The sequence below is a fragment of the Corynebacterium sp. HMSC06C06 genome (assembly GCF_001807295.1).
Taxonomy (GTDB): Bacteria; Actinomycetota; Actinomycetes; order Mycobacteriales; family Mycobacteriaceae; genus Corynebacterium; species Corynebacterium striatum.
In genome coordinates this window covers 1-56,077 of the sequence record NZ_KV788498.1, presented here as the reverse complement: position 1 = coordinate 56,077, position 56,077 = coordinate 1, and the positions used below count along the sequence as shown (strand labels likewise).

Below are 56,077 nucleotides of genomic sequence, written 5' to 3'. Positions count from 1 at the left end.
GACCTTGCTAAGACCGACGGCTACGTCGTCGATGATTCTGACGAGGACGACCCGGCCCTCATCATGCCGGATGGTTCGCCAATTGAAACCTGGCGAGAGAACTACCCGTACGAAGAGCGCATGTCGCGCGATGAGTATGAGAGCACCAAGCGTGCGCTCCAAATCGAGCTGCTGAAGTGGCAGAACTGGACCAAAGAAACCGGCCAGCGCCACATCATCTTGTTTGAGGGCCGTGACGCAGCAGGCAAGGGTGGCACCATCAAGCGCTTTAATGAGCACCTCAACCCACGTGGTGCGCGCACCGTCGCATTGGAGAAGCCGTCCCCACGTGAGTCGACCTCTTGGTACTTCCAGCGCTATATTCAGCACTTCCCAGCCGGCGGCGAAATCGTTTTCTTCGACCGCTCCTGGTACAACCGTTCCGGCGTCGAACGCGTCATGGGTTTTTGCACCGAGTCCCAGCACGCAGAGTTCCTGCGCGAAGTCCCGATGCTTGAAAACATGATTCTTGGCTCTGGTATTTCCCTGACCAAGCTGTGGTTCTCCGTTACTCGTAAGGAACAGCGCACCCGCTTTGCGATCCGCCAGATTGACCCAGTACGCCAGTGGAAGCTTTCCCCAATGGATCTAGCTTCCCTAGATAAGTGGGATGATTACACCCGGGCCAAGGAAGAGCAGTTCCGCTACACGGATACCGAAGAGTCCCCGTGGATCACCATCAAGTCCAACGACAAGAAGCGCGCTCGTATCAACGCTATGCGCTACGTGCTCTCTAAGTTTGAGTACACCAACAAGGACCACGAGGTAGTTGGCGAGCCTGACCCGCAAATCGTTATGCGTGGTCGCGATCAAATTGGCGATTAAACTCGATGTCTAGCCTCGTCGCCGCCGCCGAACTCGAGAGTGGCTTGTGGAGCGTACGCCTCACGCGTGCAGAAAAACGCAACGCGTTAAGCGTGGCGCTCTGCAAGGACTTGGCAATGGCATTAGACGCTGCGGTTGAGGCAGGCGCGTCGACAGTTCTAATTGAAGCAGACGGCCCCGTGTTCAGCGCGGGCGCTGATCTGACTTCCCAAAATTTTCAAGGCGAGTTGTACCCGACCCTTGAGGCACTCTTCGCAAAGATTGCCCGATTACCGGTCCCTGTCATCGCTTGGATCGAAGGCCCCGCTATCGGTGCCGGAATGATGCTCGCCATGGCCTGCGATATCCGCTTTGTAGCCCCGGCGGCATCCGCCGCCCAAGCCATCAGCTTTAGCTTGCCGGTAGCCAAAATGGGCATCGGCGTTGATCCTGCTACTGTTCGCAATCTTCAGCTGCTTGTCGGTGGCTCATGGGCCCGCCGGATGCTGATTGCCGGGGAGATTCTTAGCTTAGAAGACGCACTGTCTACTGGATTCGCGATCAGCGCAGGTAGTCGCGAGGAAGTTATGGCAGCGGCAGCGCAAATCGGCAAAGGCTCCCCACATACCTTGCTTAATCTCAAGATGGAGTTTGCCACGTCGTCGTCAAGCCCCTTTACTGAAGAAGAGCGTAACGCTGCCCGTGTAGAAGCGTGGCGGGCGCGTCAGCAGTAAACCGTCCGATGCCCCTAGCTGCTAGAGCGTGGGGATTTCCTGCCGTCGGAATTCCGAGACTATGTGGCAGTTAGGGGCGGTCATAGTTCTAAGGGGCATGCAAGAGAAAGCCGCCCTGATTGCCAAATCGTGGCGCAAATGTGAAAGAAATCGGCGCCAATTTGGCAATCAGGGCGGCTACGGGGTGGAGCAGTAGCGGGGTTAAGCCCAGGGCTCAATCGGGTTACCCTGCCATACCGAGTTGGCAGGTACGCGGTCACCGCGCATAACCAGCGAGCCTGGGCCCACGGTGGCGGCCTTGCCCACCAGCGACGCCGGCAGCGCCACGGAGTGGGACGCTAGCGTGGAGCCGGCCTCAATGGTGACCGTGTCGAGGCTCATCACGCGGTCCTGGAAGAGGTGCGTCTGCACGACGGTGCCTGGACCCACGGAGGCGCCGGCGCCCACAATACACAGGTCGGTTTCCGGGAACCAGTAGGAATCAATCCACGCGCCGCCGCCAATCTTGACGCCAAGAGCGCGCAGGCCGAGGTTAATCTCACCGGTGCCCAGCGTGTGCTGGAAGAACCACGGCGCAGCGACTGCCTCCACGAAGGCGTCTTGGAGCTCGTTGAGCCACACGAAGGCGGACCACAGCGGGTGGTCACCCGAGCGGTGTTGGCCCACGCAGATCCACTTCACGGCCACGGTGATCGCCATGCCGACGCCCCCGGCGGCCATCAAGATGAGACCGGAAAGCAGCCAGGCAACAGCGATGCCAAAGGAATCGACAAGGGCGTAAAGGCTGGCCAGAACACCGGCCAAGAGCATCGCAGAGGTCATTGGCGCGAGCAAGCGCATCGTTTCCACGACGCCGCGCGCTGCCTTGACCCCGAAGCCCGGGTTGTAGGTCAAAGACTCGCCCTGCACGCCGTCCACGTGTGCTTCGACGCGACGCATGCGCTCCGGCGGGGAGCCCCACCAGTTGGAACCGGACTTGGACTTCTTTGGCGTCGACGAGAGCACTGCAACCAGTGAGTTCTTCGACAGCTTGCGGCCTGGGCCCGTGATTCCGGAGTTGCCCACGAAGGAGCGCTTGCCCACCTTGGTCTCACCAGTGAGCATCCAGCCGCCGCCGAGTTCGTAGCCGCCGATCATGGTGTCGTCGGCGAGGAACGCACCGTCCTTGATGTCCGTGAGCTTGGGGATCATCACCGCGGTGGAAATCTCCGCGTCCTTGCCGATCTTGGCACCGAGCGTGCGGAACCACAGGGGAGTCAGCTGCGAGGCGTAGAGCGGGAACAAGGTGGTGCGGGCATCGTCCATGAGGCGCTCGATGGACCACAAGCGCCAGCCTGCGGCAGAACGCACCGGAACGACGCCCGGCTTGACCCCGATGGACAGAATCCGCACGCCCAGCCAGGTCTGCGCCATGTAGAAAGCGAAGGCCACCAGCGCGCCGAATGGGGCGAAGAAGAGGGAGCCGATGAAGTCGTTGCCTTCGGTTACGTGGAGACCCCACACGACCAACGCCGCGCCGAGACCCAGCGCCACGATGGGCTGGATTGCGAGCAGAATCGAGGTCAGGCCGTAGAAAGCCACCCACCATGGGCGGCGCTTTGGCAGCTCGGAAGGGAATCGGTGTTTGGAGCGGCCCACCTTCTTGGCCGGCGAGCCGGACCAGCGCTGGCCGTCCTTGATTTTCTTCTTGCCGGTAACCGTGGAACCGGCCTCCACGTGGGAGTACTTGCCCACGTTGGTGCCCGGCAGCAGCGTCGAGCGCGCACCGACGCGCGCGCCTTCGGCAACGTTGATGGCGCCGACGTGGAGGATATCGCCGTCGAGCCAGTAGCCGGAGAGGTCCACCTCCGGCTCGATGGCGGCGTGGTCGCCGAGGGCCAGCAGGCCCGTGACCGGCGGCAGGGAGTGCAAGTCGACGCCGCGGCCAATCTTCACGCCCAAGGTGCGGGCATAGTTGTTGACCCAGGTGGCGCCGGCAATAGACCGTGATCCGGAGGCATCGGCCCAGCGCTCAGCGGCCCAGATGCGCAGGTGCGTCGAGCCGCCGCGCGGGTAGTCACCGGGCTCAATTCCACTGGTGAGAAGGCGTGCTCCGTAGCCGCCGATAGGGATGCGGCCAATTGGAGTGGCGAAGACGATGACCATGACAGCCACCAGCCACCACGGGGTGGTCAGCGCCCAGTCCGCGCCGACGGCGTGGGCGAGGTTGGAGCCCAGCAGCAGCCAGGCCAGCCAGGAGGTGGCAGCCAGGGTCATCACCGGGACCTGGATGAGGGTCTGCAGCGCGCGGGTGCGGCCGCTGACCTTGCGCACGGAGCGCGGGGCGACGGTGGCGGGGCGCTCCTCAGCGCCCCCGATGTGCTCGGCGAGGGAGCCGAGACGCGGGTGGTCGTAGAGATCCCGCACAGCCACGGTGGGGTACCGCTCGCGGATGCGGCCCACGAGCGTCGCGGCGGCCAGAGAGGTGCCGCCCAAGGAGAAGAAGTCCGCGTTCTCATCGGAGACGGAAACACCGAGGGTTTCGACCCACAATTGGGCAAGCCACTGTTCGGTTTGGGTAAGCCCCGCGGCTTCCACACCAACGCCCGGCAGTGGCCACGGCAGGGCCTTCTTGTCCACCTTGCCGGAGGTGCGGATGGGCAGCTCCTCCATCACACAGATGCGAGGGACCAAGGCCGCAGGCATGGTCTCAGCGAGACGATCGTGCGCGGCTTGCTGGTCGAAGCCCTTTGCTTCGTCCTCGAGGGACACATAGCCCACCAGCACGGATTCGCCGCCTGGGGTCTTCTGCACGGCCACGGCCGAGTTATAGACGTTGGGCAACGCGGCGACGTTGGCCTCGACCTCACCGAGCTCGATGCGGCGGCCGCCAATCTTGACTTGGTCGTCCACGCGGCCCACGAAGTAAAGGCCGTCTTCCTCCAAGCGCACGTGGTCGCCCGTGCGGTAGGCACGCTGCCACGCCATGGACTGCAGCGGCGCGTACTTTTCCGCGTCCTTGGCTGGGTCCAGGTAGCGGGCGAGTCCCACGCCACCGATGACGAGTTCGCCGACCTCGCCGAGGCCCACGGGGAAGCCTTGCTTGTCGACGACCACCAAGTCCCAGCCGTTCAAAGGCAAACCGATGGACACGGGGCGGCCTGGCAGCATGCGCTGCGCGCAGGCCACGACGGTGGCCTCGGTTGGGCCGTAGGTATTCCACATCTCACGGTCATCGGTTACCAGACGGTCCACCAGTTCCTGGGAGCAGGCTTCGCCGCCGACGATGAGCAGGCGAATGTTGTCGAGCGCCTCGGCTGGCCACAGGCCCGCCAAGGTAGGGACGGTGGACACGACGGTGATGTCGCGGCGGATGAGCCAGGGGCCTAAGTCCATGCCGGAGCGGACCAGAGAACGTGGCGCGGGCACCAGACAGGCGCCGTGGCCCCAGGCTAACCACATCTCTTCGCAGGAGGCGTCAAAGGCTACGGAGAGGCCTGCGAGGACGCGGTCGTCGGGGCCGAGCGGGCCGTGCGGATGATCCACGAGGAAAAGAGCTGCCTCAGCGTCAACAAATGCGGCCGCGGAGCGGTGGCTGACGGCAACGCCCTTGGGCTTGCCGGTGGAGCCGGAGGTAAAGATGATCCAGGCGGTATCGTCCGGGGTCGGCGCGCCGGCCTCGTCGCCTCTTGCTGCGGGGCGCTGCGGACGCAGGGAGCGGAAGCCTTCGTCGCTGAACACGCCGTCGATGTCGGCCTCGCCGAAGACCATCTCGGCGCGCTCGTCGGGGTCGTCGGCATCGACAGGCACGTAGGCCGCGCCCGCAGCCAAGGTGGCCAGAATCGCCAGGTAAAGTTCTCGCTTGCCGGAGGTCATCCGGATGCCGATGCGGTCGCCGCGGCGCACGCCGTTGGCGCGCAGCTCGCTGGCCCACGCCTCGACATCGGTGATCAGCTCGGAATAGGTGAGCACCTCGCCGTCGTCAAGCGCGGCGGCGTCGGGATGCAGCTCAGCAGTAGTGCAAATGATGTCCCAGAGCGTGCGTTCGCGTGGGGCATGCTCGCCCAGCAGGTACTGCTCGGGGACGTGAATGATTCCGGCGCCAGGCTGGTGCGCGTCTAAGGGGTCCTCGGGCAGCGCGTGGCGCCCGGTACTCTTTTCATCTTCCGCCATTTAAGCATCATCCTCGTTAGGGCCGATGATGGCGGTGGCGAGCTTACGCAGGTGCTTGAGCTGCTTGGAGGTGGACTCGTCGAGGGCGGCGTCCTCGGCGGCCGCGACGAGATCGGCAAGCTCCTTGTGCGCCTTGACGCCCTTCTTGGTCGACGCAACGATTTGGCGGCGGCGATCCTTGGGGTCGCGCTCGCGCTTGGCCCAGCTGCGCTCCTCGAGAGAGTCGATGAGGCGAACCATGTCGGAGGCGTCGATGGCTAGGGTCTCCGAAAGGGCCGACTGGGAGGCGACGTCGCCGTCGACGAGGCAGGTCAATACCCAGTACTCGCGGATGGTGGTCTGGCGGGCGCTGAGCGCTTGCTCGACGCCGTCGCGGGTGCGGCGGCGGAGGCGCTCGAGCTGGAAGGAAGGAGATTCGAGGAGAGCGTTGGGGATTGAAATAGTCGTAGCCATACAGATAAGGCTAGACGCCCCAACGTAAGAATCCTAAATTATGGGTAAGTCCCCATTGTTTATTTTCATTTGTCGTCGTAGACGGTGGGCATGCCCTGCGCAATCCAGGCGTCGGTGCCGCCGAGCACGTTGATGACGTCCCAGCCGCGAGCCTGCTCGAGGTACTGGCCCACTTGGAAGCTGCGGCCGCCGGCGTGGCAGATCAAATAGATGTCGCGGTCCAGATCGATTTCGTCGAGGCGACCCACGATTTCACTCATCGGAATATGAGTCGCGCCCTTGGCGTGCTCTACCTCCCACTCGTGGGTTTCGCGGACGTCGATGAGCTGCGCGCCTTCTGGTACCTGGTTTGGTTCAACGTTTTCCATAGGCCCAGCCTACCGGTGCGGTGAGATGGGGGACTCCCATGCACAATTTGCCAAATAGTGCCCTTGAAACTGCAGTTTTCGAGGGCTTAGTTGGCAAAATGTGCCTTGAAGGGAGAGCTAGCGGTTTGCGGAGAGATACTCCAGAATGGCCTTCACGCGGCGGTTGTCCTCGCTGGGATCCAAACGCAGCTTCAAAAAGATGTTGGACACGTGCTTGGCCACGGCGGCCGCCGAAAGCACGAGCTCGGCGGCAATCTCCTTATTAGATTGCCCACGCGACATCAGCTCCAGGACCTCGCGCTCGCGGGGGCTGAGCTCGCCCAAGCCGCTGCGGCCTGACTGCATCAATGCGCGCGCCACGGTGGGGTCGATGACGGTGCCGCCCTGCGCAACCACATCCAGGCTGGACAGGAAGTCCGCCACCTCAGAGACGCGATCTTTGAGCAGGTAGCCCGTGCCCGCGGTGGTGTTTTCAAAAAGCTCCACCGCATACGCCGGCGCCACGTACTGGGAAAGCACCATCACCGCCAGCTCTGGGTAGCGGCGCCGCAAGGCCACGCCCGCCTTTAGCCCGTCATCGGACATCCCGGGCGGCATGCGCACATCCGTGATGACGATGTCGGGAAGCTCATCTAGCGCGTCCACCAGAGCGGTTAATTCCGGCGCATCCGCCGCCTGGCCCACCACGTGGTGGCCGCGCCGCTCCAAAAGTCCGGCCACGCCTTCTCGCAACAGCGCGGAATCATCCGCGATGACAATCTTTAGCCCGCTCATGCCTGCCACCTACTCCGCCAGCCCGCTGCTGCCGCGTTCAAGCAGCAGGGGAATCTCGCAATTGATCTTCGTCGGCCCGCCTTCCGACGAGTGGACCTGCATCCTCCCGCCGAATGCCGCTAGCCTTTCTGCCATTCCCGCTAGTCCGTGACCTGGTATTACCCGTGCCCCGCCGGGGCCCTCGTCCACGACGGAGATATGCAGCGAGGCATCCGAAGTAACAAGCACGCTCACCGGTGCGTCCGGTGCGTGCTTTGCGGCGTTGGTCAGTGCTTCGGTGCCGAAGAAATATCCCGCGGCGAGCACGCTGGGGGATAGGTGCGGCAGTGGGTGCGGGGCGAAGATGGAGATGTGAGAGCCGTAGGAAGAAGCGACGTCGGAAAGCGCGGCGACCAAGCCGTGGTCCTGCAGCACCTGGGGGTGAATGCCATGGACGGTAGCGCGCAAGCTGTTAAGGCCGGCATCCAGCTCGCGCTTGGCCTCCCGAATCAGCGCCAGGACCGGGCCCTCAGTGTCTAACTCGGCCTCGCCCAACTTGATGCTGGCGGCCACCAAGTATTGCTGCGCGCCATCGTGTAAATCGCGTTCGATGCGGGCGCGCTCGACCTCGTAAGCATCGGCGATGGCGCGCCGGGAAGTGGTCAGCTCAGCGATGATCGCAGCCTGGCGCTGCTCATTGCTGGGCTGGGGCTTAGCTTTGCGATTACGAAACACGATTTCCAGCTTAGTTAGGGTGGTACCTAGCGAGGGTAGTGCCAGCACTACCTGAAAAAGCAGTGCCTAGGCCATGGCCTGCAGGTGCCGGAAAAGGTGAAATGAGGACTATGACACAGACACTCTCATTGCATGACATCACCAAGGATTACGGCGGGGCGCCCGTGCTCGCTGGAATCTCTCTTGACATTCAACCCGGCGAACTCGTCGCCGTCATGGGCCCTTCCGGTTCCGGCAAGTCCACCTTGTTGCACTGCATGTCTGGCGTTCTGCGCCCGAGCGACGGCACGGTATCCTTCGGCGATACGCAGCTTTCCGCGCTAGGCGATTCCGGCCGTTCGCGGCTGCGCCTTGAAAACTTTGGCTTTGTCTTCCAAGACGGGCAGCTGCTGCCAGAACTGAGCAACATGGACAACGTGGCGCTGCCGGCCTTGCTGTGCGGCGTGCGGCGCTCGGTGGCGCGTAAGAAGGCGATGCGCCTGCTGGACCAGCTTGGGTTGGGCGAGCTCGCTGAACGACGCCCCGCCGAAGTCTCCGGCGGCCAAGCCCAGCGCGTGGCCATCGCGCGTGCGCTGGCGGCAAACCCGGCCATCGTGTTCGCGGATGAACCGACCGGCGCGCTCGATCAGTCCACCGGGCACGAGGTCATGCAGCTGCTGACCACCGTGGTGCGCCAATCCGGCGCCAGCATGGTCATGGTCACCCACGACCCAAAGGTCGCGGATTGGATGGAACGCCGCGTAGAGATCCGCGATGGCATCATCCACGACGACCGGCGTCTCAACGCTGAAGCTAGGGGAGGGCAACGATGAGGACCGCAACTCTAGTTAGGGACCTGCACCGCGAATCGATCCGCGCTCGCTCCGGAACCGGCGTGGTGAGCATCGTGGCGATTGCCAGTTTGACCATCGGCTCGGCCATCGCTTTCCTGGTGGCCGGCGGTACCTGGATGCTTTGGGAACGGGCGCACCATATCGAGGACGCCGCGCCGGGGTTGATGGAGCTTTACAACGATTACGAGGATTTCCTCTATGTCTGGTTTGATCTTGCACTCTTCGCATGCGTTTTCCTGATTCCAGCGCTGTTCAGCCTGACCGCGCAGGCAGCTATCCTGGGCGCTTCGGGACGCGAGAAGCGCCTGGCCACCCTGCGCCTTATCGGCCTAAGTTCACGCCAAGTCACCCGCATGACAGTTCTCGAGACCGGCTTCCAAGCCCTCATCGGTGTCTTCTTGGGTTGGCTCTTAAGCCTGCTGGTGGCTCCCGTGTTCACTCACCTTTCTTTCCAGGAGCGCCAAGTCCAGCTAGAAGAACTGCACCTGCCGTGGTGGGGCTACCTCACCGTGGCGGCGACTGTTGTGCTGCTTGTGTTGTCCGCCGCGTTCGTCGGTATGCAGCGCGTGCGCGTGAGCCCGCTGGGCGTCGCCAGGCGTCAGATGCCACCGGCGCTGAAGCGCTGGCGCCTTATCCTCTTCATCATTGTGGTGGTGGGTGGCGTCATTTTCCTTAAGGGATTCAGCTTCTCCGCTGATCAGGGCGTTATTATTGGCATGTTGAGCATGCTTTTTCTCATCGCGATGAGCATCAACTTCGTGGCTCCCTACGTGTTGCAAGTGGGCGCGCAGATCATGGCTAATTTCCCGGGCACTGCGCATCTCGTGGCCTGCCAGCGCATCGCCACCAACTCGAAGGCCATCTGGCGACGCGTCATGACCATGGCTTTCTTCGGCTTCCTTGCTGGCTACCTGGTGGGAGCACCGCTTGGCGACGACGGCCTTACCCTCGCCATGCGCGAAGAAGAACACATCCTTACTGTCTTCACTGATATCTCGACCGGAGCGCTTCTGACTTTGATCTTTGGCTTCGTGTTAACGGGTATCTCTATCTTCCTGGGACAAGCCTCCGCGGCCTTTGAGGATGCCAGCCTGGGGCGCTCCTTGAGCCTGATGGGCGTGCGGCGCAGCTTCCTTTCTGGTGTTTCGCTGCTCGAGGTCCTAGCTCCAGTCGTAGTGGTGAGCCTGCTGGGCTTTATGCTGGGCTCGCCGCTGGCATTCATCATGTTCGCAAGCGGCGACCCAGGCATGGACGTCGACGTTACCTCCCGCATCCTGATGGCGTTGTCCTTCCTAGGTGCCGGCTGGATCGTCACCTTGGTTGCCGTCGTTGCGGTAGAGCCGCTGCGCACCTACGCGCTGCGTTCTGGCGGACGCCGCGAGTAAGTGCCCTCTCGCTCGTGGCTCCAGAGAAAGTGCCAGTCCCACGGCGGGCGGAGATAGCTCTTCTTGCCGTGGGCAATGGCGAGTACTTGCTGCACTACTTTGTCACAGTGGTGCTTTATGGTCGTGGCCGTGTAGTGGAGAGGAATCCAGCCGCGATGTGCGGCGTCGTTAAGCTTTTGGCGATCTAGTTCGAAACGCTGTCTAGTCTCGCCGCTGTGATAGGCATAGCCGTCCACCTCGATGGCGATGCGATGCTTATCGAGCCGCAGGTCCCAGCGGTAGGGGCCAATCATTGCGTTGTTGCGGACCTCAAAGTACGGCTCGAGGGCGCGGGTGAGCCGGCGCTCGGGCACCGAATCCGCGCCGAGGATGGCCCGCTCCAGCACGCGCCGGGTGTGGGCTGGAAACCTCGGGAAGTCCAGCTCCCAGAGCTTGAGCCGCTCCCGTGCGTGCTTGCCGGGTAGCAGATGCTCGAGGAAATCCACCGCGTGATTTTCTTCCATTATTTCGAGGGCCTGGAGCGGATTGCACACGTTGACTTCGTCGTAGGGGAATACGCCCTTGGGCTGTGCCCGGCGGCTTTTGAAGTAGGTGCTCTCGGGTAGCCGGTTGGCGCGGATTAGCTGCAGCGGAAACTTAAGGCGCTGGTTTAGGTGCTTGGCTGCGGCGGAGTAGCCGTCGAGCGCGCTATCGGGCCAGCGCCGGGTAAGGATCTCCGCGAGTTGGTGCGGGCTTGGATCCGCAGAGAGGTAGAGCCCGTGGCAGATTTTGAGCCCGCCGCGGCGTGAGGCATTTCTGCCCGTGTAAATTTCCATCGCTTCCCCCTCGATGGTGCTTCTAGGCCTTCGCGTTGTTCCCCCGAAAACGCGAAAGGTACATTTTGCCAAATAGTGGGCGAAAACCCGCGGGTTTCAAGCCCTTGCTTGGCAAAATGTACCTCAGAAGTGCGAAGCTGTCGCGCCAGGGGGCGCCAGAGGCGCTCGGCCCCAAGCCTTACTTGTGGCGAGCGATAGCCTCTTCGAGGATCTTTTCCGCCTCAGCCTTGTCGCCCCAGCCAGAGCCGGTAACTTCCTTGTTCGGCTCCAGGTCCTTGTAGTGGACGAAGAAGTGCTCGATCTCGTCCTTGATGGAATCCTCAACATCGTTGATGTCCTGGTAGCGCTCCCAGCGCGGATCATCGATGACGCAAAGCAGCTTGTCGTCGCCGCCGGCCTCGTCGGTCATCTTGAAGACGCCGAGGACGCGAGCCTCAACAACAACGCCCGGGAAAACTGGCTCCGGCAGGATGACCAGTGCATCGAGCGGGTCGCCGTCCTCACCGAGGGTGTGGTCGATGAAACCGTAGTCAGCCGGGTAGGCCATCGGGGTGAACAGGTAACGGTCAAGGAAGACCTTGCCGGTCTCGTGGTCAACCTCGTACTTGTTGCGGGAGCCCTTTGGGATCTCGATGGTAACTTGCACGCTCACTGCGAATTCCTCCATTGGGAAGTTGTCTGTCAATTGCTCCCAATAGTCTACCGTGCCGCGCAATCGCGCTAGGGTGAAAGGCGATGAAAGCGAAGCACATGTGGTGGACAGGCACGGCCGTGGTGATGGCCGCTGCCATTGCAGGCACGGCTGTCCTAGGCGTAAACATCCAGCGCACCTACAACGGACTGGACCACGGCACGCCCTACTCGCAGGAGGCGCCGGTGACTCCTTTGCAGGTCGCGGAGCCAGGCGAGGTGGATTTGATGGCGTTGAAGGGCAGGCTCAATGAGTTGGGCAAGGACCCGGCCTTGGCCACCTTTGGCGGGCAGGTCATCGACACCACCACTGGCGAGGTCGTGTGGGACCGCGATGCCGCGCGCCCCTTGACGCCCGCTTCCTCCACGAAGGTCCTCACGCTGGCCGCCGCGACGTTGGCGCTCGACGAGGACGAGCGGATAATCACCCAGGTCATGCAGGGGGAGAAGGAAGGCACCGTGGTGCTGCGCGCGGCTGGCGACGTCTGGATGACCTCCGAACAGCTCGACGATTTGGCCTCGCAGGTGGGTAAGGCTGACGAGGTCATTCTCGACACCAGCGCCTGGGCGGGCGCCCCGCAGGCACCGGGCTGGGACCCGGAGAATGTCGATGAGGGATTCGTCGCACCGATGGAGCCCATCATGCTCTACGGCGGTCGCCTGGGCAAGACCACTGGCGACGTCCCGCGCAGCCACACCCCTGCCCAGGACCTAGCGAAGGCCCTGGCCAAGCGCCTGGGGACCGACAAAGTCAGCCAGGGCACTGCGCCGCAGGCCGGCGTGGTGCTGGGCGAGGTGCAGTCCGCGCCGCTGTCTGAGCGCGCGCAGGACGCCGCGAAGGATTCGGACAACGTCATGGCTGAGGCCATCGGACGCGAGCTGGCGATTGCGCGCGGCAAGGAGCCGAGCTTCGCCGGTGCTGCCGAGGCCACCCTCGAGGTGCTGAAGGTTAACAAGATTGACGTCACGGGAGTGACGATCAAGGACAACTCTGGCCTCTCCACCGAAAACCGCATTTCGGCTGCGGTGCTCACGCAAATCATGAACATGTCCACAGAGACCGACGAGCTGCGCCCGTTGCTGGGCTACCTGCCGCTGGCTGGTGGCGACGGAACGCTGTACACCCGCTATGGCGATTCTGGAGCGCGTGGCTTCGTGCGCGCCAAGACCGGCACGCTGACTGGCGTCTCCGCCTTGGCCGGCACTGTGCAGGGCAACTCCGGCCGCGTGTACGCCTTCGCTTTCCTAGTCAACGACGGAGACATCCTTGGCGCCCGCAAGGCGCAAGACGCCCTGGCCAGCGCGCTCCATGACTTCTAGGTTCACGGGCACGCCATTTTGGCCGCGGGTCTCGCCAAACTTTCTGGCCTGCCGACGCGCGGTCGCTGACTTCGTCGCGTGCCGGGAAATCGCTGTGGGGCTTTCGGGAGGCGCCGACTCGCTGGCGCTGACTGCCGCGCTGGTAGCCGAGGGCTTCGACGTCGAGGCGTTGTGCATCGACCATGGTCTGCAGGACGGATCGGCCGAGCAGGCGGCGAAGGCCGCGGCGCAGGCTGAGACCTTGGGGGCGCGTGCGCGGGTGCTGAAGGTGGACGTCGCGAAGCAAGGCTCCATGGAGGCCGCCGCGCGAGTGGCTCGCTACCGCGCGTTCGCGGCTGCTACCGACGCCCCCGTTGCCGTGGCGCACACCGCCGACGACCAAGCAGAAACCCTGTTACTGGGCGCGCTGCGCGGCAAGGTCACCGGCATGCTGCCCACGGCCGAGATCGAGGGCGTGCAGGTGGTGCGCCCGCTGCTCACCGTGCGCCGCGCGCAGACCCTCGGCGCCTGCGAGGAACTGGGGCTTGAGCCCTGGCACGACCCGCAGAATTCCGACACCAACTTCCGCCGAGTGGCTCTGCGCCACGACATCATTCCGCGGCTGACGGATCTGGTTGGTGGGGACGTGGTGCCAGCACTCGCGCAGGCGGCTGCCGACGCCGCCCGCGACGACGAGTTCCTCAGCGTCAGTATGGATATCGCTACGCCCGAAATGGATGCAGTCGAGCTCGCTGCCCTTGCTGAGCCGGTGCGCCGTCGCACCATCGCCGCGTGGCTGAACGCGCAGGGCGTGGAGGTGACGCGGGAGGCTGTGCGCGGAGTCGACAAGCTGTGCGTGGACTGGCACGGGCAAGGGGGAGTAGCTGTGAGTTACCCGCAAACAATCAAAACTATGGGGCAAAGGTTGGAAGTGTCACGCGTTGGTGGCAAACTGGCACTATTGTCCGGTCACTAAAGGAGCGCACGCGTGCACGACAAGAAAGATTTCAACGTCCCAGCAAACCCCTACGGCGAAGACGTCGAAGCAATCCTCATCGGCGAGGATGAACTGCAAGCCAGGATTCAAGAGATGGCGGACAGCGTTTCCGCTAAATATAAGGACGCAGAGGATGAGCTGATTCTCGTTTGCGTGCTCAAGGGAGCCGTCTTCTTCATGACGGACTTTGCGCGCAAGCTGTCGATTCCGTCCCAGCTGGAATTCATGGCTGTGTCCTCCTACGGCAATGCCACATCCTCCTCCGGCGTGGTCCGCATTCTCAAGGACTTGGACCGCGACATCGAGGATTGCGACGTTCTTATCGTTGAGGACATCATCGACTCCGGCCTGACCTTGTCGTGGCTCATCCGCAACCTGAAGGGCCGCAACCCGCGTTCCCTCGAGGTTGTCACCTTGCTGCGTAAGCCTGAAGTTATCCGCGCAGAGATCGATCTGCTCGACGTCGGATTCGATATCCCTAACGAGTTCGTCATCGGTTACGGCCTCGATTACGCGGAGCGTTACCGCGACCTGCCCTACGTCGGCACTTTGCACCCTGACGTGTACACCAACAAATAGGTACTGATGAAAAACAAGAATGTTCTCCGCTACGGCGGAATCGCAGCGCTCGTTTTGGTTGCGCTGTATGCATTTACCTTCTTCACTAATGACTCCCGCAGCTACATGCGGGTGGATACTTCCGTAGCGATGAAGCAGCTCAGCGATAAGAATGTCGCTGAGGCGCAAATCGACGACCGCGAACAACAGGTACGCCTCAAGCTCAAGAAACCGGTCACGGTGGAGGAACGCGAGGGCGTTGAAGAGGTCATCGCCAAGTATCCGGCACGTGCCTCCGAGCAGATTTTCAACTCGGTAAAGGACTCCGGGGCGGAGAAGTACCAGACCAAGGTCACCCAGGAATCCTTCTTGGGCTCCATGGTCAGCTTCTTGCTGCCGATGATCATCTTGTTCGCGTTCCTCTTCTGGTTTATGTCCCGCATGCAGCAAAACGGCGGCGGCATGTTCGGCATCGGAGGTAACAAGGCCAAGCAACTGACCAAGGACATGCCCACCAACACGTTTGCGGACGTCGCTGGCGCGGACGAGGCAGTTGACGAGCTGCAGGAAATCAAGGACTTCTTGGATGACCCAGAGCGCTACCATGCACTCGGTGCGAAGATTCCGCGCGGCGTGCTGCTTTATGGCCCTCCGGGAACCGGTAAGACGCTGCTGGCGCGCGCCGTCGCGGGTGAGGCGGGCGTTCCTTTCTTCTCCATCTCGGGTTCCGACTTCGTGGAGATGTTCGTTGGCGTGGGCGCCTCCCGCGTGCGCGATCTGTTCAAGCAGGCGAAGGAAAACAGCCCCTGCATCATCTTCGTCGATGAGATCGACGCCGTGGGTCGCCAGCGCGGCTCCGGCACCGGCGGTGGGCACGATGAGCGCGAGCAGACCCTGAACCAGCTGCTCGTGGAGATGGACGGCTTCGGCGACCGTGAGGGTGTCATCCTCATTGCCGCGACCAACCGTCCGGATATTCTGGACCCGGCGTTGCTGCGCCCGGGCCGCTTCGACCGCCAGATTCCGGTCACTAACCCAGACCTGGCTGGCCGCGAGGAGATTCTGCGCGTCCACGCTAAGGACAAGCCTTTGGCCAAGGAAGTCGATGTGGCGCAGCTGGCCAAGCGCACTGCTGGTATGTCCGGCGCTGACTTGGCTAACGTTCTTAACGAGGCAGCACTGTTGACCGCGCGTATCGGCGGCAACGTCATTACTTATGACGCCCTCGAAGAGGCCACCGACCGCGTGGTGGGCGGCCCGCGCCGCCAGGGCAAGATCATCTCCGAGCACGAGAAGAAGGTCACGGCCTACCACGAGGGCGGCCACACCTTGGCCGCTTGGGCGCTCAAGGACATTGAGCGCGTTTACAAGGTCACCATCTTGGCCCGTGGCCGCACCGGTGGCCACGCGATGACCTCGCAGGAAGACGACAAGGGCATGTACACCCGGGACGAGCTCTTCTCCCGCTTGGTCTTCGCCATGGGCGGACGTGCCGCCGAGGAACTCGTATTCGGTGCGCCGACCACGGGTGCTTCTTCCGATATTGAGAACGCCACCAAGATTGCACGCTCCATGCTCACCGAGTACGGCTTCTCACCGGACCTGGGCACCGTGAAGTACGGCAAGGAACAGGGCGACCCATTCGGCTACGGCATGGGTGGCGGCTCCATTGAGTACTCCGACGATGTGGCCGCACGCATCGACGAGCAAATGCGCTACCTGCTCGACCGTGCGCATCAGCAGGCCTATGACATCCTGGCGGAAAACCGTGACTACCTGGATAAGCTCGCGGAAATGCTGCTGGACAAGGAGACCCTGCGTCGTCCGGACCTGGAGGGCATCTTCGAAGGCATCGAGCCGCGCGCGGCTTTCGACGTCTTCCCGAACGAAGATGATCGCTTCCCGCGCCAGGCTGGCCGCGAGCCGGTTAAGACCCCGGCCGAGTTGGCCAAAGAACGCGGGGAGGAGCTTCCGAAGCGCATGACGCTGGTGGAGGCTTCCCGCGCGGCCCGCGAGCGCCGCCTTGCCGGTGAAAGCCAGGCCGAGGGCGAGATTGGCTTCAGCTTTGGCCAGCACGCCGGCGACAAGGTTGAGGGTAAAAACACCTTCTTCGCGCCGGAAGAGGCCGCGCCGAGCGATCGCCCCACCTCCGAGATCCCACGCGTCGGTGGCCGCCACTCCAAGCCGCAGGAACCAAGCGATCAGTGGTCCAGCTACGGCGAGGAACAGCGCGCGAATAACCCTTACAACGGCACTAAGAAGGACGACAATGAGCGATAACATCCCAGCTAAGGGAGAATTCGACCAAGCCCGCGCCGAAGCGGCCGTGCGGGAACTGCTCATTGCGGTGGGCGAGGACCCCGACCGCGAAGGCCTCCAAGAGACCCCGGCCCGCGTCGCCCGCGCCTATAAGGAAGTCTTCGCCGGGCTGCACGCCGACCCCACCGAGGTCCTCCATAAGACCTTCGCGGAAGAGCACCAGGAGCTGGTTCTCGTGCGTGATATCCCGATTTATTCCACCTGCGAGCACCACCTCGTGCCTTTCTACGGCGTGGCACACATCGGCTACATCCCCGGCCCCGACGGTCAGGTCACCGGCCTGTCCAAGTTGGCTCGTCTGGCGGACATGTACGCCAAGCGCCCGCAGGTCCAGGAGCGCCTGACCTCCCAAATCGCTAATGCGCTTGTCGACGTCCTCCATGCTCAGTCCGTCATCGTGGTCATCGAATGCGAGCACCTGTGCATGGCGATGCGCGGCATCCGCAAGCCAGGCGCCACCACCACAACCTCGGCTGTGCGCGGCGGTTTCAAGAGCAACGCCGCATCCCGCGCCGAGGTTATGAGCCTCATTAGGAGCTAGCAATGGCAGTTAGTGACTTGACCGTCCCCGGCCGCACCTTGGTCATGGGAATCGTGAACGTCACCGAAGATTCTTTTTCCGACGGCGGGCGCTGGATCGACGTCGATGCCGCGCTCGCGCATGCTCACGAGCTGGTCGCCGCGGGCGCTGACATGATCGACGTCGGCGGCGAATCCACCAGGCCGGGAGCGGTGCGTGTGGAGGAGGACGTCGAGAAGCAGCGCGTGGTTCCGGTGATCCGTGCGCTCCACGAAGAGGGAATCAAGACCTCCGTCGACACCATGCGCGCTTCCGTGGCCAGTGCCGCGGCCGAGGCCGGCGTAGACCTCATCAATGATGTCTCTGGCGGCCTCGCGGATAAAGAGATGTACGCCGCGATGGCCGATTCCGGGCTGCCCGTGTGCCTGATGCATTGGCGCACCGTGCAGTTCGGTTCCGCGGCTGGTAGCGCCGACCACGGCGGTGACGTGGTGCGCGACGTGCACGAACGCCTGGCGCAGCTTTCCAGCGCCGCCCTTAAAGCAGGAGTTTCCGCAGACAACATCGTCCTCGATCCGGGCCTGGGCTTTGCCAAGACCCCGCAGGACAACTGGGCGCTGCTCAAAGCGCTCCCGAGCTTCCTTGAGGGCGAGTTCCCCATCCTGGTGGGGGCGTCGCGCAAGCGCTTCCTTGTTGCCATCCGCGAGGACCGCGGCGTGGAGTCCTCGCCGCTCCTGGCGGACCCGGCCACTGCTGCGGTGACCGCAATCTCTGCGCAGATGGGCGCGTGGGGCGTGCGCGTGCACGAGGTCGGCGTCTCCCGTGACGCCGTGGACGTGGCCGCCGCCTGGAACGCCGGTCTGGAGTATTCTGGCGGGCTAAACGCCACGGGCAGTTACACCAATGGAAAGGGCAACTGATGGCAGATCGCATTGAACTCACCGGCCTCGAATGCTTTGGCTACCACGGGGTCTTCCCGGAGGAAAAGCGTGAGGGCCAGCCCTTCATCGTGGACGTGACCTGTTGGACGGAATTCCCCACCACCGATGACTTGGCGGGCACGGTTAATTACGCAGAGCTTGCCGACGTCGCGGCCACCATCGTGGAGGGCCCGTCCCGGGACCTCATCGAGACCGTGGCCAACGAGGTCGCGGACACCATCATGCACCGATTCGACCTGCTGCACGCGGTAGAGGTGACCATCCATAAACCGAAGGCGCCGATTCCGCGCACCTTCGCTGACGTGGCTGTTGTGGCACGGCGTTCCCGAAAGAAGATGGGCTGATGCGCGCGGTATTATCGATTGGCTCCAACATGGATGACCGCCGCGCACTGTTGCAGACGGTCTTTGACGAGTTCGCGGAAGAGACCGTCGCGGCCTCGCCCGTGTACTCCACACCGCCGTGGGGAGTGGAGGACCAAGACGAGTTTCTCAATGCAGTGCTCATCGTGGAGGTGGATTCCACACCGATGGAGTTGCTGCGCCGCGGGCAGGGCCTGGAACAGGCTGCGGAGCGCGTGCGCGTGCGGCACTGGGGTCCGCGCACGCTCGACGTTGATATCGTGCAGGTAGACGGCATTACTTCCGAAGACCCGGAACTGACCCTCCCGCACCCTTTTGCCCACGAGCGCGCTTTCGTTCTGGTGCCGTGGTTGGCCGCGGACCCTAAGGCCCGCTTGGGCGATACTGCCGTGGCTGATCTCATCGCAGGGCTCGACCCGCATGAGGTGGAGCAGGTGAAACCGCTATGAAGCGGACGTCGATTGGCTGGCTCGTGGGCACTGGTCTGTTTGTTGCCGCAGCGGCAGCTATCCTGACCACCCGCTTTTACGGTTCCATGTTGGCCATTCCGGCCACGGTGTCTATTTCGTTGTGGGCCATGGCGTTAGTGTGTGCGTTCCTGACGTGGAAAGTGCGAAGCGCCAAGGAAGACGAGCATGGGATTGGACTGGACAAATCGCAGCTCAACCCGCTGACCATCGCGCAGTTCCTGCTGGTGGGTAAGGCCTCGGCGTGGACGGGTGCCATCGTCGGCGGTGCTTATGCGGGCATGCTGGTTTATGTGCTCCCGCGCGCGGGCGAACTGGTAGCCGCGTCGAGTGACTTGGCTGGGGTTCTCACCTCGGCGCTGGGCGGCATGGCGTTGTCCGTGGCAGGAGTGGTTTTGGAACGCCATTGTGAGGTCCCGCCCGACGCGCTGGGGAATACTTAGTAAGTCTTTTTCAGCTACGGAATGTAGATTAGTGGGCATGACTGCTCCGAACCCTAATGCTATAAATTCCGCGCCGAAGAAGGCAGATGCTGGTTCTATCGGACTCATTGTCCTAGTGATTCTGGCCGTCATCGCTAGCATGGTCATGCTGATTTCGGGTTCTGCGAGCGCATTGAAGCTGGCGCTCATCGCGGCGTTGTGGGCTGCGGTCTTGGGCTTCTTCTTGGTGGTTCGTTACCGCCGCGAGGCAGCCGAGTCTGCGGCGTTGCTGGAGGCGGAGCGCTCACGTCAGCCTGCGCCGGTGCAGCAGGACTCCGACATCATGGAGGAGATCCGCCGCGAGCTGTCCTCCATTCGCGCCCAGATCGAGGAGCTGTCTGGCCGCGAGTTCACTTATGAGCCGGCCGCGCTGCACGCAGAGGCCCGCCGCATCATGGAGCTGGAGGAAAAGACCCGCGAGCCGGAGGTCAACTTCACCCAGGCTTCCAAGGGCGCACCTACTGCCGACGCCGTCGCTGGTCGCCTTGGCTCGCAGCCATCCGCGCCGCGCACGCCGCAGCACAATCCGCTTGACGACATCATCGCGCAGCGAGTCCAGCAGCGAAATGAACAAAAGGCGCCCGCCCAGCAGCCGGTGCCGCCCCAGACCGCGCCGAAGCAGCACTTCCCGGCGGGCCAGTCCGCGCAGGTCTCGCCGCAGTCCACATTCGACACTGCTTCCTTCCAAACCGTCCGCTGGGACGGCCAGCAGTCCACCCACGCTAAGCCGGAAGCGCCCGCGCCGCAGCGCAGTTGGCAGCAAGCGACGTCGGAAAGCCAGCAGCCTAAGCCAGCGAGCCATAAGCACCGCGCCCCAGAGCAGACCGAGTCCCGTGGACGCCGCCGCAGCGACGAGCGGCGCGAGGGCGCTGTCTCCGTGGCGGAGCTCATGGCGGCGATGAAAAAGAAGAAGTAGATGCGCGCCCCGCGGATGCGCGTGGCGGTCTTCGGCACGTCTAATGCCGGCCGTTTGCTCGCCGTCGAAATGCGAACGGCGGGCCACACCGTCGAGGCGCTTAGCGACCTTAGCGAACTGGGCAACTACCAGGCCCTCATCGTCGCTGTCGGGGACGCGCGCCTTGCACAGGCAGTGGACCTTCTCGAGGGCTACGTGCACAAAGGTCTCATCGTCTTCCACACTTGCCTCTCCCGCGGCGTGCAGGTGCTTGACCCGCTAGAGACCAAGGGCTGCGTCGTGGCCGCAGTCGCCCCATACTCGGCGGAGCGCTGGGCAGTGACCACTGTCGACGAGCTAGGGGAGACCGTCGCCGAGCTGGTCTTGGGGGAGGCGCAGTTCACGGCGGCGTCGTTTAGCGATATCGAAAGGCCCGCCCTCGCCGCCCGCGTGTACTATGCCCAAATGCTGACTCTTCTCGCGGTTGACGCCAACGCGGACGTCTTTGGCGACGGGGCCGATGTCACGGCCGCCCACGGCGACGCACTGACGGCACTCGAAAGCTCCGAGGTCATCGCCGCGTTCCGCAGCCTCGAGGAGCCCGGCATGCGCCGCGCCTACCTCGAAGCCGCCCGCCGCATGGGCGAGGTCTATCACCGCGAAGAACTAGAAATGTGGGCACTACAGGAGGAAACCCGATGAACGTCGTCGAGGACATTGACCGCATCCGCATGGTGGGCAGCGCCTACCGCAAGACCGGCCGCCGCGTCGTTCTCGTGCCGCTGGGCAAGGGCGTGCACGCGGGCCACCTCGCCCTCATTCAGGCCGCCCGTCGCATCCGCGGTGCCGTTGTGGTCGTCGCGCTCAGCGACCTTACCGATGTGGATGTGCTGGGGGAAGTGGACGTCGTCTGGCATGCCCCCGCTACGCCCGAGCGCACACGCGTCGTCCCGCAATTTCACGGCATGGAGGACGTGAGCGCAGAACTGACCCGCATCGTGGGGCTCATCGGTGCACTTGCGCCAAGCGACGTCGTCATGGGCGAGAAGGACTACGAGCTCCTCGTGGCCACGCAGCAGGCGTGTACGGACCTGCACCTTGGCGTGCGCGTGCAGGGCGTGCCGGCCGTGCGCATGGCGGACGGCGTGGTGATGAGCCTGCGCAATGCCGACGTGGCGCCGGAAGCCCGCGAGCAGGCGAGCGCCCTGTCCGCCGCCCTGACCGCCGGTGCTTATGCCGCGGAGGCGGGCGCCGAGAAGGTGCTGGAGGTCGCCAGCGAGGTGCTGAGCGCCGCGGGCGTGGAGCCGGAGTACCTGGAGCTGCGTGGACGCGACCTCGGCGAGCCGCCCGCGGAGGGGGACGCGCGCCTTTTCGTCGCCGCCACCCTGGGTGGAGTGCGCTTGATTGACAGCGTGGGCCTGCCGCTGGGTATCGGTTTCCGCAATTTGGACAATCAAGACAGCTAGTCTGGAATCCATGAAGATTGGATTCCTTGGCGCGGGCGCCATCGGTGGATATTTTGGCGGCATTCTCGCGCAGGCAGGCCATGAGGTGGGCTTTGTGGCCCGGGGCGAGACGCTGCAGACGCTGCGCACCACGGGTCTGACGCTTATCGACGCCGACGACAAAGAAACTATCCTCCCCGGCCTGCTGGTGGCGGAGACCTTCGCGGAACTCAAGGATCTGCTTGGCGGGCTCGACGTGGCGATTATCGCCTCGAAGGCGCTACCGGGTAACGCGACTTTCGGCCCGGACCCGGAGTCATTGGCGGGGATTCCCGTGGTGACGACCCACAACTCCGTGGAGATTCCCTACCTTGCCGCGGATCTGTTCGGGGAGGAGAATGTTCTGGCCGGCGTCGCCCGCGTGTACGCCACCCGCTTGGGTGCGGCGAAGGTCAAGCGCAATCCCGGTCCGCTGTCGCTGGCGTTTGGGCCGATGGTGCCGGGTACGCTGCCGCAGGGCCAAGCGCTTGCCAGCGCCCTCAACGACGCCGGCGCCCGCGGCAAGTTCCACCCCACACCGTTGGTGGATGTGTGGGCCAAGGCAATGTTTGTGACCACCACAGGAACGCTGGGCGCGCTGGTGGATAAGCCGATCGGCTATCTCTGCAAAGAGATTCCCGAGCAGCTGGAGGCGTTTATGCGCGAGGTGGAGAACGTGGGCCGCGCCATGGGCGTGGAGCTGCCAGAGAAGGTGGTCGAAGAAACCATGGGCTTTGCCCGCCAGCAATACCCGGAGGCCACCTCTTCCATGCAGCGCGACATCAAGGATCGCCTGCCTAACGAACTCGACGTGCAGGTGGGCGCCATTCGCCGCATGGGCCAGCGCGCTGGAGTTGTGACCCCGCTCTTCGACTTTGCTCAGGACGTGTTGGAGGCCCAGCTCCGCAACTAGCGCGCCCGCCCTCAGTAAGCAAATACCCAAGCCTGGAATTGCACCCCTGGAAACCCAGACCTCCTGTTCGCGGTGCGCTGTTACTATTCGCGGTCGGACCGCGACCTTGAGGTCTTGGTAACCAGGCCTGGGTAAATGGAAAGTGGTGGAGTAGCGGCGAGGTAGTGCGCGCCACAAATGCAAATGGTGAGGTCACCCCATAACCACTGAGACGTGTGTTGGCCAGTGTGATTATTGTTGGGTGACCTCACCATTGCGTCCTCACCATTTAGGTTCGCGGTGTCCAAATGGTGAGGACGCTGCGCAAGTGGTGAGGACGCGGTGCGAAGCCGGGCTAGCAGCTCCTAGTTGACGCCAATTTTGCCGTCCTTCTTCCACACCACAACCACTGCCGGGCGTGGGGTGGACTTGCCACCGTCAGGCCAGTGCGAGGTGGCGGCCTCGAAGGTGGCGTCGTCAGCTTCGCCTGGGTGCTGGACGTTGACCATCACTCGGTCGTCGTCCACGATGGGGCCGCAGGTCTCCGCGCCAGCCGGCACGGTGAGGAAGCACTTGAGCTCGCCGCGGGTCTCGCCCTCGGTGGTCACGGCGTAGAGGCCGTCGTTGGAGTCCAGCGCGTTGCCGTCGGTGGAAATCCACAGGTTGCCGTGGTTGTCGAAGGCCAGGTTATCCGGGCAGGAGATTGGGGAAACCTTGGACTTGTCGAAGCCGCCGAAGTAGGTGTTAGCCACCTTCGGATCGCCGCAGACCAGGAAGAGGTTCCAGGTGAATTCCTCGCCCGCGTGGTCGTCCTCGATTTCCATGACCATGCCGTTCTTGTTCTCCTTCACGGGAGCCCATTCCTTGACATCTTCCTTGTTCTTCTTGGCGTTCTCGCCGGTGGCCCCGCGGTAGGAGTTGTTAGTCAGGGCAACGTAGACCTTGTGGCTATCCGGGTGGACCTGGACATCCTCGGGGCGGTCCATCTTGGTGGCGCCCACCTTGTCGGCGGCCTCGCGGGTAAATACGGCGACCTCTTCGGCGCTGAAGCCGTCAACGTGGGAGGTAAACTTGTTGTTCTCGGTGTCGGAAGTCAGCAGCTTGACCCACTTGCCCTTACCGTCGAACTTGCCGTCCTCCGGCAGGACGCCGGAGCCGTCGATTTCCTCGGCAGGCGAGTTGCCCTCGAGGACCGCCACGTACAGGGTGCCGTGGTCCAGTATGGAAAGGTTGTGCTCGAGGTTGCCCTCCTCAAACTTCTTGGTGGAGATGAACTTGTAGATGTACTCGAAGCGGGAGTCGTCGCCGGAGTAGCACACGACGGTGCCGTCCTCAGCGATGTGAATGTTGCCGGCCTCGTGCTTGAAGCGGCCGAGGGCGGTGTGCTTGATCGGCGTGGATTTCGGATCCAGCGGGTTGATCTCAACGACCCAGCCGAAGCGGTTCGGCTCGTTCGGCTCCTTGGAGCAGTCGAAGCGGTCGTCGAAGCGCTCCCACTTGCGGTCGGTCTCTTTGTCTTTGATGCCGAAGCGCTCGAGGGACTTCTTGGCTTTCTCATCTTTGATGTCGCCAGCAGCGAAGTACTGGTCAAAGTTCTCCTCGCCGGAGAGCATGGTGTTCCACGGGGTCACGCCACCGGAGCAGTTGTTCAGGGTGCCCAGGACGGTCTCGCCCTTGGGATCGGCCGTGGTCTTGACCAGGCTGCTGCCCTTCGCCGGGCCGACGAGCTTAAACGGGGTCGTGGCGGTGATGCGGCGGTTGAGTGGGCCGAACTCGCGCTTGAGCTCACCGGTGCCCTCGACCTTGGAGACCTCCAGAATGGTGTGGCCGTGGCCAGCCCAGCCGATCTTGACCTGCTCTTCTGTAGGGTTGTCCGCGTCGTAGTTCGGGAACATCATCGGCTCGGTGGTGTACTCGTGGGAGCACATGTAGACCATGCGGGAGTCGTCGGAAGGGTGCTCGATGAGGCCCGCGAAGTCGTTGTTGAAGCCGAACTGCTTCTCGGCATCGGCTGCGGTCTGCTTGTTGACGTCGAACTTTGGAGCACCCTCGATGACTGGGTCGCCCCATGCGATGAGCACGGACTGCTCGTAGCCGGCAGGGATGACGACCTCGTCCTTGGTGTTGGGCTGGACGGCGTCGAAAAGCATGCCCTGTGCGGAGGTCAACTCCACCTTGGCGTCGGAAGTCTTGCCGCCGCCCGCAGCGGTGGAGGAGCCAGCAGCAGAATCGGTGGAGGAAGGCGAGCACGCTGCAAGCGCCGCGGAGCCGCCGACGGCGACCACGGTCAGGCCGCCGGCGCGCAGGGCGGTGCGGCGGGAGATTTGGTCGCCGAAGTATTCGTTATCAGAGGTGTTTTCGCATTCACCCAAGCAGGCGTTGCCGCACTTATAGGTGCAGGTAAGGCTTGAACGGGAGGAAGTAAAACGGGAAGGAAGTAGATTCTTACCGAGTAGTGCCATGCTGAGTGCTCCTAGGTCATGGGGGGATTTTGCCAAGGAGCTATGTAAGTCCATGAATATGACAAGGCTATGTACTCGGAATGTCATTTGAATGAACTATTCGTTAAGGGGTGTGCGCCGCGCGCTTGACGACGCCCCACCGAAAGCCATCTCCTCAACATAGGACCTCACCTTGCTATGGGCTATTCTTGTCAGCGTGAGTGAGCAGAAGAATTCCCCCGAAGTAAACGACGTACCCGAGCAGCTGCGCATCCGCCGAGAAAAGCGCGAGCGCCTGCTGGACTCCGGCGTTGAGGCCTATCCAGTAACCGTCGACCGTACGATCTCCATGCGCGACCTGCGCCACGAGTTCCAGGTCGTTGCTGAAGGCGAGGAGCCTGGAACCGAGGAAGGCGTTACCTACCTCACCGCGGGCGAGGAGACTGATACTGAGCACGCCATCGCCGGCCGCCTCATCTTCATGCGCAACACCGGCAAGCTGTGCTTTGCCACCCTGCAGGACGGCGACGGCACCCAGGTGCAGGCAATGCTTTCCTTGGCTGAGGTCGGCGAGGAGCAGCTCGCTGCCTGGAAGTCCGACGTGGACCTGGGTGACTTTATCTCCGTGCGCGGCCGCGTCATCGCTTCTCGCCGCGGCGAGCTGTCCATCATGGCTACCAAGTGGACCATGGCCGCAAAGTCGCTGCGCCCGTTGCCGGTTGCCTTCGCGGACATGAATGAAGAGACCCGCGTGCGCCAGCGCTACAACGACCTCATCGTGCGCGAAGAGGCCCGCAAGAACGCGATGACCCGCGTGAAGGTCATGCGCGCCCTGCGCAACTACCTGGAGGACCAGGGTTTCGTGGAGATCGAGACCCCGATGCTGCAGACCCTGCACGGTGGCGCGGCTGCTCGCCCGTTCGTCACCCACTCCAACGCGCTCGACATTGACCTCTACCTGCGTATCGCGCCGGAGTTGTACTTGAAGCGCGCCGTCGTCGGCGGCATTGACCGCGTCTTCGAGATTAACCGTAACTTCCGCAACGAGGGTGTCGACCGCTCGCACTCCCCAGAGTTCGCCATGCTCGAGACCTACGCCGCATGGGGCGACTACAACGACTGCGCCCGCACCACCCGCGAGTCCATCCAGGCGGTTGCTCAGGCGGTCTTCGGTTCCCACAAGGTCACCTTGGCCGACGGTACCGAGTACGACTTCGGCGGCGAAGAGTGGCCGGAGATCGAAATGTACCCGTCCCTCAACGAGGCCCTGCAGCGCAAGTTCCCAGGCCAGCCTGAGGTCACTATCGACACCGACGTTGAGACCCTCAAGGGCATCGCCGACGTCATCGGCCTCGACGTCCCGAAGAACGGCGGCTGGGGCCACGGCAAGCTCGTTGAGGAGATCTGGGAGGTGCTCTGCGAGGATCAGCTCGAAGGCCCAATCTTCGTCAAGAATTTCCCGGTCGAGACCTCCCCGCTGACCCGCCAGCACCGCTCCATCCCGGGCGTTACCGAGAAGTGGGACCTCTACGTCCGTGGCTTCGAGCTGGCCACCGGCTACTCCGAGCTGGTTGACCCGGTCATCCAGCGCGAGCGCTTCGAGGATCAGGCTCGTCTGGCCGCCGGCGGCGACGATGAAGCCATGGTGCTCGACGAGGACTTCCTGGCCGCCATGGAGCAGGGCATGCCTCCGACAGCCGGTACCGGCATGGGCATGGACCGCCTGCTCATGGCCCTGACCGGCCTGGGTATTCGCGAGACGGTCCTCTTCCCAATCGTGAAACCGGAAAAGTAGACGGCCTTAGCAGGTTGGAATCTCGGCTGCGGATTCCGAGTTACCCCGATAAAAGACGGCATAGTCGGTGTGCTTGTCGGCGGGGTAAAAGCCGGTGAGGTCACCGGAGTTGGAAGTGTCTTTGCTCACAAACCCGATCTTGAACTTACGAAGTGGCGGGCGTGTCACCTAACGTGACACTTCGTGTCTCAAGAATCTAATAATGCAGCTAGTTCGAATCGTCTGTCCCGCGACGTAGTTATCAACCTCTCGATTTTGGTCCTAGGGGCCATGATCATGATTCTCAATGAGACTTCCTTGTCTGTCGCCTTGCCCGCGATCATGGCGGACTTCAGTATTCCTGCCACCTCTGCGCAGTGGTTGACTACCGGTTTCATGCTCACCATGGGCGTGACTATCCCGACGACGGGTTTCTTGCTCGAGCGTTTCACAACTCGCCAGATTTTCCTCGCCTCTACCGGGATGTTTCTTGCCGGTACAGTCATTGCAGCGCTGGCACCAGTCTTCATCGTCTTGCTTGCTGGCCGCGTGGTGCAGGCTGCCGGCACAGCATTGATGATTCCGACGCTGATGACAGTAGCGATGACGCTAGTGCCACCACAGCGACGTGGCTCAGTAATGGGAATTATCTCTATTGTCATCTCGGTTGCACCAGCCCTAGGTCCGACGGTTGGTGGCGCAATCCTCAATGCCTTGAGCTGGCACTTCATCTTCTGGGCAATGGTTCCCTTGGTGGCTTTCATTCTGTTTGCCGGTGCGATCAAGCTGGTTAACGTGGGCGAGAACCGCAACACCCCGTTGGATCCATTTTCTGTAGTACTTTCGGTCCTAGCTTTCGGAGGTTTGGTGTATGGCCTTTCCTCCATCGAGAAGATGCTCGAAGGAAAGGGCATGGTGGAGATCATCGTTTCGGTGGTCGGCGTCGTAGCGCTCATCATCTTCACCCGCCGTCAGATGAGCCTGGCAAAGGATAATCGTGCGCTGTTGGATCTGCGCCCGTTCCGCGTGCGCAACTACACCATCGCGGTGGCCATCATGCTCATCTCATTCGGTCTGATGCTGGGCTCAGTGACGGTGCTGCCTATTTACCTCCAGACCTCCGTGGGTGTTTCCGCCCTAGTGACGGGCCTTGTGGTGATGCCCGGCGGTTTGTTGCAGGGCATCATCTCTCCGTTCGTGGGCCGTATTTTTGACGCGCGTGGTCCGCGGCCGCTGATGATTCCGGGCGCTATCCTGCTGGTTGCGGGCCTGGGCTTGATGGCGACTCTCGACGCCGATTCCCAGGTGTGGATGGTTGTTGCCATGCACGTCACCTTTGCCTTGGGCATGGGTTTGATGATGACGCCGCTGATGACCACGGCTTTGTCTTCGCTGCCGCATGAGCTTTACTCGCATGGCTCGGCGATCATGAACACCCTGCAGCAGCTCGCGGGCGCGACGGGAACAGCTTTCTTGGTTGTATTCCTGACTCGTGGCACCGTGGCCGGCATGCAGTCGGGAATGGACGAGGCCGCCGCGATCGCGCAGGGCGCCCACTGGGCTTTCCTGTTCGCCGGCGCGGCGTCGATTGTGGTGCTCGTGCTGGCGCCGCTGCTGCGTCCGGTTCCGCAGGACTAACAGGGGGAGAGGAACTCTGCGCGGGTGGAGAGGATACGCGGGTTGCCACCCAGGCGGGAAGCAGCGTAGCACAGCGCATCGGTGTCGAAGCCATAGTCGATGACCACCGGGTAGACCTTGCCCTCTGCTACCTCGCCGCGTAGCGACGGGCAGATTCCCGGGTTGTAGTACTCCGCGCCGGGGTTGTTAGCAACAGATCGTTGGATTTGCGGAAGGGCCTCTGCGGGGCTGTTGGCCACGACGGAATCGACGATCAGCACGCCGCGGCCGTCGCAAGCAACGGCGGAAGGATTAAATCCAGCAGGTGAGTCCGAGCTGGAATCTTTAGTTGCAGGCGCCGTGTATTCCTGCGTGACCGTCTGCTCCACGGTCTTGGTCATGGTTGCAGCTTCTTTAGATTTCTCGCTCTCAGTGCGTTGGCTGTTTTCTGGATTCTCATCCTCTTGCGCGGTGCTCCCAGTTGCAGGGGCTTCGGCAAGTGGGGCTAGCTGGGACTGCGCATTTTCTTTGGCACCGCCCAGCATTCGCATGGCCAGAACACTGCCGCCAACCAGTGCAATTAGTGCTAGGACTGCGACGGCAATCGCGATGTAGATGCTCTTGTTTTCCTGCGAATTATCCATGGCCGCTGCTCCTTTAGGCGCACAATTGCATCTTTAGGCGCGCGTTTTCCGCCTCTGTGCCCCAGATAATGAAGGCGGACTGGGTGCCAGGTACTGCCATGTAATAGGTCGGCTCCTCGGCGTTCGGGGCTTCGAAGCTCTGGATGGTGCACTGGCCATTGGAAAGCTCGGTTGGATCAGGAGGCAGGATGGCGTCGCGGGCTTCCACGGATTCGTAGGAGGCGACGGCATAGCTTAAGTCGTCGCCCTCACAGGTGATCTTCGCCAGCTGGCCTTCCTCCGGCTCGCGGTGGTGGCACTTGGTATCGCCGTAGCCGGAGGTGCCGCTGCGCGAGCCCAGCAGTCCAGGGTAGGCCTCTGCGAGGTTGCTTTCATCATCGTTCCAGCCCGGGTACTGCTTGAAGAAGAAGATGCCGGCGGCGGCGAGAACGACCACTGCCAGTGCGGCGCATAGCGCGATGAGGCCGGTCTTCTTGCCAGAGCCGGACTTCTTTTCTGCAACCGGTGCAGCAAATCCCGCACCGTTTGGTTGGCCCTGCATCTGCCCCTGCGGCTGGCCTTGCTGGAACCCCTGCTGGTACTGGCCTTGCTGCATCATCGGCTGCTGCTGCGGCATGTACTGCGGTGGCATCTGCTGCTGCGGGGCCTGCTGCGCTGGCTGAGGCTGCGTCTGCGGGTGGGTTTGCTCGCGGGGTGCCGCAGCTTGCGGGCTGGCGAACTGGGAAGCAAAACCTGCGGCTGCGGCACCAGCTGCTCCCGCTGCAGCGGTGCCGGTGGAAGTAGAGGCGTTACGCAGGGCGTCGATAACCGTGCCAGCTGAGTTGAACTGGGAATTTGGCTTGAACTCCGGATGTGCAGACTTAATGAGCTCCGCAAAGCGCTGCGTGACCTGCTCAGCGGTGACGTTGCCCACGCCCGGGCCTGCCGCACACAGCACCGCATTGCTGCGCGAACCCGTAACCATGATGCGGCGTGGATGCAGCGCATGCATGGCAAAGCCCGTCTGGTTGTTCTGCAACAGGTAATCCACTGCCTCGGACAAAGGAGTAAAAACTGAAAGCGCCTCGGTCTTGGTGAGGTGCTGCGCGCCTAGGCCAGAGCCGGTGAAGGTAGAAAGTGGCTCGCCGGAAAGTGCGGCGCGCACCAGAAAGTCCTGGCCCTTTTCTGTGGTTCCGGTGCCGACGAGCGGGGCGATGGAGCGATGGTGGACGTCGGCAAGCGCGGAGGCTTGCTTAACCGCACCGCGGTGGTTGGCCTCAAAAAGCTCGACCGTCATTGGCTTATTAGAGGAGTCCACGACACCGAAAAGCGTGGAGACCGGGGATTCGTCCATTATGGAAAGCTGACGGAGTTGATGCTGAGTAGAGAAGAACTCAGGGAGCTTTTTCACAGGGATTCATCCTTTTGAATAATGGTTTTGGGCCTTTTCGCATTTAAGAGTAATGGCAACCGAGTCAAACTCCAGTAGCGAGGTGTAAAGAAACCTTCTGAAAGGCCTGTTCGCTACCGGCGTACAGTGTCCTGAGCTGGGAAAAGGTGCCTTCTGGAGAGTTGGTTCTAAAAACCGTGAATTGCATGTCCAGTCGGCGCGTTAGAGTGGGTGAAACATTATTAGCGAAAGCATAGAGGTATAAGGCAATGTTCGAGAGGTTTACCGACCGTGCCCGCCGCGTCATCGTCCTGGCGCAGGAGGAAGCACGCATGCTCAACCACAACTACATCGGCACCGAGCACATTTTGCTCGGCCTCATCCACGAGGGTGAAGGCGTTGCCGCCAAGGCACTGGAGTCCATGGGCATCTCGCTTGAGGACGTCCGCCGCGAAGTAGAGGAAATTATCGGTCACGGCTCCCAGCCACACACCGGTCACATTCCGTTTACACCGCGCGCGAAGAAGGTGCTGGAGCTTTCCCTACGTGAGGGCCTGCAGATGGGCCACAAGTACATCGGTACTGAGTTCCTGCTGCTGGGCCTCATCCGCGAGGGCGAGGGCGTGGCAGCGCAGGTACTTATCAAGCTTGGTGCTGACCTGCCGCGCGTTCGTCAGCAGGTTATCCAGCTGTTGTCTGGTTACGAGGGCGGCAATGGTGAAAACGACGGCCAGTCCCAGGGCGGGCCAGTCGGTGCTGGTGCCGGCGCGGGCGCAGGCCTGGGTGGCCGCACCGCACCGTCCGGCGCGGGCGAGCGCTCCAATTCCTTGGTTCTTGACCAGTTTGGTCGCAACCTGACCCAGGCCGCCAAGGATGGCAAGCTCGATCCAGTTGTGGGCCGCGATTCCGAGATTGAGCGCATCATGCAGGTGCTCTCCCGCCGTACCAAGAACAACCCGGTTCTCATTGGTGAGCCTGGTGTTGGTAAGACCGCAGTTGTGGAGGGCCTGGCTCTCGACATCGTTAACGGTAAAGTCCCTGAGACCCTCAAGGACAAGCAGCTGTACTCGCTTGACCTTGGTTCTTTGGTTGCGGGTTCCCGCTACCGTGGTGATTTCGAGGAACGCCTGAAGAAGGTCCTCAAGGAGATTAACCAGCGCGGTGACATCATCCTGTTTATCGATGAGATTCACACCCTGGTTGGCGCAGGTGCAGCAGAGGGCGCAATCGACGCCGCTTCGCTGCTGAAGCCGAAGTTGGCCCGCGGTGAGCTCCAGACCATCGGTGCTACCACCTTGGACGAGTACCGCAAGCATATTGAGAAGGATGCCGCGCTGGAGCGTCGTTTCCAGCCGGTCAAGGTCGACGAGCCTTCCCTGGATGACACCATCCTCATCCTCAAGGGCCTGCGCGATAAGTACGAGGCACACCACCGCGTTTCTTACACTGACGAGGCTCTGAAGGCTGCGGCCTCCCTGTCTGACCGCTACATCAATGACCGCTTCCTGCCGGATAAGGCCGTTGACCTCCTCGATGAGGCTGGTGCCCGCATGCGCATTAAGCGCATGACTGCTCCGGAAGGCCTGCGTGAGGTCGATGACCGCATCGCTGAGGTCCGCCGCGAGAAGGAAGCGGCTATCGACGCCCAGGACTTCGAGAAGGCAGCCGGCTTGCGCGACAAGGAGCGCAAACTCGGTGAAGAGCGCGCTGAGAAGGAAAAGCAGTGGCGCTCCGGCGACCTCGAGGAAATCGCTGAGGTCGGCGAGGAACAAATCGCTGAGGTCCTGGCACACTGGACCGGCATCCCTGTGCTCAAGCTGACGGAGAAGGAATCTTCCCGCTTGCTGCACATGGAAGATGAGCTGCACAAGCGCATCATTGGTCAGGACGAGGCAGTCAAGGCAGTGTCCCGCGCCATCCGCCGTACCCGCGCAGGTCTCAAGGACCCGCGTCGTCCTTCCGGTTCCTTCATCTTCGCCGGTCCGTCCGGTGTTGGTAAGACGGAACTTTCGAAGTCCCTGGCTAACTTCCTGTTCGGCTCTGATGATGACCTCATCCAGATCGACATGGGCGAGTTCCACGACCGCTTCACCGCATCCCGTCTCTTCGGTGCCCCTCCGGGATACGTTGGCTACGAAGAGGGTGGCCAGCTGACGGAGAAGGTTCGCCGCAAGCCATTCTCCGTGGTTCTCTTCGACGAGATTGAGAAGGCCCACAAGGAGATTTACAACACCTTGCTGCAGGTTCTCGAGGACGGCCGCCTTACCGACGGCCAGGGTCGCATCGTGGACTTTAAGAACACGGTCCTGATTTTCACCTCAAACCTGGGTACGCAAGATATCTCTAAGGCTGTGGGCTTGGGCTTTAGCGGTTCCTCCGAAACGGATAGCGATGCTCAGTACGAGCGCATGAAGAATAAGGTCAACGACGAGCTGAAGAAGCATTTCCGCCCAGAGTTCCTCAACCGTATCGACGAGATTGTGGTCTTCCACCAGCTCACTCAGGAGCAGATCGTTGAGATGGTCGAGCTGCTCATTGGCCGTGTGGAAAAGCAGCTGGCAGAGCGCGACATGGGCATCGAGCTGACCCAGAAAGCTAAGGATCTACTGGCAAAGCGCGGATTCGATCCAGTCTTGGGTGCTCGTCCGCTGCGCCGTACCATTCAGCGCGAGATTGAGGATCAGCTCTCCGAGAAGATCCTCTTCGGTGAAATCGGTGCTGGTGAAATCATCACCGTTGACGTGGAGAACTGGGACGGCGAGTCCAAGGACAACGCTTCTGCGACCTTTACCTTCAGCCCACGCCCGCGTCCGTTGCCGGAGGGCACGTTCGAGGAGGAACTCGAGGATGCCGAGGTACGCGAGGCTGACGAGGAGCTCGTGGCAGAGCAGAACGACAGTCCTGATTCCATCACCAGCGATGTCTTGCCAGACCCAACCGACGATGATAACCCGCCAGCTGCCGGTGCTGGCCAGCCTATCTAGGCTGAACTAGACGTGGTGCCGCCCTTTGCGGGCGGCACCTTTGTCGTTTTCCCGGGGCAGCCAACTGCGCAGCCGCCCTAATTGCCAAATTGTGCCGAAAAATCAGACATTTCCGCCCACAATTTGGCAGTTGGGCTCATCTGGCGCCGACCAAGCCACCACTTCCCAAGGGGCAAGGGAAAGAACGCGATACAAAAAGCAGAACCTAGAGGCAGTTGGTGGGAGCAGGGACGTCGTTGAAACGCGCCATCAAGTAGTCCAAGCCGCGCGGTACGGAAGTCATCATCGGGCCAGCGTGGCCCAGGCCCGTACCGTTGATGAAGGTGACGGCCGGGGCCGCCTCAAACTGGACGGCGCCGCCCATGCGGCAGTACTGGCCAGCCATGGTGCGTGCCTGCTCGTAAGGGATGAGGTCATCGGTAGGGGAGTTGGCCACCAGAATCGGGCCAGTCACCGGGTGTTTGCCCAGCTTTTGCTCCTCCAGCACGCGTGCGGCGGCCGGCTCGCGGGAAACGAGGTGGGCGAAGGACTCACCAGTCTTGGTTAGTTGGGAGGTGCGCGTAAAGCCCCAAGTGGCCATGGAATCACCGATGCAGGCGTCCGCGGCCGAACGCAGGAAGTGGATGCCGCGCTCGTTGAACTGCGGAATGATCGCGTTATAAAACTCCGGGCTGCGCTCCGCGAAGCCGTTGATGGCGTATCCCAAGACGTGGACGATACTCGAACCGTCCACCGCGTTCATCACCGAGAGCAGGTCAGCCGGCGGGGCGCCAGCGTAGGTTCCCTTGATGTTGAGCTCGGGCGCATAGAGCGCCGCATACTCCGCCGCGGCCGCAGCAGCGCCGCCGCCCTGTGAGTAGCCTGCAAAGCCCACCGGGGAGGTCAAAGGCGCGCCGGAGAGCGCAAGGCCGGCGCGGGCGGCGTCGAGAACCGCGTGCGCTTGCTCAATGTTGTTGACATAAGAGTGGTGCCCAGGCGTGCCCAGCCCGATGTAGTCCGTGACCACCACGCGGATCCCGTGCTCAGCGGCTTGCTGGAAGAAAGGGTACTCATAGTTCATGTTCAACGTGGGCTGGCCGGCTGGGCCAAAAGCCAGGTTGCCCACCTGGCTGCCGGAGCGCGACGGCGCGCACTGGTCACCCTGGCCGCGCGTGCCCGGCGCGAACACGATGGTGGGGCGCTCGCCCTTGCCAGTCCACGGGCGCTGCGGCTCAAACACGGTTCCCGTCACCGGGGTGGCCACGCCATCGGAGCGGGTCGAGCCGTAAGTGAAGGTGGTGGCGCGCGCACCCGTGGCAGACGACATCTGCGCTACCGGATGGCTCGCAGGGCGAGAGTCCATGACGGTGCCCGCGCCAGGCGCATTCACGCCAGGATTCGCCGGCGCTGAGACCGCACCGGTGTCTGCGGCGACGCCAGTGACGTCGGAGGTGTCCTGCGCTGGTTCGACGCCGAGTGCAGCAGGAACGGGGACGCTAAGGGCGGCGGTGAGTACCGCGGCCGCGATGAGACGAGGGAACTTCACGCACTAAACTCTAGCTGCCAGCGCAACTGGGGGTGCGCTAAAATTTGTCACCATGGGCATTCAATACCGTTCACGCAAGAAAACCGGCAAGAATAGCTGGATTAATATCTCCGGCTCCGGGGCATCCATGTCCACCAAAGTTGGGCCCGTGACCTTCAATTCCCGCGGCGGCATGTGGATCAACCTGCCCGGTGGCCTGAACTTCCGGGGTCGCTGGCGCTAAAGACCAGCGTTTTAGCCATGCGAGAGCCAACTCCTGACTATGTCCGGATGGGCATCGAAGCCGACGTAATTCTGCGCTTGGGCATGTTGCTCATGGGCGCAGGTACGTCCGGCTACCGCGTGCTGCGCGGCATGAAGCGCGCGGCCCGTGCCCTGGGTTTTGACCGGCTCGACGCCAACGTGGGCGTTACGCAGATTACCTGCACCTTCCACAAGGGCCGCGCATTTCGCACGGTGGTGGCGCAGCAGCATTCGCCGGCTGTCGACGCCTCCCGCATCGAGGCCCTCGAGGACCTCACCCACCATCGGCTGTATGCCGGCATTACCGCTGAGGAACTCGATGCTTTCCTCGACGACATCGAATCGCACGTCGTCAAGCGCTGGAACGGCTGGGTCCTGGCTAGCGCTGCGGGCGTGGCCTGCGCTTCCTTCGCGGTTCTTAACTACTTCCAGTCTTATGTAGTGCTGCTGGTTGCCTTGGCCGCGTTCTGCGGGCAGTTCACCCGCTGGGCCTTGCATCACAGGCATGTGCACCAGCTGGGTTGCATCGTTGCCGGCGGTGCGGTCTCGAGCATGGTCTACTTCCTCACCACGGAGGCCCTCGCGCTCATCGGCTGGGCGGATCCCGCCGAATTCTCTTCGGGCTACGTGGCGGCGGTGCTATTCCTCATACCAGGTTTCCCGTTGTTCTCCGCCATCATCGATTTGGCCCGTTTCGACTTCGACGCCGGCATGGCGCGCCTGAGTTACTCGCTCACCGTCATCATCGCGGCCACGTTCACAGTGGCCATGGTCAGCTGGTTCACCGAACTGACCCCAATCCCGCCTGCCCCAGCTCCTGACGCCACCTGGTACGCCGCCGCGGTAGTCGCCAGCTTCTTAGGCATCGCCGGCTTTGCGTTCCTGTTTAACTCCTCGCGCCGCATGGTGCTGGCCGCGGCACTCGTGGGCACGGTGGCGAACATGGCGCGCCTTGGCATTTTATCGCTGGGCACCACGAGCTACTTCGCGGCATTCGTGGGCGGCGTCATCATCGGCCTGCTGGGCGCGCAGGTGGCTCGCAAGATGCATCTGCCGCGCATTACCACCACGGTCCCCGCCGCTGTCATCATGATTCCCGGCACCGCGATGTTCCGCGCGGTATTCCACCTTAACGCGGGCAACATGGACCAGTCGCTTTCGAACCTCGCCACCGCGACGATGGTCGTCATGTCCATCGGTTGCGGCCTCGTCTTTGCCCGCCTGCTCTCCGACCGGGATTGGGCGCTTGGCAGACTCATCGACTTCAGCCGCCCGCCGCACGACTCTAGGTACTAGAGCGTATTAAGCCGGCAAGTGGAACAGGCCCTGGGAATCTTGCTCCGCGAGGCCGTCGTTAAGCAGCGATGCCAAAGCCCTGGAACGCTGCGCTGCGTCAGGCCACACCACGTCGATGGAACTTTGCGGCACCGGCCCCGATGCCCCGCGCAGCACGTCGAGGATGAGCCCGCGCACTTGGCGGTCGGTTCCCTTGAACTTCTGTATGCGTTTCTTTGCGCGCGCGAGCTCCTCCTCGCTGGGCTGCGGGCAGCCCGCCAGTTGCCACGCGCAGCCCGTGCGCAGCGGGCACTCCTCGCACTTCGGCGACTTCGCCGTGCACACGAGAGCCCCGAGCTCCATCAACGCGGCGGAAAAGCGTGGGCCATTTACCGCGGGTAGGAGTTCCTCCACCTGCGCCAACTCCTTCTTGGACGGTTGCGGCTGGAGGAACTGCCCATCCACGGCGCGGGCGTAGACGCGGCGCACGTTGGTGTCCACCACCGGCACGTTGCGCCCGTAATGGAAGCACGCCACGGCCCGCGCGGTGTACTCGCCGATGCCGGGCAGGGCCAGCAGCTTGGCGACGTCGCTTGGCACCGGAGCCTCACCAATCTCCTGCGCGCACTCCCATAAGCGCAGCGCGCGGCGGGGATAGCCGAGCTTGCCCCAAGCGCGCAGGACCTCAGCGCGGGAGGCCGCGGCGAAGTCCGCCGGGGTGGGCCAGCGCTCCATCCATTCCTCCCATACCGGAGCCACACGCGCGACGGGCGTTTGCTGGCTCATGACCTCGCTGAGCAGAACGCCCCACGCGGAGGTCCCGGGGCGTCGCCAAGGCAGCGGGCGTTCGGCGGAGTCGAACCATGTGAGGAGGGCGGCGGTATCAATCATCGGGAATCAGTGTAGGGCAGCGGTGGTAGGGGACTACAGTTAGTGACATGCCACTTTCTAAAGTTCCACAAGATCCACAAAAGGTTTGGGAAGCTCTGCAAGCGGGCAACCAGCGCCTAGTAACCGGCAACGTCATCTCCGTCAACGATGACGCCCACATTCGTGCCGGGCTCACCAAGGGCCAGGATCCGCGCGTCATCGTGCTTTCGTGCTCCGACTCGCGCGCCCCTATTGAGCACGTATTCAACATTGGCTTTGGTGACGCCTTCGTCATCCGCACCGCCGGTCACATCCTTGATAACGCGGTACTGGCTTCGTTGGATTACGCCCTGGAGAATCTGAACGCCAACTTGCTCGTGGTCATGGGCCACCAGTCCTGCGGCGCGGTTGCTGCGGCTTCCGCGTTCCTCAACGGCGACATGAATCTGCCGACCGGCCTGCAGCGCCCAATCATTGAGAAGGTAGCTGCGTCTGCGCTGCAGTCGCGCCGTGAGGGCCGCGACTCCACTCCGGATTTCGAGCGGGAGAACACTGCACAGACGGTTTCACAGATCATCGCGGATGTGCCTGCGGCCCGCCGGCTTCTCGACGCCGGAACCCTCGGCGTCGTGGGCTTGCGCTATCTGCTGGAGGATTCCAGTGTGGAGACCGTAGTACTGCACGGTGTGCAGTAGCTTAGTGCTGCACTCGCTCTCTCCCCAGTTGAGTCCCGCCATTTAGTCAGACACGCGGCGAGGGTTAGTGCAGGTTAGGGGCGTGGCCCCTTAAAATCAAGAACGTGACTGAGAACCGACGCAACCCGCTGCCCCAAGAGATCTACATGCGCCGCCGAGTGGCCGCGCTGATTGGACTCCTGGTTGTCGTGGGCCTGCTCTTGTGGGCTGCGACCTCGATGTTTGGCGGCTCGGATGAATCGGTTCCGGCGGCTTCGACAAGTGCACGTGGCTCCGCAGCGGCGCCGGAGACGAAGGCCACCTCGAAGGCGGAAAAGACCAGCGAGGCGACTAGCTCCAAGGAGTCGAGCACGCAGCCGGCCTCAGACAGCGCCACGGCATCGGCCACCAACCCGAGCGAGGAGCCGAAGAAAAACACGTGCGCTCTTGCAGACCTGCAACTGACGGGCTCTGTCAGCAAGCCAACCTATGGCCCGGGCGAGCAGCCGACTTTCTACATGGAGGTCAACAACCCCACGGCCGTCGACTGTGTCATTGATTTGGAAGCCGACACCATGCGCTTCGAAGTCTATGACTTGAAGACCAACCAGAAGATGTGGACCGACACCGACTGCTACCCGCCGGTCGAGGGGAAGACACAGACCTTCAAGCCGGGCGAGCCACGCAAGTTCGAAGCCGTGTGGTCGCGCAAGATGTCCCAGCCGGGCCAGTGCGTGGACCGTCAGGATTCGCCGGTGGGCGGATACTTCATGCACGTGGTCATCGGCGATAACGCAGCACCGGCTCAGACGTTCAACCTCGTGGATGCGAACGACGCTTAGCTCAGCAGTGCGATGGCCTCGCTGAGCGTAGCAGCCTGACGCACCCGAATCCCGGTGGCATCTACCTTGCCAGCCGGGACGATTGCGTTTTTATAGCCCAAGCGCGCGGCTTCGGCGAGGCGACGGTCCAGGTTTGGCACTCGGCGCAGCTCGCCGGCCAGGCCCACCTCGCCGATGACCACGGTCTTAGCCGGCAGCGGCTTTTCGTGTAGCGAAGACCACGTTGCTAGCGCCACCGCGAGGTCCGTGGCTGTCTCCTGAATGCGCACGCCGCCCACCGTGGCAACGTAAGCGTCCTTGTCATTGGTGCGCTGGCCCGCGCGTGCCTGCAGCACTGCTAGCACCATCGGTACACGGTTGGAGTCCAAGCCCGTGACCACCCTGCGTGGGTTCTTGGCCACAGGATCCACGGTCAGCGCCTGGACCTCCGCCAGGATGGGGCGAACGCCATCCATGGCCACGGTCACCGCTGAGCCATCGGGCGTGCTGCCGCGGTGCGAGAGGAAGAGCCCGGAAGGATCAGCGACCTCGCGGATGCCGCCGGAGGTCTGCTCGAAGCAGCCCACCTCATCGGTAGCGCCGAAGCGGTTCTTGATGCCGCGCAGCATGCGCAGGCTGGATTGGCGGTCGCCTTCGAAGTTGAGCACGACGTCGACAAGGTGCTCCAGCACGCGCGGGCCCGCCACGTTGCCGTCTTTGGTCACGTGGCCCACCAAGAGAACCGGAATGCCGGTGGACTTGGCTAAGGTGGTCAAAGCCGCGGTCACGGCCCGGGACTGTGCCACGCCGCCGGCCACGCCCTCGACGCCCGCGGCGTGCATGGTCTGCACCGAGTCTACGATGATGAGGCTGGGCTTGAGCTGCTCAACGTGTCCGAAGACTACATCCAGGTTCGACTCTGCGGCGAGATACAGCGTGTCATGCAGGGCGTCGGTGCGCTCGGCACGCGCACGCACCTGGCCCGCGGATTCCTCCGCCGTGACGTAGAGAGCCTTGCGGTCTAGCTGCGCCCAACGCGAGGCCACCTCCAACAAGAGCGTGGACTTACCCACGCCTGGCTCGCCCGCCATGAGCACCACCGAACCCGGCACAATGCCCTTTCCCAGCACGCGGTCCAACTCCCCGATGCCGGTGGTAATGGTCTTGGTAGCGCTTGCCCCAATCTTGGTGATGGGCTGCGCCGGGCTGCTGGGAGTAAGCCCCTTGACCATCTGCCCCGTCACGGCAGCCGAAGCCGCCGAGCCTGCCGACGCCGCGGGCGCCGACTCCTGGAGCGTGCCCCACGAGCCGCAATCTGGGCAGCGGCCAAGCCACTTGGGGGAGACGTAGCCACACTCAGAACAGGTGTGGACGGGACGGGACTTCTTTGCCATGCCAGTAACTCTAGGACACCCACCGGACACGTGTACCTACCCGCCCCAAACGCAAAGCCCCGCACTCGAAAGTGCGGGGCTTCGAAAGCTTAAACCTTAGTGGTGGTGGCCAGCTTCAGGCTTCTCGGTGGTGTAGCCCTCGGTGGACTTGGAGTCGCGATTGTACTCACCGGACTTCAGTGGGGAAGCGGAAACAGCAGCGTTTACCTCGATGGTGCCGTTGTTGAAGGTGAAGGTAACCGGGCGGAAACCTGCGTAGCCGTAGTCCTCGTTCTGCAGAGTGGTCTCAACGTACTGGACGTTCTTGTTCTTCTCGTCCTTCTTGAGCTCCTTGAGGTTAGCCGCGGAGTCAGCGATGATGGACTGGTCGCGAGCCATTGGCTTAACGGAGCCGAGGTCAACGTCCTGGCCATCGACGGAAACGGACTCGAGGGTGATATCAGAAACCTCGTAGCCCTGGTTAACAGCTACGAACTTCAGGGAGGTCTCGCCGGAGTCCGGTTCGACCTGAATGGTGACGTCGCGAACTGCGACTGCGCCGTCCTCGGTGGCAGCGGAGGAACCGTCGACAGCCGCAACCTTGTCGGAAGTCTGGGTAACGTGGCCTGCAGAGCAGGAAGCCAGCGCCAGCGCAGACAGGGCGGTTACGGAAATGATGGCACCGCGACGGGCGGCGGTCTTCAATGGCTGCACTTTGAGGGTCCTCCATAGATTGCGATCACAAAGCTTATCAACGCTTTAGCCTAGTACCTTTCCGTGCCGAGTACACAGTTTCGTGAAAACCAATTGGGTAGTAAGCGGGGTAATACGGGGGTAGACGTGGGCGTCGGCAAGCAGCTGTGCGGCGCGTGCTAAACTTGTTGCCCTGTATGTGTGCCGTTAGCGGCGCGAACATTTAATAAGGAGTGGCAATGGAATTTAAGGTCGGAGAGGTCGTCGTCTACCCGCACCACGGTGCTGCCAGGATTGCTGATATTGAGCAGCGCGAGATGGGTGGCGAGACCCTGGAGTACTTGGTGCTCCAGATCAATCAGTCTGACCTTGTGGTTCGCGTGCCTTCCAAGAACGTGGAGCTCGTCGGCGTTCGCGACGTCGTGGGTAAGGAAGGCCTCGAGAAGGTATTCTCCGTCCTGCGTGAAATCGACGTTGAAGAGGCCGGCAACTGGTCCCGCCGCTACAAGGCTAACCAGGAGCGCCTGGCTTCCGGCGACATCAACAAGGTTGCCGAGGTTGTTCGCGACCTGTGGCGCCGCGACCAGGACCGCGGTCTGTCCGCAGGTGAGAAGCGCATGCTGGCCAAGGCCCGTCAGATCCTCGTGGGCGAGCTCGCGTTGGCCTCCCCGGTCGATGAGAAGAAGGCCGACACCATGATGGAGGAAATCGACGCCACCATCGAGCGCCACCGCGCCGCGGGCATCGTGGAGGACAAGTCCATCACCACCGACATCGACAACGACATCGATCTCGATGACCTCTCCTTCGACGACGAAGACGAATAAGCCCGTTGTCGCTCTCATCGCGGCAGCAGGAATGGGCACTCGCCTCGGCGCGGAAGTGCCCAAGGCATACGTTGAACTCCAGGGACGCACGCTCCTGGAACGCTCCGTAGCAGCCATGGCGCACAGTGGCGTGGTCAAACGCGCGGTGGTCACCGTCTCCCCGGCGATGGAAGACACCGCGCGAACATTGCTTGCCGACGCCCCCTTGCCCATCACCTTCGTCCACGGCGGCGGCGAGCGCGCCGACTCCGTGTGGGCCGGCCTGCAAGCCATTGACGAAGAGGACGCCGTGGTGCTCATCCACGACGCCGCCCGCGCCCTGACCCCGCCAGCCATGATCGCGCGCGTGGCCCAGACCGTCCTTGACGGCGCTCCCGCCGTCATCCCGGTTCTGCCGGTTTCCGACACCATCAAGATCGTCGACGCCGAGCGTGTTGTCTCCACTCCGGATCGTTCCTCACTGCGCGCCGTGCAGACCCCGCAAGGCTTCGACTTGGCCACGCTGCGCGGCGCCAACGAAAAGTACTTCTCCGGGCAGCAGGAGTTCATCGCCACCGATGACGCCAGCCTCATGGAATGGTTCGGCGTGCCCGTGACCACCGTGCCGGGCGACCAGTTAGCGCTGAAAATCACCACGCCCATGGACCTCACCCTGGCCACCGCGATTCTCAAGGAGAACTCATGACCCAGCCGATCATCCCGCGCGTTGGCATCGCCACGGACGCTCACCAGATTGAGCCCGGCAAGCCCTGCTGGATCGCGGGCTTGCTCTTCGAAGGCGTGGACGGCTGCGAGGGCCACTCCGACGGCGATGTGGTGAGCCACGCGCTTGTCGACGCCCTCCTTTCCGCCTCCAACCTCGGTGACTTGGGTTCGTTTGTGGGTGTGGGTCGCAAAGAATACGACAATGTCTCCGGCGAGCGCCTGCTGCGCGAGTGCCGTGAGCTGCTCGAATCCCATGGCTTTGTCATCGGCAACGCCGCCGCTCAATTGGTGGGGCAGTCACCGAAGATGGGCCCGCGCCGTGAGGAAGCAGAGCGCGTGCTCAGTGAGATCTTGGGCGCCCCCGTCTCGGTTTCTGCCACCACCACCGACCACATGGGTTTCACCGGCCGCTCCGAGGGCCGTGCAGCCGTGGCCACTGCGGTGGTCTGGAAACAGTAATTCCCGGGTCGCCCCAGCGCGTTCCTGCGCCGCAGCCTCTCCTTTTGGCACATACCCAGCCCTAGAAATGCAGATTCCTGGTGAAAAGCGCGGCGTCGGAAAGCGTGGGAGAAAGTGAACAGGAGGTCTTGGTTTCCAGGGCTGGGTATTTGCCGGGAAAGGCGCGCGTGACCAACGTGACCCGTACGGTGCAGGAATTCCAGAATGCCGGCTACCAGGTCGTTGGCCTGGACGCCGGCGGCGAGCACACGCTCGACACCTACACCGGTGGCAAGGACCCTGTGGTCATCGTCATCGGTTCTGAGAGAAAGGGCATCTCCCGCTTGGTGCGCGAGAATTGCGACGTCATCGTGTCCATTCCGATGACCGCCTGGGTTGAGTCCTTGAACGCCTCCGTCGCCGCCGGTGCCGTGCTTTCGGAGTTCGCTCGTCGGCGTCGCGCGGCGAAGTAACAGGTAATTTGGAGGGCGTCGCGTTGTGCGGCGCCTTTTTGCTGTTTTACCCGGCCTGGTTTTAGCTTTTGGGCAAATACCCAGGCCTGGAAAACCAGACCTCCTGCTCGCATTTTCACGCGCTTGCCGACGCCCCGCAATCCACCAGAGAGCTGCGGATCGAGGCCTGGGTATTTGCGCGGAGTTGATGAATCTGCGAAAGGTAACTTTTGACACTTGAACCCAGTTTATGGGCAGCGTATATCTTTTAGCAGCGCGCGCTATAAGTTCGGATTCTTCTCAAGAAAGGAATGCTTATAAAAGTGAGCATGTCTAAGCGAGCAGTTTCAGTAACTCTCGCAGGTTTGTTGGCGTTGGGCGGTACAGGTGTCGCTGGGGCCACGATTGTAAATATCGATGGCGGCACGTGGGACTACGGTACGGGTAGTGGCCAGGTTTGGTCGCACTACTTTCACAATGGGGTGCGGCACGGTTCAACTGCTGTTGGTACCTTCAAGTCGGATAGCGGTTGCGTCAACAAAAACACTTGGTCACGAGCAACAGCTCCCAAGAAGTCCTCTGGAAATAAGTCCTACTACCGACACTGCTAAGGCTCGATGAAAACTTCAGTCAGACTACTAACCGTAGGGATTTTGCTCTCTACGGTTAGTAGCGCATTCATTGCCTTTGTCGGAGCCAGCCTCTTATCGACTCTGGATTACCGGCTTGGCAACGAGTTTGTCCAGATCGAAGACTTCGAACCTGACAGTCACACAGAAACACTGTTTCCTGAGCTTTCTGAATTTGCGGGAGACTCAGGATTTGACGTATCGGTTTATTACGCCTCGCTAGCTGATTCGGATGGTGAGCTGCGAATCTACTCCTCGGCTCTGCCTTCAGGTGCAGCTAACTTTGAGTCTCAAAAGTTTCAGAGAGGCGAAAAGTTTGTTTGGTATCCATTGTCGGAAATTCCGACTAAGGAACCGCGCCAAGTTTTTAACATTAAAGGATCAGAAAATGACGCTCGAGACCTAACGACATGGTTGGAGGAGCGCGGGTATTCCGTGATAGGGCTCCAGAACTTGACTTGGAGTTTCGTCATGACTTCGTCGCTGCCTTTGTTGGTCGCGGCTGCTTTTCTACTCGCGCTCGTGTTGGGTGGCGGGCACTGCCTAGTGCGGGCTCGCGAAATCGGCATTCACAGACTTTTGGGGCTAAAGCTATCGCAGACGCTAAGGCTTGATGTAACGCGGCTTGCCAAGCAAACATGGCTACCATTTTTTCTTGCGATCATTTTTATTGCGGCGGCATTGTATCTCTACAACGACTGGGCAGAAGCGACGTTGTTTTGGGCCTTTTTCGGCGTTTCTGTGTTGCTCCAATGGGTAGGTTTGGCGCTGGGCTATGTGCTCGGGCAGTTATTGGTTCGAAATATTTCGATCCCGCAGGCCATCAAAGGCAAGGTTCGGGCGCGTCCAATTACCTACGCACTGTATGCTGTCCGGCTATTGGCACTCTTGACGAGCCTGACGGCACTTTCACAGATGGTTGATACCGGTGCTGAGGTGTCCGCGCGAGAGGAATTGCAACCGTATTGGATCGGACATGCCAATGAGCAAGAGTTTGCCCTGAGCTCGAATATCACTCCGGATGAAAAAGAACAGGCTGCAGCTGCAGCGCCCTTGCGTCAGGCGGACCGCGAAGGAAAGCTACTCTTAGCGGATCCTTTTTGGCTTACCTGGCCGACTCAACTGGAAGCCCCGGTTATTCTCAGCAACCATCGGTTCGCCGTTCAAGCTGGTGTTGCCCCTTCTGAAGAAGACATAACCGTTTGTGCTCCTGTTGCCCTCAGTGAAGAATCCAAACAGACGATTATTGACTCTGTTGCATTTGAAGCCGAACTCGCGAAAAAGAAGGTTCCAAATTTTAACTGGAAAGAAGATTGTTCGCTTGGGCAAGTCTTTTCCTATGACGTTGAGCTGCGGCCAGTAATTAATGACCCCATTGTGGTTTCGTTACCAGTGGGGCTTGAAGCTATCGGTGACCGGAATTTACTCGCGAAAGCCTCGCAGAAAGTCCTCCTTGCCATCGAGCCAACTGTCGTTGGTGAGCTGAAAGATGGGACGGTGGGCAAGGTGCTCGCCACGGCACAACCGCATGCTGATTCCTGGCGATCGTCCCTTGAGGAAGCCAAAGAGCAATTCAGCCTTTGGTCGTTAAATACGGTCGTAGCGATATTACTGGTTTCCTTGTTAATCGTCGCGGGGCTTTTCAGTTTCCAGGTGGCGTTCCGGCGAGAGCTCTATGTTTCCTTCATTTGTGGGCGCAGCCCGTGGAAGATGTGCAGGAAGATTCTGCTGGCCGAGCTATTCTTTTTCGTTACCACCATCGGCTGGGTTTTGTATCGTTTGCGCGAGCATAAGGAACAACTGGAATCGCACTATCCATCAACGTGGTCGATGGGGTTTGAAAACAGGTGGTCCACGGCAACCGTTCTTGCTGTCGTCGCATTTTCGATCGTGTGGATGTGTATTTCAATCGGTTTGACCTGGTGGATTAGTGCGCGAAATCAAATGCGCTGGACAGACAGCGAAGGAAATTAGGATATGGAAATTCAGGTTGAAGACCTTCACTACAGTGTGAAGGGAAAAATGATTCTTTCCGGCTTTACGCGGTCTTTTGCGGCTGGCCGGGTGACTGCATTAACCGGTGTCTCCGGAAGTGGGAAAACCACCCTGTTGAACCTCTTGGGCGGTCTGATCTCGCCGGACAAAGGCTCAATCATGTGGGATGGAAACAACATTGCATCGCTATCGGCAGGTCGACTGCGCAAGTATCGACGCGAATGCGTTGGGTATCTCTTTCAAGACTACGGCTTGGTTCCTGACCTCACCGTTGTCGACAACGTGAAGCTCGCAGCCAGTAACGTTTCGCGCCGTGCTTTCGACGAGGCGCTAGACAGCGCTTTGGCGCAGGTTGGTTTACGCGGCTATGAAAAGCGTGTGGTCAGCGGCTTGTCTGGCGGCGAACAACAACGAGTAGCCTTGGCGAGGATCCTCGTTTCCAAGCCCAAAATCGTATTGGCGGACGAGCCAACCGGGGCGCTTGACGAGGACAATGCTCAGCTGGTTGTTGAACACCTCCGTGCTTTCGCTGACCAAGGCGCCGTTGTCGTCGTCGCGACGCATTCCAAGCATGTAGCCGACCAAGCAGACTGCGAGGTAACGCTTTAGTGTGGCGATTGAAATACTCGGATATGCCGTGTCTGCTCGCAGGCATCCGAGACGATGAGCAACCGATACTCGATGAGCTAAGACGCTACTTCCTCTGGACCCAGGTTGAATGTGCGTCCACTCAGAGGGAGCTGCTGAATGCATTGTCTCGCTCACAGGAGCAATTGCTGGTGTTGTGCGAGCGCAAAGACTCGGCGACCTGGGTATGGGATATACAAGAGTTAAAGAGCAGCGATTTCATTTACTTGGTGGATTATTCACAGCATTCGCGTGAGAAGCTTCAAAAGGCAATCAATTTGGGCGCGTCTGCATATTGTGTGGTTACCCGGGAAGCTCGATCCGGCCATGGGGGCCTTAAAATAAGTTGTTGCTTTGAAATAAACGGCGTAGCTGTTGGGACAATGCCTGAACCAGATATGCAGCGAAACCTCGAGCGACTATCCGCGATTCAGCTTCGAGTTTTAAACGGAATTATATGTGGGCACTCAAATTATGGCATCGCGGAGGAAACCCATCTTTCTGTGCCGATGATCAAGAAAATAGTTTCCCAGCTGCTCGACATATTTGCTGCAGAGAACAGAGTCCAGTTAGCCCTCAAAACCTTACCCGCTATGGGTTGAGCTGCCATCCTGTTGCAAATGCCCAGGGCTGGGTAAGTAGCGGGGAGGCGAGCCGCGGGGCTATAAGCCGAAGAAGTCCTCCACCACTTGGGCCGCGATGAAGCTATCGGTATTCGGGCCCAAGCGCGCGTCGAGCTCGTTGCCCGAGGGGATGACGTGGCCCACGCCTTCCATGGTCCACAGTTCGACGGGGTTGTCACCTTCCCAGGAATGCAAAGACACATCAGAAAACGGGCGGGTTACCTTGGCCTTAGAGCAACCGTTCATCGTGGCGAAGCGCTGCGCAGTCCACAACGCGGAAGTAACCTCGCCGCGGGAGCTATTGGCGAGGCCAGCTTGGCCGCCTTCATAAGGCGCTAGCGGATCCGCAGTGCCGTGCATCATGAGAATTGGGGTGGGCTTATAACCATCGGGATTAGACGGCGCATGGTTAGAGCCGCTGCCCATCGTCGATGCGAAGATGCAGGCGCCGTCGAGGAAGCCGGGGGCGTCGAAAAGCAGGCGAATTACCATCTGCCCACCGTTGGAATAACCGCATGCGTAGGTGCGCTGCGTGCCGTACTCGTGGTGGATTGTATCCACCACGTGCTGGAGGAACGCGACGTCGTCAATGCCAAGCTCACGGGCCTTGACCGGAAGCTCCGCGCGGGCGTCGTTGAAGTGCCTGTCCACGCCGTCGGGGTAGACAACCACCGTGCCGGTGCGGGCGGCGAGCTCATCAAAAGTACCGTTTGTAAAGCGCCGCATCACGCTGCCATTTTGCAGCGAACCGTGGAGGAAAAGCAGCAGGTTCGGGCCGGGATTTTCCGGCGCGACGACGGTGTATTTACGCTTTTGGCCCTGAAATTCCACGATGGTCATGGAACAAAAGTTTAGTCGGGGTGGGCGCAGGTTTCGTCGTGCGTGCTGGTGTGGTGGCTTTCGGCATCGCGGCGGCCCTCGAAGTGAGCTTTGGTGACGCGGGCGGCGGCGATGTCGTCGCGCACGGCACGGCGGTTGCGCAGCCAGCCCACGAGGCGGCAAACCAGGTAAATGACAAAAGAAATCGTGGTCACGAAGACCGAGACTGGCAAGCCTGGTGCTAGCGAGAGGATGAGGCCACCCACGGCGGCGACCTCGGCGAAAAGCGTGGACCACAGCACCGCGCGCACCGGCGAGGAGGTGATCTGCACTGCCGCTGCGCCCGGTGTAATCAGCAGCGCCATGACCAGCAGCGAACCGACAATCTGCACCGACTGCGCCGCGGTAAGGCCCACCAGAATGGCAAAGCCTACGGAGATAGCGCGCACCGGTACGCCGGCTGCCTGCGCCATGACCGAGTCGGCGGAAGCGAAAAGCAGCGGGCGCCAGAAGAGCAACACGACGCCCACGATGATGACGGTAGTCAGCGCCAGCAGCCACACCGAGGCTGCGGAAACACCCACGATCTGGCCGGTCAGCAGCGTCATCGCCGTATTGGAATTGCCCGGGTAGAGATGCAAAAACAGCACCGATAGACCAAGGCCAAAGCTCATCACCACGCCAATCGCGCTGTCTTGCTGGCTTTTCAGCCCCAACACCGCCAGGATGATGGCGGCCACGATGGCGCCCGCGATGGCACCGAAGCCTAAGTTAAATCCGAAAAGCAGGGCAGCCGAAGCGCCCATCAGGGCGAGCTCAGACGTCGCGTGCACTGAAAAGGACATCTGGCGCAGCACGATGAGTGAGGTCATCACACCAGAGAGGATGCCCAGCAGCGCGCAGGCCCACAGGGAAGACTGCACGAAATCGACGCCGAGCAGATACTGGGTGTCTTCGAAAAACTTATTAGACAACGATGAGTCTCCCATCGACCTCGATGACGTTGACCTTGGAACCATACAGCTCAGACAAGACATCCGAGCGCATAACCTCATCCACAGCGCCAAACATGTGGCCATGCGGGGCGATGTAGAGCACCTTGTCCACCACGCCTAGCACCGGGTTGATGCCGTGTGTCACGAACAACAAGGAGGTGCCGCGTTCTTTGCGCCAGCGGTCGAGCTTTTCCACGGTCGCTTGCTGGCGGGCAGGATCGAGCGAGAGTAATGGTTCGTCGGCAAGGATGAGCTGCGGGTCATTGGCCAGCGCCTGGGCCTGCCGGATGAGCTGTTGCTGACCGCCCGAAAGCTGCCCCACGCGGCGCTCGGCGATGCCGGTGGCACCCACCTCCGCGAGGAGTTCGTCGACGCGGGCGCGGGAGGGGCGTCGCTTAGCGATGGCCCCGTGTGCCAACGACAGTGAGACCAAATCCCGGGCGCGCATGGGAAGATCCTGCGGAAACATGCGCTGCTGCGGAATGAAACCAACCCGCGAATTGACGTCCACGCGCCCTCCGGTGAGCTGGCGCGTGCCCAGGATGGTGCCCAGCAAGGTGGACTTGCCCACGCCGTTTGGCCCCAAGACGGCGATGAATTCGCGCTTGTCGACGCCCAGGTTGAGCCCCGACCACAGCGGTTCCACGGCCGCTTCATGAAATTGAACCAGCACTAAGCCGCCTCGATGTGGTCCACGGCCTGCTCGTAGTAGTCGAGGAAGTTCGTGCCCTCTGGTGGGGTCTCACCGATTTCCACGATAGGGATGTGGCGCTCCTCGGCTGCTTTGTGGATGCGCGAGGAGATATCGGTCTCGGTCTGTGGGTTATAAATCAGCAGGTCCACCTTGCCGTCCTTGACGGTCTGCAGAAAGCGCGCCAGGTCCGCCGCGGTTGGCTCGCCCTCGGACACAGTAGCTTTGCGGAAGCCCTCCGGCGTCACGTCCAAGGCAGGGGTGTACTTCATGATGTAGTCCGCGATCGGCTCGGTCTGCGCATAGTTGAGCTTCGGCAGCTTCTCGACACGCTCCTTAATGTCCTCGACGCGCTCCAGCAGCGGATCAGCAGAGGCTTTGGCCTCTGGGTTTTCCTCGTTTACGAGGTCAGCGACCTCGGTGGCGACCTTCTCGATGGCGGCAGCGTCGTACCAGACGTGCTCATTGCCCTCGATGTTGGTGACCTTGGAGGGCTCCTTCTTGGCGATGTCCTTGGCCTCTGCCGCGGTGACCACGTCGGGCTGCTCGTCAAGCTTGCCGTGATCAGTTAGCGGCAGCGCGTGGATGATCTCGTCCTGGTTCTTTACTGCCTGGTAAAGCCAGGAATCGTATCCGCCGCCACCGACGATGAGGACGTCGGCCTCGTTGGCCTTGGCGATGTCTGCCGCGGTGGGCTCGAAGTGGTGCGGGTCGATGCCGTTGCCCTTGACGATTGGCTCGACCTCAATCTTGACGTCTTGCCCCTGTGCGGAGTCGATGACTTCCTGGGCCACATCTGCCCAGATGGAGGTGGAGGCGACGACCTTGATGGTGTCCTCGTCGGCGCTATCGGTGCTGGAGCAACCGGCCAGGGTGAGGCTGCCTGCACACAGGAGAGCGGCGGGCGCAGCCAGGGATTTAAGGGAAAAACTCATGCCCTCTAGTTTGCGTTTGTTGAAAATTGTTGTCAAACGGAAATGTATTGAAAATCCGCTCGCTAAAGACCTTGCCTGAAACGCGAAACGCAGAGGTGAACAGGGTAGGGTAGCCAGCATGGTAAAACGCAGCCAGAATCGGAAAACGCTAGCCTCGCTGGCTGCTGAATTGGGTGTTTCGCGTACCACCGTTTCCAATGCATATAATCGCCCAGACCAGCTGGCCCCAGCCACGCGCGAACGCATTCTCTCCGCGGCCGCAGCCCACGGCTACACGGGCCCCGACCCCACCGCGCGCAGCCTGCGCACCCGCCGCGCGGGCTCCACGGGGGTCCTCCTGACCGAGCACTTGTCCTACGCCTTCGAGGACGCCGCCTCCGTTGATTTTCTAGCCGGCATGGCAGAGGCATCCACGGGTGCCGCGACCACCCTAACTCTGATTCCCGCAGGGCCCGACGCCCCTTCCGACGACGCTGCCGCCCTCCTCACCCGCGCCGCCGTGGATGGCTTCGTTATCTACTCGGTCTCGTCCGAATCCGTGGAAGCGGCGCGAACGCGTGGTCTTCCGCTGGTGGTCTGCGATCAGCCCAAGGACTCTGGCCTTCCCTTCGTGGGCATCGATGACCGAGAGGCAATCAAACCCGCCGCCCGCGCGTTGCTCGCGGCCGGCCATCGCCGCATTGGCATCCTGTGCATTCGTCTCCACCACGAGCGCATCGATGGTTTCGTGAGCCCGGAGCAGGTCGAACGCGCAGACATGCACGTCCAGCGCGACCGCGTGCTGGGCGCTCTCGATGTATTTGCACAGGCAGGCATTGGCGAGATTCCCATTGTCACCCGCCACATCAACGATGCGAGCACCGCGCGCGCTGCCGCGGAAGAGCTGCTTGCCGCGCGCCCTGAGCTGACCGCCGTGCTGTGCACCACCGACTCGATGGCGCTCGGCGTGCTCGGTGTCTTGCGCGATGCTGGCCTCGCGGCACCGAAAGACCTCTCCGTGACGGGGTTTGACGGCATCACCACCGCCTTGCTGGCGGGGCTTACTACCGTGGTCCAGCCGAATAAAGCCAAAGGCGCGGCGGCAGGCCACATGTTGGCCGAGCATATCGACGCCGCGCTTTCCGAGACTGCCCCAGCACACGACCATAAGCTGCTGCCCACTCGCTTCAACGAGGGGACCACGGTGGGCTCGCCGCGCGAGCAGCATTTATTGGATTGGCGGCGCTAGTCGGCACACTTTGCCAAATATTGCGCCAAAACTTGCCGAAATCAGCGCCTTGTTTGGCAAAATGTACCGCGCTTGCTCCGTTTACCGCGCTTGCCCCGTTCACCGCGCATCACGCTTAAGCGCCGAGGTGAACCGCGCGGGCCGCGGCGAGCTCCTCCAAGAAATCAGACACAGCCGCAATATCCGGAACGCGGTGTGCGGCTAGCGTCTCGCCCTCGCCAACCTTCACGCCCAGGTCTGGCGGCTGATTCAAAACCGCGAATCCGTCTTCATCGGTGACGTCATCTCCCAGGAAGACGGTGGCGGTGGCGCCGACGCGCTCGCGCAGCTCGGAAATCCATGAGCCCTTCGTGGCCTGGGTAGCGGAGAACTCGATGACAGACTTGCCGGCAGTCATGGGGAAACCGGCTGGGTCGAGTGCGCGGCAAGCAGCGTAGGCCTCGGCGGCTAGCTCCGGGTCGCTGAGCTCTAGGCGGCGCAGGTGGAACACGCGCTGGAAAGGCTTAATCTCAATTTCTGCGCCAGGAAAGCGCTCCATCAGCTCACGGATTTCTGCTTCCTTGCGGTCCAAGTGCGCCTGGGCTTCCGGCGAAAGGGAAGAGTCCTGCCACGAGGACTCCGCGCCGTGGGAGCCGCCCAACAGAACCGGCTCGCGCAGCGGGAAGACGCGCTTTAGCCCTTCCAAGTGGCGCCCAGAAAGCGCCGCCACCGTGGTATCCGGCAGCTGCGCCAGACGCTCCAGGGCAGCCAACGACCGCGGCTCGGCGTGAACCGCATAGATGTCATTGGCAAAACCGGCGAGGGTGCCATCAAAGTCAGAAACTACGGCCAGATGCTTGGTTGCTGCGAGCTTTTCAATCATGCCCTCATCCTAAAACAGCCCTAAAGCGAGACCATGCGAATAGCGGGGGAGTCCACCTCGGCGGTATCCAGAGTCAGCACCAGCTGATTATTCGGGTTTAGCCGAACCTCAAAATCATGGTCTTCCGCCAGCAGATTGCGTAGCAGATTATCCGCCCACAGTGCGGAGCCGGTGCAATCGTCGGGACGGGTATCCATTCGCACCTTATCGATGTGCATGGTGTCCGCGTCGCGGATATTGGCGGCATCCTCGGCCTCGCTGTAGGAGACCTTGGCTTGGAACGGCGCACAGCCAGTAGAGCCCACAATGGAGGATTCGCCGAAACTCATTTGTGGCACCGCCTTCGCGGTCTGCGGAATCGCAGAAGGCTCATCCGGCTTGGTGTAGATAGCCACTACTTGCCAGTCCTTGCCCACGATTCTCTCGTCACCGCGTGGCTGCGGCCCTTCATCCTCGGAGCCGCAGGCGCTAAGTGTCATTGATGCGGCGAGAAGTGCCGCTGTAATTACTCGCTTCACTTGTTCTTCGCTGCTTTCTCTAGGGCGCTCAAAAAGGCGCGCGACCATACATCCACGTCGTGTTGGACCACCTGCGCGTGCAGGTCGAGCATGTGCTGGCGCATGGTGTCGGGTGAATCATCAAGCGCCTTCAATGCGCTGAGCAGGGCGCGTTTGATGGACTCTATGTCGAAAGGGTTGCATAGGTTGGCCTGCTTGAGCTCCGCGGCGGCGCCGGCAAACTCGGAGAGCACCAATGCACCGCGGCCGTCGTCGTGGCAGGTCACATACTCCTTGGCCACCAGGTTCATGCCGTCTTTGAAAGGGGTGACCAGCATGACGTCGGCAAGCCGGTAGTACTTGCGCAGCATGTCCTTGTCCACCGCGCGGTGCACGTAGTGGACCACTGGCCGCCCAATCTGGCCGAAGCGCCCATTGATGCGGCCTACGGCTTCCTCGACCTGCGAGCGGGTCACGCGGTAATGGTCGATGCGCTCGCGCGAAGGCGTGGCAATCTGTACCAGCGTAACCTCGCTCGGATCCAGCGCCTGCGACTCCAGCAGCTCCTCGAAAGCTTTGAGGCGCTGCAGGATTCCCTTGGTGTAGTCCAGCCTGTCGACGCCCAAAATGACGCGGTGGTGGCCGCCGAATTCCGCACGCAGCTTGGCGACGTCGCGGTCCTCCGCCTTACTGAACCGCGTCATGTCGGAGGACTTGATGGAGATCGGGAACGCGCCCACGCCAACGGTGCGGCCATCGACCTTGATGCCGGCAGTGATGTCGCGCGTGCTGACCTCGCCCGTGACCTCTAAGCCGAGGCGAGTGGCCAGCTCTAAGAAGTTACGGGCATTGGATTCGAGGTGGAATCCGATGACATCGGCGCCCATCAACCCGCGGACGACCTCTTCGCGCCATGGCAGTTGCAGGAAGAGATCTGCGGAAGGGAATGGGATATGCAGGAAGAAGCCGATGGTGAGATCAGGGCGTAGTTGGCGCAGAATGCCTGGCAGCAGCTGCAGCTGATAGTCCTGTACCCACACCGTGGCGTTGGGTGCTGCGACCTTGGCTACTTCTTCGGCAAAGCGCAGGTTGACCTCGCGATAGGAGTACCACCACTCGCGCTTGTACTGCGGGGTGACGATGAGGTCGTGGTAGAGCGGCCACAGGGTGGCGTTAGAAAAGCCCTCGTAGAAGCCCTCGTAATCCACGTCGGTCAGCTTGACCGGGTGCAGCAGCACACCGTTTTCGGTGTGGAAGGGTTCCGGGGCGTCGTTTGTGATGCCTGGCCAGCCCACCCAGCAGCCTTGCTCGGCCTCCAGCACTGGCGACAAAGCAGTAACCAAGCCGCCAGGCGAGGCCTTCCAGGTGCGGGTGCCGTCCGGTTGGATCTCCAGATCCACGGGGAGGCGGTTGGCCACCACCACGAAGGAATTGTCGTGGCCAGACATTGTTCTTAGGCCTTCTTCGTGGTCTTCTTAGAAGCCTTCTTGGCGGTCTTCTTTGTGGACTTCTTGGTCGACTTCTTCGTTGCCTTCTTGGTGGTCTTCTTAGAAGATTTCTTGGTTGCCTTCTTCGAGGACTTCTTAGAAGCCTTCTTTGGTGCAGCGTCTTCCTGCTCTGCGAGGACCTTCTTGTGTACCAAGCCATCTGGCTCGACGCCGAGCATGGACATCAAGGTCACGCCATCGAGGAAGTCCTCAGCATAAGTAGCGACGATGCGGCGCGCAGCGCGGGCGGTCTCCTCCTCGACTGCATTGTTCTGGTCTGCAGCGGGCTGAGTGTCAGTGACCTTTGGTGGCACGAAGTCCTCCTGAACGAGTTGTGAAAGCTTTCAGACCGCATATTCTACGCCATGCGGCCGTGCGGTGCGGATTCGGGGCTATGTGCGCAGAGATCTATTTTGTGGGCCTGGGTTATGGCGCCGGGCACGGCGAGGATTTCGCCCTAACTGCCAAATCGGTGCCGTGCAGGGAAGGCGAGTTCAGGTGGTGAATGCATCTATACAGCTAGGAGGTTGTGTAGATGTCAAGTGATAAGAGGCTGTGTGAGCGGTACGTGGAGGCGTATCTGCATGATGCGCGTCCGATGTCGGTGATCCTGAAGGAGTTGGGGGTCTCGAAGGCTACGGCGAAGGTGTGGCGTCAGGCTGAGGGCCTTAGCCGTGGTCAGCGTCAGCGGAGTCTGACTGAGAATAAATTCAAAGATCAGTACCAAAAGGTCGTTGCTCTTGTAGAAAGCGGCCAGTCTGCGCATAGCGCACTGAAAGAGACTGGTTTCCCACAGACTGCTTACCGATACCTTGCCCAAGACGGTATCGAACTCGCTAATACCAGTCGCGGTGGAGCCATACAACGCGAGCGGGATCGCATCGCTAAAGCTTTGAAACTTGTTGACGCTGGAAAAAGCTATAAACAGGCTGGCCAGGTGGTTGATCGCTGCGGGGCCCGACCCCCGGAAAGTGGACACATCGGGGG

General features: G+C 61.7%; 55 protein-coding genes and 1 pseudogene (1 of these 56 cut by a window edge). 32 read left to right on the top strand and 24 right to left on the bottom strand.

What is annotated here, in order from left to right; translation table 11 throughout:
- Both ppk2 and HMPREF3153_RS07990 read left to right on the top strand, forming a co-directional pair.
- Positions 1-864, top strand: the 3' portion of a protein-coding gene (ppk2, locus tag HMPREF3153_RS07995) for a polyphosphate kinase 2 (protein ID WP_046646080.1). 36 nt of this gene lie to the left of the window's left edge; the window shows 864 of its 900 coding nt (coding positions 37-900); its start codon lies beyond the left edge, outside the window; its stop codon occupies positions 862-864.
- A gap of 5 nt (positions 865-869) precedes the next feature.
- Positions 870-1,577, top strand: coding sequence for an enoyl-CoA hydratase-related protein (locus HMPREF3153_RS07990; RefSeq protein ID WP_070420516.1), 708 nt, complete (start codon positions 870-872; stop codon positions 1,575-1,577).
- Between the two features lie 201 nt (positions 1,578-1,778).
- On the opposite strand, the gene HMPREF3153_RS07985 is transcribed toward HMPREF3153_RS07990, so the two are convergent.
- The 5 genes from HMPREF3153_RS07985 to HMPREF3153_RS07965 all read right to left on the bottom strand — a co-directional run bounded on the left by HMPREF3153_RS07985 (position 1,779) and on the right by HMPREF3153_RS07965 (position 8,038).
- Positions 1,779-5,729, bottom strand: a complete 3,951-nt coding sequence (locus HMPREF3153_RS07985) for a Pls/PosA family non-ribosomal peptide synthetase (protein WP_070420515.1) — start codon at positions 5,727-5,729, stop codon at positions 1,779-1,781.
- The gene (locus tag HMPREF3153_RS07980; RefSeq protein WP_005529842.1) at positions 5,730-6,182 is read right to left on the bottom strand and encodes a MarR family winged helix-turn-helix transcriptional regulator; all 453 of its coding nucleotides are present in this window, start codon (positions 6,180-6,182) and stop codon (positions 5,730-5,732) included.
- Positions 6,183-6,247: 65 nt separating this feature from the next.
- On the bottom strand, positions 6,248-6,550 hold the full coding sequence (locus tag HMPREF3153_RS07975) for a rhodanese-like domain-containing protein (RefSeq protein WP_046646077.1): 303 nt from the start codon (positions 6,548-6,550) through the stop codon (positions 6,248-6,250).
- Between the two features lie 117 nt (positions 6,551-6,667).
- On the bottom strand, positions 6,668-7,324 hold the full coding sequence (locus tag HMPREF3153_RS07970) for a LuxR C-terminal-related transcriptional regulator (protein ID WP_046646076.1): 657 nt from the start codon (positions 7,322-7,324) through the stop codon (positions 6,668-6,670).
- A 9-nt stretch (positions 7,325-7,333) separates the two neighbouring features.
- Complete coding sequence (locus HMPREF3153_RS07965) at positions 7,334-8,038, bottom strand: sensor histidine kinase (RefSeq protein ID WP_083280979.1); 705 nt, start codon at positions 8,036-8,038, stop codon at positions 7,334-7,336.
- A 110-nt stretch (positions 8,039-8,148) separates the two neighbouring features.
- On the opposite strand from HMPREF3153_RS07965, the gene HMPREF3153_RS07960 reads away from it, so the two are divergent.
- Together HMPREF3153_RS07960 and HMPREF3153_RS07955 are read left to right on the top strand one after the other, a co-directional pair.
- Complete coding sequence (locus HMPREF3153_RS07960; protein ID WP_070420514.1) at positions 8,149-8,850, top strand: ABC transporter ATP-binding protein; 702 nt, start codon at positions 8,149-8,151, stop codon at positions 8,848-8,850.
- Positions 8,847-10,256, top strand: coding sequence for an FtsX-like permease family protein (locus HMPREF3153_RS07955; RefSeq protein WP_070420513.1), 1,410 nt, complete (start codon positions 8,847-8,849; stop codon positions 10,254-10,256). Before HMPREF3153_RS07960 ends, HMPREF3153_RS07955 begins: the two co-directional genes overlap by 4 nt.
- On the opposite strand, the gene HMPREF3153_RS07950 is transcribed toward HMPREF3153_RS07955, so the two are convergent.
- Together HMPREF3153_RS07950 and HMPREF3153_RS07945 are read right to left on the bottom strand one after the other, a co-directional pair.
- Entirely contained in the window at positions 10,223-11,071 is an 849-nt protein-coding gene (locus HMPREF3153_RS07950) for a hypothetical protein (protein WP_070420512.1), read from the bottom strand. The two genes, HMPREF3153_RS07955 and HMPREF3153_RS07950, sit on opposite strands and share 34 nt — an antisense overlap.
- A gap of 178 nt (positions 11,072-11,249) precedes the next feature.
- A complete protein-coding gene (locus HMPREF3153_RS07945) occupies positions 11,250-11,723 on the bottom strand; it encodes an inorganic diphosphatase (RefSeq protein WP_034657157.1) in 474 nt (157 codons plus the stop codon).
- 83 nt (positions 11,724-11,806) lie between these two features.
- On the opposite strand from HMPREF3153_RS07945, the gene dacB reads away from it, so the two are divergent.
- The 13 genes from dacB to HMPREF3153_RS07880 are packed head-to-tail and all read left to right on the top strand — an operon-like array spanning position 11,807 to position 22,998.
- Entirely contained in the window at positions 11,807-13,081 is a 1,275-nt protein-coding gene (dacB, locus tag HMPREF3153_RS07940; protein WP_070420511.1) for a D-alanyl-D-alanine carboxypeptidase/D-alanyl-D-alanine endopeptidase, read from the top strand.
- Positions 13,071-14,036: a tRNA lysidine(34) synthetase TilS gene (gene tilS, locus HMPREF3153_RS07935; protein ID WP_070420510.1), complete on the top strand. Its 966-nt coding sequence runs from the start codon at positions 13,071-13,073 to the stop codon at positions 14,034-14,036. The genes dacB and tilS overlap by 11 nt, the downstream gene beginning before the upstream one ends.
- Positions 14,037-14,048: 12 nt before the next feature.
- Complete coding sequence (gene hpt / locus HMPREF3153_RS07930) at positions 14,049-14,636, top strand: hypoxanthine phosphoribosyltransferase (RefSeq protein WP_005529848.1); 588 nt, start codon at positions 14,049-14,051, stop codon at positions 14,634-14,636.
- 6 nt (positions 14,637-14,642) lie between these two features.
- Positions 14,643-16,895, top strand: a complete 2,253-nt coding sequence (ftsH, locus tag HMPREF3153_RS07925) for an ATP-dependent zinc metalloprotease FtsH (protein WP_049063859.1) — start codon at positions 14,643-14,645, stop codon at positions 16,893-16,895.
- The gene (folE, locus tag HMPREF3153_RS07920) at positions 16,885-17,475 is read left to right on the top strand and encodes a GTP cyclohydrolase I FolE (protein WP_005529850.1); all 591 of its coding nucleotides are present in this window, start codon (positions 16,885-16,887) and stop codon (positions 17,473-17,475) included. The genes ftsH and folE overlap by 11 nt, the downstream gene beginning before the upstream one ends.
- A 2-nt stretch (positions 17,476-17,477) precedes the next feature.
- Positions 17,478-18,374, top strand: coding sequence for a dihydropteroate synthase (gene folP, locus HMPREF3153_RS07915; RefSeq protein WP_070420509.1), 897 nt, complete (start codon positions 17,478-17,480; stop codon positions 18,372-18,374).
- Complete coding sequence (folB, locus tag HMPREF3153_RS07910; protein WP_046646068.1) at positions 18,374-18,739, top strand: dihydroneopterin aldolase; 366 nt, start codon at positions 18,374-18,376, stop codon at positions 18,737-18,739. Before folP ends, folB begins: the two co-directional genes overlap by 1 nt.
- The gene (gene folK, locus HMPREF3153_RS07905; RefSeq protein WP_046646067.1) at positions 18,739-19,206 is read left to right on the top strand and encodes a 2-amino-4-hydroxy-6-hydroxymethyldihydropteridine diphosphokinase; all 468 of its coding nucleotides are present in this window, start codon (positions 18,739-18,741) and stop codon (positions 19,204-19,206) included. Before folB ends, folK begins: the two co-directional genes overlap by 1 nt.
- The gene (locus HMPREF3153_RS07900; protein ID WP_046646066.1) at positions 19,203-19,667 is read left to right on the top strand and encodes a DUF3180 domain-containing protein; all 465 of its coding nucleotides are present in this window, start codon (positions 19,203-19,205) and stop codon (positions 19,665-19,667) included. The genes folK and HMPREF3153_RS07900 overlap by 4 nt, the downstream gene beginning before the upstream one ends.
- 37 nt (positions 19,668-19,704) lie before the next feature.
- Positions 19,705-20,622, top strand: a complete 918-nt coding sequence (locus HMPREF3153_RS07895) for a DUF6779 domain-containing protein (RefSeq protein WP_070420561.1) — start codon at positions 19,705-19,707, stop codon at positions 20,620-20,622.
- The gene (locus HMPREF3153_RS07890) at positions 20,623-21,303 is read left to right on the top strand and encodes a 6PGD fold domain-containing protein (RefSeq protein ID WP_083280975.1); all 681 of its coding nucleotides are present in this window, start codon (positions 20,623-20,625) and stop codon (positions 21,301-21,303) included.
- Entirely contained in the window at positions 21,300-22,067 is a 768-nt protein-coding gene (locus HMPREF3153_RS07885; RefSeq protein ID WP_005529858.1) for a pantoate--beta-alanine ligase, read from the top strand. Before HMPREF3153_RS07890 ends, HMPREF3153_RS07885 begins: the two co-directional genes overlap by 4 nt.
- Positions 22,068-22,077: 10 nt before the next feature.
- Positions 22,078-22,998 carry a 2-dehydropantoate 2-reductase gene (locus tag HMPREF3153_RS07880; protein ID WP_070420508.1) on the top strand — a complete coding sequence of 307 codons (921 nt, stop codon included), beginning with the start codon at positions 22,078-22,080 and terminating at the stop codon, positions 22,996-22,998.
- A gap of 344 nt (positions 22,999-23,342) precedes the next feature.
- On the opposite strand, the gene HMPREF3153_RS07875 is transcribed toward HMPREF3153_RS07880, so the two are convergent.
- The gene (locus HMPREF3153_RS07875; RefSeq protein ID WP_070420507.1) at positions 23,343-25,439 is read right to left on the bottom strand and encodes a PhoX family protein; all 2,097 of its coding nucleotides are present in this window, start codon (positions 25,437-25,439) and stop codon (positions 23,343-23,345) included.
- A 196-nt stretch (positions 25,440-25,635) separates the two neighbouring features.
- Here HMPREF3153_RS07875 and lysS point away from each other — a divergent pair, with 196 nt between their 5' ends.
- A complete protein-coding gene (lysS, locus tag HMPREF3153_RS07870; protein ID WP_049151422.1) occupies positions 25,636-27,213 on the top strand; it encodes a lysine--tRNA ligase in 1,578 nt (525 codons plus the stop codon).
- 6 nt (positions 27,214-27,219) lie between these two features.
- Here lysS and HMPREF3153_RS13140 read toward each other — a convergent pair whose 3' ends face one another.
- Entirely contained in the window at positions 27,220-27,342 is a 123-nt protein-coding gene (locus HMPREF3153_RS13140; RefSeq protein ID WP_256364737.1) for a hypothetical protein, read from the bottom strand.
- A gap of 54 nt (positions 27,343-27,396) precedes the next feature.
- Here HMPREF3153_RS13140 and HMPREF3153_RS07865 point away from each other — a divergent pair, with 54 nt between their 5' ends.
- Positions 27,397-28,830, top strand: coding sequence for an MDR family MFS transporter (locus tag HMPREF3153_RS07865; RefSeq protein ID WP_046646063.1), 1,434 nt, complete (start codon positions 27,397-27,399; stop codon positions 28,828-28,830).
- Here HMPREF3153_RS07865 and HMPREF3153_RS07860 read toward each other — a convergent pair.
- Entirely contained in the window at positions 28,827-29,453 is a 627-nt protein-coding gene (locus HMPREF3153_RS07860; RefSeq protein WP_046646062.1) for a hypothetical protein, read from the bottom strand. The two genes, HMPREF3153_RS07865 and HMPREF3153_RS07860, sit on opposite strands and share 4 nt — an antisense overlap.
- Positions 29,454-29,466: 13 nt before the next feature.
- On the bottom strand, positions 29,467-30,843 hold the full coding sequence (locus HMPREF3153_RS07855) for a hypothetical protein (RefSeq protein WP_046646061.1): 1,377 nt from the start codon (positions 30,841-30,843) through the stop codon (positions 29,467-29,469).
- Positions 30,844-31,091: 248 nt separating this feature from the next.
- Here HMPREF3153_RS07855 and HMPREF3153_RS07850 point away from each other — a divergent pair, with 248 nt between their 5' ends.
- A complete protein-coding gene (locus HMPREF3153_RS07850) occupies positions 31,092-33,806 on the top strand; it encodes an ATP-dependent Clp protease ATP-binding subunit (protein ID WP_070420506.1) in 2,715 nt (904 codons plus the stop codon).
- A 205-nt stretch (positions 33,807-34,011) separates the two neighbouring features.
- Here HMPREF3153_RS07850 and HMPREF3153_RS07845 read toward each other — a convergent pair whose 3' ends face one another.
- The gene (locus HMPREF3153_RS07845) at positions 34,012-35,331 is read right to left on the bottom strand and encodes a lipase family protein (RefSeq protein ID WP_070420505.1); all 1,320 of its coding nucleotides are present in this window, start codon (positions 35,329-35,331) and stop codon (positions 34,012-34,014) included.
- Between the two features lie 52 nt (positions 35,332-35,383).
- Between HMPREF3153_RS07845 and HMPREF3153_RS12475 the strand changes: the two genes are divergently transcribed.
- Both HMPREF3153_RS12475 and HMPREF3153_RS07840 read left to right on the top strand, forming a co-directional pair.
- Positions 35,384-35,554 carry a DUF4236 domain-containing protein gene (locus HMPREF3153_RS12475; RefSeq protein WP_005529875.1) on the top strand — a complete coding sequence of 57 codons (171 nt, stop codon included), beginning with the start codon at positions 35,384-35,386 and terminating at the stop codon, positions 35,552-35,554.
- A 47-nt stretch (positions 35,555-35,601) separates the two neighbouring features.
- Positions 35,602-36,870 carry a threonine/serine exporter family protein gene (locus HMPREF3153_RS07840; protein ID WP_049159911.1) on the top strand — a complete coding sequence of 423 codons (1,269 nt, stop codon included), beginning with the start codon at positions 35,602-35,604 and terminating at the stop codon, positions 36,868-36,870.
- 6 nt (positions 36,871-36,876) lie between these two features.
- On the opposite strand, the gene HMPREF3153_RS07835 is transcribed toward HMPREF3153_RS07840, so the two are convergent.
- Positions 36,877-37,740: an HhH-GPD family protein gene (locus tag HMPREF3153_RS07835; protein ID WP_210385567.1), complete on the bottom strand. Its 864-nt coding sequence runs from the start codon at positions 37,738-37,740 to the stop codon at positions 36,877-36,879.
- A 47-nt stretch (positions 37,741-37,787) separates the two neighbouring features.
- On the opposite strand from HMPREF3153_RS07835, the gene HMPREF3153_RS07830 reads away from it, so the two are divergent.
- Both HMPREF3153_RS07830 and HMPREF3153_RS07825 read left to right on the top strand, forming a co-directional pair.
- The gene (locus tag HMPREF3153_RS07830; protein WP_005529881.1) at positions 37,788-38,414 is read left to right on the top strand and encodes a carbonic anhydrase; all 627 of its coding nucleotides are present in this window, start codon (positions 37,788-37,790) and stop codon (positions 38,412-38,414) included.
- A gap of 104 nt (positions 38,415-38,518) precedes the next feature.
- Positions 38,519-39,235: a hypothetical protein gene (locus HMPREF3153_RS07825; protein WP_083280974.1), complete on the top strand. Its 717-nt coding sequence runs from the start codon at positions 38,519-38,521 to the stop codon at positions 39,233-39,235.
- On the opposite strand, the gene radA is transcribed toward HMPREF3153_RS07825, so the two are convergent.
- Positions 39,232-40,608 (bottom strand): DNA repair protein RadA, encoded by a 1,377-nt coding sequence (radA, locus tag HMPREF3153_RS07820; protein WP_070420504.1) that lies wholly within the window; start codon positions 40,606-40,608, stop codon positions 39,232-39,234. The two genes, HMPREF3153_RS07825 and radA, sit on opposite strands and share 4 nt — an antisense overlap.
- Before the next feature lie 96 nt (positions 40,609-40,704).
- The gene (locus HMPREF3153_RS07815; RefSeq protein ID WP_049147057.1) at positions 40,705-41,301 is read right to left on the bottom strand and encodes a hypothetical protein; all 597 of its coding nucleotides are present in this window, start codon (positions 41,299-41,301) and stop codon (positions 40,705-40,707) included.
- A 218-nt stretch (positions 41,302-41,519) separates the two neighbouring features.
- Here HMPREF3153_RS07815 and HMPREF3153_RS07810 point away from each other — a divergent pair, with 218 nt between their 5' ends.
- From HMPREF3153_RS07810 to ccmA, 7 genes and pseudogenes are all read left to right on the top strand, one after another.
- A complete protein-coding gene (locus tag HMPREF3153_RS07810; protein WP_046646059.1) occupies positions 41,520-42,107 on the top strand; it encodes a CarD family transcriptional regulator in 588 nt (195 codons plus the stop codon).
- Positions 42,076-42,792 carry a 2-C-methyl-D-erythritol 4-phosphate cytidylyltransferase gene (ispD, locus tag HMPREF3153_RS07805; RefSeq protein ID WP_046646058.1) on the top strand — a complete coding sequence of 239 codons (717 nt, stop codon included), beginning with the start codon at positions 42,076-42,078 and terminating at the stop codon, positions 42,790-42,792. Before HMPREF3153_RS07810 ends, ispD begins: the two co-directional genes overlap by 32 nt.
- Positions 42,789-43,271 carry a 2-C-methyl-D-erythritol 2,4-cyclodiphosphate synthase gene (ispF, locus tag HMPREF3153_RS07800; protein ID WP_046646057.1) on the top strand — a complete coding sequence of 161 codons (483 nt, stop codon included), beginning with the start codon at positions 42,789-42,791 and terminating at the stop codon, positions 43,269-43,271. Before ispD ends, ispF begins: the two co-directional genes overlap by 4 nt.
- A gap of 140 nt (positions 43,272-43,411) precedes the next feature.
- Positions 43,412-43,723: pseudogene (locus tag HMPREF3153_RS07795) on the top strand (TrmH family RNA methyltransferase); the annotation flags it as partial.
- Between the two features lie 308 nt (positions 43,724-44,031).
- A complete protein-coding gene (locus HMPREF3153_RS12470) occupies positions 44,032-44,313 on the top strand; it encodes a lactococcin 972 family bacteriocin (RefSeq protein ID WP_101504633.1) in 282 nt (93 codons plus the stop codon).
- A gap of 6 nt (positions 44,314-44,319) precedes the next feature.
- Entirely contained in the window at positions 44,320-46,305 is a 1,986-nt protein-coding gene (locus HMPREF3153_RS07790; RefSeq protein ID WP_005529897.1) for a hypothetical protein, read from the top strand.
- Between the two features lie 3 nt (positions 46,306-46,308).
- Entirely contained in the window at positions 46,309-46,935 is a 627-nt protein-coding gene (gene ccmA, locus HMPREF3153_RS07785; RefSeq protein WP_005529899.1) for a heme ABC exporter ATP-binding protein CcmA, read from the top strand.
- A 680-nt stretch (positions 46,936-47,615) separates the two neighbouring features.
- Here the strand turns inward: ccmA and HMPREF3153_RS07775 are convergent.
- Genes HMPREF3153_RS07775 through HMPREF3153_RS07760 form a run of 4 tightly spaced genes read right to left on the bottom strand, consistent with a single transcriptional unit; the run spans position 47,616 to position 51,016 of the window.
- Positions 47,616-48,416, bottom strand: a complete 801-nt coding sequence (locus HMPREF3153_RS07775; protein WP_070420503.1) for a CE1 family esterase — start codon at positions 48,414-48,416, stop codon at positions 47,616-47,618.
- Positions 48,417-48,427: 11 nt separating this feature from the next.
- Positions 48,428-49,384 (bottom strand): metal ABC transporter permease, encoded by a 957-nt coding sequence (locus HMPREF3153_RS07770; protein WP_100619017.1) that lies wholly within the window; start codon positions 49,382-49,384, stop codon positions 48,428-48,430.
- The gene (locus HMPREF3153_RS07765; protein WP_049063235.1) at positions 49,362-50,063 is read right to left on the bottom strand and encodes a metal ABC transporter ATP-binding protein; all 702 of its coding nucleotides are present in this window, start codon (positions 50,061-50,063) and stop codon (positions 49,362-49,364) included. Before HMPREF3153_RS07765 ends, HMPREF3153_RS07770 begins: the two co-directional genes overlap by 23 nt.
- A complete protein-coding gene (locus HMPREF3153_RS07760; protein WP_070420502.1) occupies positions 50,063-51,016 on the bottom strand; it encodes a metal ABC transporter solute-binding protein, Zn/Mn family in 954 nt (317 codons plus the stop codon). The genes HMPREF3153_RS07765 and HMPREF3153_RS07760 overlap by 1 nt, the downstream gene beginning before the upstream one ends.
- A gap of 118 nt (positions 51,017-51,134) precedes the next feature.
- Between HMPREF3153_RS07760 and HMPREF3153_RS07755 the strand changes: the two genes are divergently transcribed.
- Positions 51,135-52,244: a LacI family DNA-binding transcriptional regulator gene (locus HMPREF3153_RS07755; RefSeq protein ID WP_049063233.1), complete on the top strand. Its 1,110-nt coding sequence runs from the start codon at positions 51,135-51,137 to the stop codon at positions 52,242-52,244.
- A 115-nt stretch (positions 52,245-52,359) separates the two neighbouring features.
- Here the strand turns inward: HMPREF3153_RS07755 and otsB are convergent, their stop codons facing one another.
- The 5 genes from otsB to HMPREF3153_RS12865 all read right to left on the bottom strand — a co-directional run.
- A complete protein-coding gene (otsB, locus tag HMPREF3153_RS07750) occupies positions 52,360-53,106 on the bottom strand; it encodes a trehalose-phosphatase (RefSeq protein ID WP_049063232.1) in 747 nt (248 codons plus the stop codon).
- Positions 53,107-53,126: 20 nt separating this feature from the next.
- Positions 53,127-53,624 carry a metal ABC transporter substrate-binding protein gene (locus HMPREF3153_RS07745; RefSeq protein ID WP_239662593.1) on the bottom strand — a complete coding sequence of 166 codons (498 nt, stop codon included), beginning with the start codon at positions 53,622-53,624 and terminating at the stop codon, positions 53,127-53,129.
- On the bottom strand, positions 53,621-55,051 hold the full coding sequence (locus HMPREF3153_RS07740; protein ID WP_049063231.1) for an alpha,alpha-trehalose-phosphate synthase (UDP-forming): 1,431 nt from the start codon (positions 55,049-55,051) through the stop codon (positions 53,621-53,623). The genes HMPREF3153_RS07745 and HMPREF3153_RS07740 overlap by 4 nt, the downstream gene beginning before the upstream one ends.
- A gap of 5 nt (positions 55,052-55,056) precedes the next feature.
- On the bottom strand, positions 55,057-55,404 hold the full coding sequence (locus tag HMPREF3153_RS07735) for a hypothetical protein (protein ID WP_049063230.1): 348 nt from the start codon (positions 55,402-55,404) through the stop codon (positions 55,057-55,059).
- A 224-nt stretch (positions 55,405-55,628) separates the two neighbouring features.
- Positions 55,629-56,077, bottom strand: a 449-nt coding sequence (locus HMPREF3153_RS12865; RefSeq protein WP_210383009.1) for a hypothetical protein, incomplete at its 5' end; no start/stop codon positions are given.

Coding starts and splice junctions, on each gene's coding strand:
- HMPREF3153_RS07990 (WP_070420516.1), top strand. CDS start 870: ATGTCTAGCCTCGTCGCCGCCGCCGAACTCGAGAGTGGCTTGTGGAGC.
- HMPREF3153_RS07985 (WP_070420515.1), bottom strand. CDS start 5,729: ATGGCGGAAGATGAAAAGAGTACCGGGCGCCACGCGCTGCCCGAGGAC.
- HMPREF3153_RS07980 (WP_005529842.1), bottom strand. CDS start 6,182: ATGGCTACGACTATTTCAATCCCCAACGCTCTCCTCGAATCTCCTTCC.
- HMPREF3153_RS07975 (WP_046646077.1), bottom strand. CDS start 6,550: ATGGAAAACGTTGAACCAAACCAGGTACCAGAAGGCGCGCAGCTCATC.
- HMPREF3153_RS07970 (WP_046646076.1), bottom strand. CDS start 7,324: ATGAGCGGGCTAAAGATTGTCATCGCGGATGATTCCGCGCTGTTGCGA.
- HMPREF3153_RS07960 (WP_070420514.1), top strand. CDS start 8,149: ATGACACAGACACTCTCATTGCATGACATCACCAAGGATTACGGCGGG.
- HMPREF3153_RS07955 (WP_070420513.1), top strand. CDS start 8,847: ATGAGGACCGCAACTCTAGTTAGGGACCTGCACCGCGAATCGATCCGC.
- HMPREF3153_RS07950 (WP_070420512.1), bottom strand. CDS start 11,071: ATGGAAATTTACACGGGCAGAAATGCCTCACGCCGCGGCGGGCTCAAA.
- dacB (WP_070420511.1), top strand. CDS start 11,807: ATGAAAGCGAAGCACATGTGGTGGACAGGCACGGCCGTGGTGATGGCC.
- tilS (WP_070420510.1), top strand. CDS start 13,071: ATGACTTCTAGGTTCACGGGCACGCCATTTTGGCCGCGGGTCTCGCCA.
- ftsH (WP_049063859.1), top strand. CDS start 14,643: ATGAAAAACAAGAATGTTCTCCGCTACGGCGGAATCGCAGCGCTCGTT.
- folE (WP_005529850.1), top strand. CDS start 16,885: ATGAGCGATAACATCCCAGCTAAGGGAGAATTCGACCAAGCCCGCGCC.
- folP (WP_070420509.1), top strand. CDS start 17,478: ATGGCAGTTAGTGACTTGACCGTCCCCGGCCGCACCTTGGTCATGGGA.
- folB (WP_046646068.1), top strand. CDS start 18,374: ATGGCAGATCGCATTGAACTCACCGGCCTCGAATGCTTTGGCTACCAC.
- folK (WP_046646067.1), top strand. CDS start 18,739: ATGCGCGCGGTATTATCGATTGGCTCCAACATGGATGACCGCCGCGCA.
- HMPREF3153_RS07900 (WP_046646066.1), top strand. CDS start 19,203: ATGAAGCGGACGTCGATTGGCTGGCTCGTGGGCACTGGTCTGTTTGTT.
- HMPREF3153_RS07895 (WP_070420561.1), top strand. CDS start 19,705: ATGACTGCTCCGAACCCTAATGCTATAAATTCCGCGCCGAAGAAGGCA.
- HMPREF3153_RS07890 (WP_083280975.1), top strand. CDS start 20,623: ATGCGCGCCCCGCGGATGCGCGTGGCGGTCTTCGGCACGTCTAATGCC.
- HMPREF3153_RS07885 (WP_005529858.1), top strand. CDS start 21,300: ATGAACGTCGTCGAGGACATTGACCGCATCCGCATGGTGGGCAGCGCC.
- HMPREF3153_RS07880 (WP_070420508.1), top strand. CDS start 22,078: ATGAAGATTGGATTCCTTGGCGCGGGCGCCATCGGTGGATATTTTGGC.
- HMPREF3153_RS07875 (WP_070420507.1), bottom strand. CDS start 25,439: ATGGCACTACTCGGTAAGAATCTACTTCCTTCCCGTTTTACTTCCTCC.
- HMPREF3153_RS07860 (WP_046646062.1), bottom strand. CDS start 29,453: ATGGATAATTCGCAGGAAAACAAGAGCATCTACATCGCGATTGCCGTC.
- HMPREF3153_RS07850 (WP_070420506.1), top strand. CDS start 31,092: ATGTTCGAGAGGTTTACCGACCGTGCCCGCCGCGTCATCGTCCTGGCG.
- HMPREF3153_RS12475 (WP_005529875.1), top strand. CDS start 35,384: ATGGGCATTCAATACCGTTCACGCAAGAAAACCGGCAAGAATAGCTGG.
- HMPREF3153_RS07840 (WP_049159911.1), top strand. CDS start 35,602: ATGGGCATCGAAGCCGACGTAATTCTGCGCTTGGGCATGTTGCTCATG.
- HMPREF3153_RS07835 (WP_210385567.1), bottom strand. CDS start 37,740: ATGATTGATACCGCCGCCCTCCTCACATGGTTCGACTCCGCCGAACGC.
- HMPREF3153_RS07830 (WP_005529881.1), top strand. CDS start 37,788: ATGCCACTTTCTAAAGTTCCACAAGATCCACAAAAGGTTTGGGAAGCT.
- radA (WP_070420504.1), bottom strand. CDS start 40,608: ATGGCAAAGAAGTCCCGTCCCGTCCACACCTGTTCTGAGTGTGGCTAC.
- HMPREF3153_RS07810 (WP_046646059.1), top strand. CDS start 41,520: ATGGAATTTAAGGTCGGAGAGGTCGTCGTCTACCCGCACCACGGTGCT.
- ispD (WP_046646058.1), top strand. CDS start 42,076: ATGACCTCTCCTTCGACGACGAAGACGAATAAGCCCGTTGTCGCTCTC.
- ispF (WP_046646057.1), top strand. CDS start 42,789: ATGACCCAGCCGATCATCCCGCGCGTTGGCATCGCCACGGACGCTCAC.
- HMPREF3153_RS12470 (WP_101504633.1), top strand. CDS start 44,032: ATGTCTAAGCGAGCAGTTTCAGTAACTCTCGCAGGTTTGTTGGCGTTG.
- HMPREF3153_RS07790 (WP_005529897.1), top strand. CDS start 44,320: ATGAAAACTTCAGTCAGACTACTAACCGTAGGGATTTTGCTCTCTACG.
- ccmA (WP_005529899.1), top strand. CDS start 46,309: ATGGAAATTCAGGTTGAAGACCTTCACTACAGTGTGAAGGGAAAAATG.
- HMPREF3153_RS07775 (WP_070420503.1), bottom strand. CDS start 48,416: ATGACCATCGTGGAATTTCAGGGCCAAAAGCGTAAATACACCGTCGTC.
- HMPREF3153_RS07770 (WP_100619017.1), bottom strand. CDS start 49,384: ATGGGAGACTCATCGTTGTCTAATAAGTTTTTCGAAGACACCCAGTAT.
- HMPREF3153_RS07760 (WP_070420502.1), bottom strand. CDS start 51,016: ATGAGTTTTTCCCTTAAATCCCTGGCTGCGCCCGCCGCTCTCCTGTGT.
- HMPREF3153_RS07755 (WP_049063233.1), top strand. CDS start 51,135: ATGGTAAAACGCAGCCAGAATCGGAAAACGCTAGCCTCGCTGGCTGCT.
- otsB (WP_049063232.1), bottom strand. CDS start 53,106: ATGATTGAAAAGCTCGCAGCAACCAAGCATCTGGCCGTAGTTTCTGAC.
- HMPREF3153_RS07740 (WP_049063231.1), bottom strand. CDS start 55,051: ATGTCTGGCCACGACAATTCCTTCGTGGTGGTGGCCAACCGCCTCCCC.